General features: G+C 75.4%; 59 protein-coding genes (2 of these 59 only partly in view). 22 read left to right on the top strand and 37 right to left on the bottom strand.

Annotated elements, in window-relative coordinates:
* The 3 genes in view from ACI79Q_RS11235 to ACI79Q_RS11225 are tightly spaced (each overlapping or abutting the next) and all read right to left on the bottom strand, a layout consistent with a single transcriptional unit that may run on beyond the window.
* Positions 1-669: the 5' portion of an FAD binding domain-containing protein gene (locus ACI79Q_RS11235; RefSeq protein WP_456591179.1), read on the bottom strand. 189 nt of this gene lie to the left of the window's left edge; the window shows 669 of its 858 coding nt (coding positions 1-669); the start codon lies at positions 667-669; the stop codon falls past the left edge of the window.
* A complete protein-coding gene (locus tag ACI79Q_RS11230; RefSeq protein WP_456614700.1) occupies positions 666-3,134 on the bottom strand; it encodes a xanthine dehydrogenase family protein molybdopterin-binding subunit in 2,469 nt (822 codons plus the stop codon). Before ACI79Q_RS11230 ends, ACI79Q_RS11235 begins: the two co-directional genes overlap by 4 nt.
* Positions 3,131-3,667, bottom strand: coding sequence for a (2Fe-2S)-binding protein (locus ACI79Q_RS11225; RefSeq protein WP_456599638.1), 537 nt, complete (start codon positions 3,665-3,667; stop codon positions 3,131-3,133). The genes ACI79Q_RS11230 and ACI79Q_RS11225 overlap by 4 nt, the downstream gene beginning before the upstream one ends.
* Positions 3,668-4,026: 359 nt before the next feature.
* Here ACI79Q_RS11225 and ACI79Q_RS11220 point away from each other — a divergent pair, with 359 nt between their 5' ends.
* Positions 4,027-4,482, top strand: coding sequence for a hypothetical protein (locus tag ACI79Q_RS11220; protein ID WP_456613554.1), 456 nt, complete (start codon positions 4,027-4,029; stop codon positions 4,480-4,482).
* Here ACI79Q_RS11220 and ACI79Q_RS11215 read toward each other — a convergent pair.
* From ACI79Q_RS11215 to ACI79Q_RS11195, 5 genes are all read right to left on the bottom strand, one after another.
* Positions 4,404-5,720, bottom strand: a complete 1,317-nt coding sequence (locus tag ACI79Q_RS11215; protein WP_456599640.1) for an MFS transporter — start codon at positions 5,718-5,720, stop codon at positions 4,404-4,406. The genes ACI79Q_RS11220 and ACI79Q_RS11215 overlap by 79 nt on opposite strands.
* Before the next feature lie 49 nt (positions 5,721-5,769).
* On the bottom strand, positions 5,770-7,098 hold the full coding sequence (locus tag ACI79Q_RS11210; RefSeq protein ID WP_456614699.1) for a GAF domain-containing protein: 1,329 nt from the start codon (positions 7,096-7,098) through the stop codon (positions 5,770-5,772).
* 68 nt (positions 7,099-7,166) lie between these two features.
* The gene (locus tag ACI79Q_RS11205; RefSeq protein ID WP_456599641.1) at positions 7,167-8,432 is read right to left on the bottom strand and encodes a multidrug effflux MFS transporter; all 1,266 of its coding nucleotides are present in this window, start codon (positions 8,430-8,432) and stop codon (positions 7,167-7,169) included.
* A 106-nt stretch (positions 8,433-8,538) separates the two neighbouring features.
* Positions 8,539-9,948, bottom strand: coding sequence for a mycofactocin biosynthesis glycosyltransferase MftF (gene mftF / locus ACI79Q_RS11200; RefSeq protein ID WP_456614698.1), 1,410 nt, complete (start codon positions 9,946-9,948; stop codon positions 8,539-8,541).
* Positions 9,945-10,499, bottom strand: coding sequence for a cysteine hydrolase family protein (locus ACI79Q_RS11195; protein WP_456614697.1), 555 nt, complete (start codon positions 10,497-10,499; stop codon positions 9,945-9,947). Before ACI79Q_RS11195 ends, mftF begins: the two co-directional genes overlap by 4 nt.
* Before the next feature lie 138 nt (positions 10,500-10,637).
* Between ACI79Q_RS11195 and ACI79Q_RS11190 the strand changes: the two genes are divergently transcribed.
* On the top strand, positions 10,638-11,648 hold the full coding sequence (locus ACI79Q_RS11190) for an iron-siderophore ABC transporter substrate-binding protein (RefSeq protein WP_456614696.1): 1,011 nt from the start codon (positions 10,638-10,640) through the stop codon (positions 11,646-11,648).
* A 36-nt stretch (positions 11,649-11,684) separates the two neighbouring features.
* Here the strand turns inward: ACI79Q_RS11190 and mftE are convergent, their stop codons facing one another.
* The gene (gene mftE / locus ACI79Q_RS11185; protein ID WP_456591169.1) at positions 11,685-12,380 is read right to left on the bottom strand and encodes a mycofactocin biosynthesis peptidyl-dipeptidase MftE; all 696 of its coding nucleotides are present in this window, start codon (positions 12,378-12,380) and stop codon (positions 11,685-11,687) included.
* A 33-nt stretch (positions 12,381-12,413) separates the two neighbouring features.
* Here mftE and ACI79Q_RS11180 point away from each other — a divergent pair, with 33 nt between their 5' ends.
* Positions 12,414-12,791 carry a YchJ family protein gene (locus tag ACI79Q_RS11180; RefSeq protein WP_456599643.1) on the top strand — a complete coding sequence of 126 codons (378 nt, stop codon included), beginning with the start codon at positions 12,414-12,416 and terminating at the stop codon, positions 12,789-12,791.
* Between the two features lie 38 nt (positions 12,792-12,829).
* Complete coding sequence (locus ACI79Q_RS11175) at positions 12,830-13,309, top strand: pyridoxamine 5'-phosphate oxidase family protein (protein ID WP_456591167.1); 480 nt, start codon at positions 12,830-12,832, stop codon at positions 13,307-13,309.
* Positions 13,310-13,351: 42 nt separating this feature from the next.
* On the opposite strand, the gene mftC is transcribed toward ACI79Q_RS11175, so the two are convergent.
* Genes mftC through mftA form a run of 3 tightly spaced genes read right to left on the bottom strand, consistent with a single transcriptional unit; the run spans position 13,352 to position 15,035 of the window.
* Entirely contained in the window at positions 13,352-14,578 is a 1,227-nt protein-coding gene (gene mftC / locus ACI79Q_RS11170; protein WP_456591166.1) for a mycofactocin radical SAM maturase, read from the bottom strand.
* Positions 14,575-14,892, bottom strand: a complete 318-nt coding sequence (gene mftB / locus ACI79Q_RS11165; RefSeq protein ID WP_456613559.1) for a mycofactocin biosynthesis chaperone MftB — start codon at positions 14,890-14,892, stop codon at positions 14,575-14,577. The genes mftC and mftB overlap by 4 nt, the downstream gene beginning before the upstream one ends.
* An 8-nt stretch (positions 14,893-14,900) precedes the next feature.
* Positions 14,901-15,035, bottom strand: coding sequence for a mycofactocin precursor MftA (gene mftA / locus ACI79Q_RS11160; protein ID WP_456591164.1), 135 nt, complete (start codon positions 15,033-15,035; stop codon positions 14,901-14,903).
* A 117-nt stretch (positions 15,036-15,152) separates the two neighbouring features.
* On the opposite strand from mftA, the gene mftR reads away from it, so the two are divergent.
* From mftR to ACI79Q_RS11145, 3 genes are read left to right on the top strand one after another with little or no spacing between them, the layout of a single operon-like run.
* The gene (mftR, locus tag ACI79Q_RS11155; RefSeq protein ID WP_456591163.1) at positions 15,153-15,737 is read left to right on the top strand and encodes a mycofactocin system transcriptional regulator; all 585 of its coding nucleotides are present in this window, start codon (positions 15,153-15,155) and stop codon (positions 15,735-15,737) included.
* 57 nt (positions 15,738-15,794) lie between these two features.
* The gene (gene mftD, locus ACI79Q_RS11150) at positions 15,795-17,087 is read left to right on the top strand and encodes a pre-mycofactocin synthase MftD (protein WP_456613560.1); all 1,293 of its coding nucleotides are present in this window, start codon (positions 15,795-15,797) and stop codon (positions 17,085-17,087) included.
* Positions 17,088-17,119: 32 nt separating this feature from the next.
* A complete protein-coding gene (locus ACI79Q_RS11145; protein ID WP_456591161.1) occupies positions 17,120-17,536 on the top strand; it encodes a DUF1707 SHOCT-like domain-containing protein in 417 nt (138 codons plus the stop codon).
* Here ACI79Q_RS11145 and ACI79Q_RS11140 read toward each other — a convergent pair.
* A complete protein-coding gene (locus ACI79Q_RS11140) occupies positions 17,533-18,057 on the bottom strand; it encodes a hypothetical protein (RefSeq protein WP_456591160.1) in 525 nt (174 codons plus the stop codon). The genes ACI79Q_RS11145 and ACI79Q_RS11140 overlap by 4 nt on opposite strands.
* A 105-nt stretch (positions 18,058-18,162) precedes the next feature.
* Complete coding sequence (locus tag ACI79Q_RS11135) at positions 18,163-19,605, bottom strand: bifunctional 3-(3-hydroxy-phenyl)propionate/3-hydroxycinnamic acid hydroxylase (RefSeq protein ID WP_456614695.1); 1,443 nt, start codon at positions 19,603-19,605, stop codon at positions 18,163-18,165.
* 167 nt (positions 19,606-19,772) lie between these two features.
* Here ACI79Q_RS11135 and ACI79Q_RS11130 point away from each other — a divergent pair, with 167 nt between their 5' ends.
* From ACI79Q_RS11130 to ACI79Q_RS11120, 3 genes are all read left to right on the top strand, one after another.
* Positions 19,773-20,900: an NDMA-dependent alcohol dehydrogenase gene (locus ACI79Q_RS11130; protein WP_456591158.1), complete on the top strand. Its 1,128-nt coding sequence runs from the start codon at positions 19,773-19,775 to the stop codon at positions 20,898-20,900.
* A gap of 141 nt (positions 20,901-21,041) precedes the next feature.
* Positions 21,042-21,935: an AAA family ATPase gene (locus ACI79Q_RS11125; RefSeq protein ID WP_456599645.1), complete on the top strand. Its 894-nt coding sequence runs from the start codon at positions 21,042-21,044 to the stop codon at positions 21,933-21,935.
* A 215-nt stretch (positions 21,936-22,150) separates the two neighbouring features.
* A complete protein-coding gene (locus ACI79Q_RS11120; protein ID WP_456614694.1) occupies positions 22,151-22,951 on the top strand; it encodes a vWA domain-containing protein in 801 nt (266 codons plus the stop codon).
* Between the two features lie 26 nt (positions 22,952-22,977).
* Here ACI79Q_RS11120 and ACI79Q_RS11115 read toward each other — a convergent pair whose 3' ends face one another.
* The 5 genes from ACI79Q_RS11115 to ACI79Q_RS11095 all read right to left on the bottom strand — a co-directional run bounded on the left by ACI79Q_RS11115 (position 22,978) and on the right by ACI79Q_RS11095 (position 27,561).
* Positions 22,978-23,649, bottom strand: a complete 672-nt coding sequence (locus ACI79Q_RS11115; RefSeq protein WP_456613563.1) for a hypothetical protein — start codon at positions 23,647-23,649, stop codon at positions 22,978-22,980.
* A 116-nt stretch (positions 23,650-23,765) separates the two neighbouring features.
* Positions 23,766-24,338 carry an MOSC domain-containing protein gene (locus ACI79Q_RS11110; RefSeq protein ID WP_456591154.1) on the bottom strand — a complete coding sequence of 191 codons (573 nt, stop codon included), beginning with the start codon at positions 24,336-24,338 and terminating at the stop codon, positions 23,766-23,768.
* A gap of 5 nt (positions 24,339-24,343) precedes the next feature.
* Complete coding sequence (locus tag ACI79Q_RS11105; RefSeq protein ID WP_456591153.1) at positions 24,344-25,519, bottom strand: XdhC family protein; 1,176 nt, start codon at positions 25,517-25,519, stop codon at positions 24,344-24,346.
* A complete protein-coding gene (locus ACI79Q_RS11100) occupies positions 25,500-26,681 on the bottom strand; it encodes a vWA domain-containing protein (RefSeq protein ID WP_456599650.1) in 1,182 nt (393 codons plus the stop codon). Before ACI79Q_RS11100 ends, ACI79Q_RS11105 begins: the two co-directional genes overlap by 20 nt.
* Complete coding sequence (locus tag ACI79Q_RS11095) at positions 26,674-27,561, bottom strand: AAA family ATPase (RefSeq protein ID WP_456591151.1); 888 nt, start codon at positions 27,559-27,561, stop codon at positions 26,674-26,676. The genes ACI79Q_RS11100 and ACI79Q_RS11095 overlap by 8 nt, the downstream gene beginning before the upstream one ends.
* A 72-nt stretch (positions 27,562-27,633) precedes the next feature.
* Here ACI79Q_RS11095 and ACI79Q_RS11090 point away from each other — a divergent pair, with 72 nt between their 5' ends.
* Positions 27,634-28,929, top strand: a complete 1,296-nt coding sequence (locus ACI79Q_RS11090; protein ID WP_456591150.1) for a M18 family aminopeptidase — start codon at positions 27,634-27,636, stop codon at positions 28,927-28,929.
* Between the two features lie 38 nt (positions 28,930-28,967).
* Here the strand turns inward: ACI79Q_RS11090 and ACI79Q_RS11085 are convergent, their stop codons facing one another.
* The 5 genes from ACI79Q_RS11085 to ACI79Q_RS11065 all read right to left on the bottom strand — a co-directional run bounded on the left by ACI79Q_RS11085 (position 28,968) and on the right by ACI79Q_RS11065 (position 34,289).
* Positions 28,968-30,509 carry a class I adenylate-forming enzyme family protein gene (locus ACI79Q_RS11085; RefSeq protein ID WP_456614693.1) on the bottom strand — a complete coding sequence of 514 codons (1,542 nt, stop codon included), beginning with the start codon at positions 30,507-30,509 and terminating at the stop codon, positions 28,968-28,970.
* Between the two features lie 21 nt (positions 30,510-30,530).
* Positions 30,531-31,040, bottom strand: a complete 510-nt coding sequence (locus ACI79Q_RS11080) for a PaaI family thioesterase (protein WP_456590218.1) — start codon at positions 31,038-31,040, stop codon at positions 30,531-30,533.
* Positions 31,033-32,658: an acyl-CoA dehydrogenase family protein gene (locus ACI79Q_RS11075; RefSeq protein WP_456590217.1), complete on the bottom strand. Its 1,626-nt coding sequence runs from the start codon at positions 32,656-32,658 to the stop codon at positions 31,033-31,035. The genes ACI79Q_RS11080 and ACI79Q_RS11075 overlap by 8 nt, the downstream gene beginning before the upstream one ends.
* Positions 32,655-33,284 carry a TetR/AcrR family transcriptional regulator gene (locus ACI79Q_RS11070; RefSeq protein WP_456590216.1) on the bottom strand — a complete coding sequence of 210 codons (630 nt, stop codon included), beginning with the start codon at positions 33,282-33,284 and terminating at the stop codon, positions 32,655-32,657. Before ACI79Q_RS11070 ends, ACI79Q_RS11075 begins: the two co-directional genes overlap by 4 nt.
* Positions 33,285-33,464: 180 nt before the next feature.
* A complete protein-coding gene (locus ACI79Q_RS11065; protein ID WP_456599652.1) occupies positions 33,465-34,289 on the bottom strand; it encodes a DUF2382 domain-containing protein in 825 nt (274 codons plus the stop codon).
* Between the two features lie 348 nt (positions 34,290-34,637).
* Between ACI79Q_RS11065 and ACI79Q_RS11060 the strand changes: the two genes are divergently transcribed.
* Complete coding sequence (locus tag ACI79Q_RS11060; RefSeq protein WP_456614692.1) at positions 34,638-35,447, top strand: DUF3097 domain-containing protein; 810 nt, start codon at positions 34,638-34,640, stop codon at positions 35,445-35,447.
* A 103-nt stretch (positions 35,448-35,550) separates the two neighbouring features.
* Here ACI79Q_RS11060 and ACI79Q_RS11055 read toward each other — a convergent pair whose 3' ends face one another.
* From ACI79Q_RS11055 to ACI79Q_RS11045, 3 genes are read right to left on the bottom strand one after another with little or no spacing between them, the layout of a single operon-like run.
* Positions 35,551-38,181: an ABC transporter permease gene (locus tag ACI79Q_RS11055; protein ID WP_456614691.1), complete on the bottom strand. Its 2,631-nt coding sequence runs from the start codon at positions 38,179-38,181 to the stop codon at positions 35,551-35,553.
* Positions 38,178-38,906, bottom strand: coding sequence for an ABC transporter ATP-binding protein (locus tag ACI79Q_RS11050; protein ID WP_456590212.1), 729 nt, complete (start codon positions 38,904-38,906; stop codon positions 38,178-38,180). Before ACI79Q_RS11050 ends, ACI79Q_RS11055 begins: the two co-directional genes overlap by 4 nt.
* The gene (locus tag ACI79Q_RS11045; protein WP_456614690.1) at positions 38,903-39,499 is read right to left on the bottom strand and encodes a PadR family transcriptional regulator; all 597 of its coding nucleotides are present in this window, start codon (positions 39,497-39,499) and stop codon (positions 38,903-38,905) included. Before ACI79Q_RS11045 ends, ACI79Q_RS11050 begins: the two co-directional genes overlap by 4 nt.
* Before the next feature lie 120 nt (positions 39,500-39,619).
* Here ACI79Q_RS11045 and ACI79Q_RS11040 point away from each other — a divergent pair, with 120 nt between their 5' ends.
* Both ACI79Q_RS11040 and ACI79Q_RS11035 read left to right on the top strand, forming a co-directional pair.
* Entirely contained in the window at positions 39,620-40,501 is an 882-nt protein-coding gene (locus tag ACI79Q_RS11040) for a hypothetical protein (protein WP_456614689.1), read from the top strand.
* The gene (locus ACI79Q_RS11035; protein ID WP_456597580.1) at positions 40,498-40,887 is read left to right on the top strand and encodes a GntR family transcriptional regulator; all 390 of its coding nucleotides are present in this window, start codon (positions 40,498-40,500) and stop codon (positions 40,885-40,887) included. The genes ACI79Q_RS11040 and ACI79Q_RS11035 overlap by 4 nt, the downstream gene beginning before the upstream one ends.
* A 96-nt stretch (positions 40,888-40,983) precedes the next feature.
* On the opposite strand, the gene ACI79Q_RS11030 is transcribed toward ACI79Q_RS11035, so the two are convergent.
* A complete protein-coding gene (locus ACI79Q_RS11030) occupies positions 40,984-41,823 on the bottom strand; it encodes an aldo/keto reductase (protein ID WP_456614688.1) in 840 nt (279 codons plus the stop codon).
* A gap of 72 nt (positions 41,824-41,895) precedes the next feature.
* The gene (locus ACI79Q_RS11025) at positions 41,896-43,134 is read right to left on the bottom strand and encodes an MFS transporter (protein ID WP_456614687.1); all 1,239 of its coding nucleotides are present in this window, start codon (positions 43,132-43,134) and stop codon (positions 41,896-41,898) included.
* A gap of 149 nt (positions 43,135-43,283) precedes the next feature.
* On the opposite strand from ACI79Q_RS11025, the gene moaA reads away from it, so the two are divergent.
* From moaA to ACI79Q_RS11000, 5 genes are read left to right on the top strand one after another with little or no spacing between them, the layout of a single operon-like run.
* Positions 43,284-44,339 (top strand): GTP 3',8-cyclase MoaA, encoded by a 1,056-nt coding sequence (moaA, locus tag ACI79Q_RS11020; protein WP_456590206.1) that lies wholly within the window; start codon positions 43,284-43,286, stop codon positions 44,337-44,339.
* Between the two features lies 1 nt (position 44,340).
* Complete coding sequence (locus tag ACI79Q_RS11015) at positions 44,341-44,595, top strand: MoaD/ThiS family protein (RefSeq protein WP_456590205.1); 255 nt, start codon at positions 44,341-44,343, stop codon at positions 44,593-44,595.
* A gap of 21 nt (positions 44,596-44,616) precedes the next feature.
* Positions 44,617-44,811, top strand: a complete 195-nt coding sequence (locus tag ACI79Q_RS11010; protein WP_456590204.1) for a hypothetical protein — start codon at positions 44,617-44,619, stop codon at positions 44,809-44,811.
* A 2-nt stretch (positions 44,812-44,813) separates the two neighbouring features.
* Positions 44,814-45,653 carry an SMP-30/gluconolactonase/LRE family protein gene (locus ACI79Q_RS11005; protein ID WP_456590203.1) on the top strand — a complete coding sequence of 280 codons (840 nt, stop codon included), beginning with the start codon at positions 44,814-44,816 and terminating at the stop codon, positions 45,651-45,653.
* Positions 45,650-46,393 carry a CPBP family intramembrane glutamic endopeptidase gene (locus ACI79Q_RS11000; protein WP_456614686.1) on the top strand — a complete coding sequence of 248 codons (744 nt, stop codon included), beginning with the start codon at positions 45,650-45,652 and terminating at the stop codon, positions 46,391-46,393. Before ACI79Q_RS11005 ends, ACI79Q_RS11000 begins: the two co-directional genes overlap by 4 nt.
* On the opposite strand, the gene ACI79Q_RS10995 is transcribed toward ACI79Q_RS11000, so the two are convergent.
* From ACI79Q_RS10995 to ACI79Q_RS10970, 6 genes are all read right to left on the bottom strand, one after another.
* A complete protein-coding gene (locus tag ACI79Q_RS10995; protein ID WP_456590201.1) occupies positions 46,356-46,766 on the bottom strand; it encodes a molybdenum cofactor biosynthesis protein MoaE in 411 nt (136 codons plus the stop codon). The genes ACI79Q_RS11000 and ACI79Q_RS10995 overlap by 38 nt on opposite strands.
* Positions 46,763-47,341, bottom strand: a complete 579-nt coding sequence (locus ACI79Q_RS10990) for a nucleotidyltransferase family protein (protein WP_456590200.1) — start codon at positions 47,339-47,341, stop codon at positions 46,763-46,765. Before ACI79Q_RS10990 ends, ACI79Q_RS10995 begins: the two co-directional genes overlap by 4 nt.
* Positions 47,342-47,362: 21 nt before the next feature.
* The gene (locus tag ACI79Q_RS10985) at positions 47,363-48,409 is read right to left on the bottom strand and encodes an ABC transporter ATP-binding protein (protein ID WP_456614685.1); all 1,047 of its coding nucleotides are present in this window, start codon (positions 48,407-48,409) and stop codon (positions 47,363-47,365) included.
* The gene (locus tag ACI79Q_RS10980) at positions 48,406-49,203 is read right to left on the bottom strand and encodes an ABC transporter permease (RefSeq protein ID WP_456590198.1); all 798 of its coding nucleotides are present in this window, start codon (positions 49,201-49,203) and stop codon (positions 48,406-48,408) included. Before ACI79Q_RS10980 ends, ACI79Q_RS10985 begins: the two co-directional genes overlap by 4 nt.
* Positions 49,200-49,967: a molybdate ABC transporter substrate-binding protein gene (modA, locus tag ACI79Q_RS10975; protein WP_456614684.1), complete on the bottom strand. Its 768-nt coding sequence runs from the start codon at positions 49,965-49,967 to the stop codon at positions 49,200-49,202. The genes ACI79Q_RS10980 and modA overlap by 4 nt, the downstream gene beginning before the upstream one ends.
* Positions 49,968-50,072: 105 nt before the next feature.
* Positions 50,073-50,465, bottom strand: a complete 393-nt coding sequence (locus ACI79Q_RS10970; protein WP_456597588.1) for a TOBE domain-containing protein — start codon at positions 50,463-50,465, stop codon at positions 50,073-50,075.
* 88 nt (positions 50,466-50,553) lie between these two features.
* On the opposite strand from ACI79Q_RS10970, the gene ACI79Q_RS10965 reads away from it, so the two are divergent.
* The gene (locus ACI79Q_RS10965) at positions 50,554-51,774 is read left to right on the top strand and encodes a DUF2786 domain-containing protein (protein WP_456614683.1); all 1,221 of its coding nucleotides are present in this window, start codon (positions 50,554-50,556) and stop codon (positions 51,772-51,774) included.
* Positions 51,775-51,812: 38 nt separating this feature from the next.
* Here the strand turns inward: ACI79Q_RS10965 and ACI79Q_RS10960 are convergent, their stop codons facing one another.
* Positions 51,813-52,589, bottom strand: a complete 777-nt coding sequence (locus ACI79Q_RS10960) for a polyprenol monophosphomannose synthase (RefSeq protein WP_456614682.1) — start codon at positions 52,587-52,589, stop codon at positions 51,813-51,815.
* A gap of 165 nt (positions 52,590-52,754) precedes the next feature.
* Between ACI79Q_RS10960 and ACI79Q_RS10955 the strand changes: the two genes are divergently transcribed.
* On the top strand, positions 52,755-53,012 hold the full coding sequence (locus ACI79Q_RS10955; RefSeq protein WP_456614681.1) for a hypothetical protein: 258 nt from the start codon (positions 52,755-52,757) through the stop codon (positions 53,010-53,012).
* Positions 53,013-53,016: 4 nt separating this feature from the next.
* Positions 53,017-54,441: a phospholipid carrier-dependent glycosyltransferase gene (locus ACI79Q_RS10950; protein WP_456614680.1), complete on the top strand. Its 1,425-nt coding sequence runs from the start codon at positions 53,017-53,019 to the stop codon at positions 54,439-54,441.
* On the opposite strand, the gene ACI79Q_RS10945 is transcribed toward ACI79Q_RS10950, so the two are convergent.
* Positions 54,379-55,201, bottom strand: partial view of a glycosyltransferase 87 family protein gene (locus ACI79Q_RS10945; protein ID WP_456614679.1) — the 3' portion only. It continues 419 nt past the right edge of the window; 823 of the gene's 1,242 nt are visible here — the last part of the coding sequence; the start codon falls outside the window, past its right edge — the gene reads right to left on this strand; it ends in the stop codon at positions 54,379-54,381. The genes ACI79Q_RS10950 and ACI79Q_RS10945 overlap by 63 nt on opposite strands.

Here is a 55,201-nt window from a genome sequence, read left to right as displayed (position 1 = left end):
CGGCGTCGGGCCCATGTTGGTCAGCCCGATCCGCGCCTCGGCGATGTGCCCGTCCTCGCGGCGCACCGCGGCGGCCACCGCGACGATCGACCATGCCTGCGCCACGCGGTTGAACTTCTCGTACCGCATGCCCCACTGGCCGGCGAGCTTCGGCACCCGCACCTCCACCAGGAGCTCGCCCTCCTCGACGGCGGTGGTGAGGTAGTCGACGAAGAAGTCGGCGGCACCGACGGTCCGGCGCCCCCCGGGCCCGGCGATCACGAACTCGGCGTCGAGCGCCAGCGCCACGGACGGCAGGTCCCCGGCCGGGTCGGCGTGCACGAGGGCCCCGCCGAAGGTGCCCCGGTGGCGCACCTGCCGGTCGGCCACCGTGCCGGTGGCCTCGGCGATCAGCGGGACGTGCTGCGCGATCAGCGGGTCGGCGAGGACGTCGGAGTGGGTGGTCATCGCGCCGATGACGATCGCGTCGCCGTCGTCCCGCACCCCCCGCAGCTCGGCGACCCGCCCCAGGTCGACGACGGTCTCCGGCGCGGCCAGCCGCAGCCGCATGACCGGGATCAGCGACTGCCCGCCGGCGAGGATCTTCACGTCCTCCCCGCCGGAGGCGATGGCCTCCAGCGCCTCGTCGACGCTGGTCGGACGCGCGTACTCGAACGGCGCGGGGATCACTGGGCACCTCCGGAGGTGGACGGGGCGTCGGTGGAGTCGACGGCCTGCGCGTTCGTCCGGGCCGATGCCCGGTCGCCGCCGTCGCCTCCGGCGTGGATGGCCCGCCAGACCCGTTCGGGGGTCAGCGGCATCCGGATGTCCTGCACGCCCAGGTGCCGGACGGCGTCCAACGCGGCGTTGACCACCGCGGGCGTCGAGGCGATGCAGCCGGCCTCCCCCACGCCCTTGGCGCCGATCGGGTTGCCCGGCGCTGTGTGCACCGTGTTGCCGGTGTCGAAGTGCGGCAGGTCCGATGCCGCGGGCACCAGGTAGTCGACGAAGGTGCCGGTGGTGAGGTTGCCGTCGGCGTCGTAGACGGCCTCCTCGTACAGCGCCTGGGCGATCCCCTGCGCCAGCCCGCCGTGCACCTGCCCCTCGACGATCAGCGGGTTCACGATCGTGCCGACGTCGTCGACGCAGGCGTACTTGCGGATCCTCACGAACCCGGTCTCGGTGTCGACCTCCATGGCGCACAGGTGCGTGCCGTGGGGGAAGGAGAAGTTCTCCGGGTCGAACGTCGCCTCGGCGTCGATCGAGGGCTCGATCCCCTCCGGGTAGTCGTGCGCAGCGAAGATCGCCAGCGCGATCTCCTGGATGCCGAGCCCGGTGCCCGGCGTCCCCCGCACGGAGAACTTCCCGCCCTCGAAGTCGAGGTCGTCCTCGCTGGCCTCCAGGAGGTGCGCGGCGATCTTGCGGGCCTTGGCGATCACCTTGTCCGCCGCCTTGACCACCGCCGAGCCGCCGACCACCAGCGACCGGGAGCCGTAGGTGTCCAGGCCGCGGGAGGCGATCGCAGTGTCCCCGTGCAGCACCTCGACGTCCTCGAACGGCACGCCGAGGGAGTCGGCGACCAGCTGGCTCCACGCCGTCTCGTGGCCCTGGCCGTGCGGCGTCGAGCCGGTGACGACCTCGACCTTGCCGGTGGGCAGCATGCGGATCGCCGCGTGCTCCCAGCCGCCGGCGCCGAAGGAGAGCGAGCCGAGCACCCGGGAGGGGGCCAGCCCGCACATCTCGGTGAAGGTGGAGATGCCGATGCCCAGCTGCACCGGGTCGTTCGACTCCCGCCGCCGCTGCTGCTCGGCGCGCAGCTCGTCGTACCCGAGCAGCTCCAGCGCCTGTTGCGTCGCGGTGTCGTAGTCACCGCTGTCGTACGCCAGCCCGGCCACCGTGGTGAACGGGAACTCCTCGGCCTTGATCCAGTTCTTGCGGCGCAGCTCGAGGGGGTCCATGCCGAGCTCGACGGCGAGCTCGTCCATGATCCGCTCGATCGCGAACGTGGCCTCCGGGCGACCGGCGCCGCGGTAGGCGTCGGTGGGCACCTTGTTGGTGAACACCCCGTCGCACTCGAACCGGTAGGCCGGGAACTTGTAGATGCCCGGGAACATGAAGGCGCCCAGGGCCGGAACACCGGGAGTGATCAGCCGCAGGTAGGCGCCCATGTCGGCGAGCAGCCGCACGCGCAGGCCCTTGAGGTTGCCCTCGCGGTCGGCGGCGACGTCGACGTACTGGATCTGGTCGCGCCCGTGGTGCGCCGTCATCAGCGACTCGCTGCGGGTCTCGGTCCACTTGACCGGCTTGCCCAGGCGCCGGGCGATCAGCAGGCAGAGGATCTCCTCCGGGTTGACCTGCAGCTTCCCGCCGAACCCGCCGCCGACGTCGGGGGCGACCACCCGCAGCTTGTGCTCGGGGATGCCGGTGACCATCGCCGCCATGACCCGCAGGATGTGCGGGATCTGGGTGGCCGACCACATCGTGTAGTTGTCGCCCTGCGGCTGGACGACGACCGAGCGCGGCTCCATGAACGCCGGGATCAGCCGCTGCTGGATCAGCCGCCGGCTGACGACGACGTCGGCGTCGGCGAACGCCTGCTCGGTGTCCGCGCCGGTGCCCATCTCGCCGGCGTCGAAGACGAAGTGGTAGCTGGTGTTGGACTCCAGGTGGTCGTGGACCAGGTCCGCGCCGTCCTTCACCGCCTCCTCCATGTCCAGCACCACCGGCAGCGGCTCGTAGTCGATGTCGGCGAGCTCGACGGCGTCCTGCGCCGCGGTCTTGCTGCGCGCCACGATCACCGCGACCGCCTCGCCGACGTGGTTGACCTGGTCGACGGCGATCGACGGGTGCCCGGGGTTGACCATGTCCGGGGTGACCGGCCAGGCGCAGGGCAGCGAGCCCTGCTCCTCGGCGAGGTCCTGACCCGTGTAGACGGCGATGACGCCGGGCGCCTCCCGGACGGCGCTGACGTCGACGTTCGTGATCCGCGCGTGCGCTACGGGTGAGCGCACGACCGCGAGGTGCAGCATCCCCGGCAGCACCATGTTGTCGGTCCAGGTGGTCTCGCCGGTGATCAGCCGGGCGTCCTCCTTGCGGCGGCGCGCCTTGCCGATCTCGGGGGACGGGGCGCCGGTGCGCTCCTCCACGGCGGTCATGCCTGCCCCACCACGTGCGGCGCGGCGGCGGTGTCGACCGCCGCGGGCGAGACGGAGCCGCTGCCGGTGCCACGCAGCTCACCGGCGGCCTGCTGCACGGCGCGGACGATGTTCTGGTAGCCGGTGCAGCGGCAGAGGTTGCCCTCGATGCCCTCCCGCACCTCGTCCTCGCTCGGGTCGGGGTTGTCCTGGAGCAGGTCGATCGAGGCCATGATCATCCCGGGGGTGCAGTAGCCGCACTGGAGCCCGTGCAGCTCGTGGAAGGCCTTCTGCACCGGGTGCAGCTCGCCGTCGCGGGCGACGCCCTCGATGGTGGTCACCTCGGCACCGTCGGCCTGGACCGCCAGCACGGTGCAGCTCTTCACGGCCTCGCCGTCCAGGTGGACGGTGCAGGCACCGCAGTTGCTGGTGTCGCAACCGACCACGGTCCCGACCTTGCCGAGCTGCTCCCGCAGGTAGTGCACGAGCAGTGTCCGGGGTTCGACGTCGTCCTGGTAGGACGTCCCGTCCACCCGCACGCTGATCCGGGTCATCAGTCCTCCGCCTCGTTGCAGGGGTCCCTCGTTGCAGACCGCGCCCACGGTCGACCGTGGACCTGCCGCGGAGTCTGACCCGAAAGGAGTGACTTTGGCCACGCTTAACTGCACGCGGGCCTGCCCGGATCCGCCGGTGGGAGACGGAGTCCCCCGGAAAGACCAGGATTTCCGGGCGCTCCGGTGGTGGACGGCCGCGGCACCGCCGGCGGGACAACGTTGCGTCCCCGTTGCAGCTCACCGCGCGCGGCACGGCCGTCCGGAGCAGAAAGGGGGCGGCAGGCGTGGTGCCGGGACCCGGGTCTACCTAGTCTCGGCCGATGATGCCGGTGACCGCGCGCTCCCGGGAGCGGTGACCCGTGGGATCCGTGGTGCCGCTCCGGCCGCAGCCCTGGTTCGCCCGTCGCCGACGGCGGTCGTTCCTGCGGACGGCGCGGCTCGACGCGGTGGGCTGGGGCGCCCTCCTCGGGGCCTGCTCCGCCGCTGCGGCGGCGTCCGTGCCGGTGCTGCGGCCGACGGGGTGGCCGCTACCGGCCCGGGCCGGTGCGGGGGCCGCGGCGGTGGTGACCGCGCTCGTGGTGCTCGACCGCCGCAAGTGGCGGGCCATGGAGACCGGGTTCTCGTTCACCGACGACCCGGCGCTGACCGCCGCGGTGGTCGACCGGCTGGTCGCCGACGGGCTCCCCGCCCGCCTGGACGAGGGCCCCGGGAGGCCGGGGATCCGGTACGCGAACCGCTACGGCCGGCGGATCGAGACCGCGCTCGGGGCACTGCTGTCCCCGCGGACCGACGAGTCCCAGGGCGCGGAGGCGTAGGCCTCCGCGGAACGGGCCCCCGCGCCCGGCGCGTCCCGGCCCGCCCGCTCACGGCGGCGGAGGACGGCGGAGATCGCGAGCGGGATCAGCCCGGCGGCCGCCAGCCCGGCGCCGACGGCGCTGGGCGCCCGGTAGCCGAGGCCCGCGGCGATGACGAGCCCGCCGGCCCAGGCGCCGAGGGCGTTGGCCATGTTCAGGGCCGAGTGGTTGAGGGCGGCCCCGAGCATCTGCGCCTCCCCCGCGGTCTCCATCAACCGCAACTGCAGCAGGATCGCCAGGGTCGAGCCGCTGACCGAGACCAGGAAGACACCGGCCACCAGGCCGGGCACCCAGGACGCGACTACGGCGACCACGGCGAGCAGCACCATCAGGGCCACCAGGGCGCCGACGAGCGAGCGGAAGAGCGACCAGTCGCCCAGCCGCCCGGCCAGCGCCGTCCCGATGATCCCGCCGATCCCGTACACCAGCAGGACCACGGGCAGGGTGCCCCGGGAGAGGCCCGCGACGTCGGTGACGACCGGGGCGATGTAGCTGTAGAGCGCGAACATGCCGCCGAAGCCGACGACGCCGACCCCCAGGGTCAGCAGCACCTGCGGCCGGCGCAGCGCGCCCAGCTCGCCCCGCACCGTCGCGTCGGGCCGCCCCGGTGACGGTGGGACGACGACGAGCACGGCCGCCACCGTGGCCGCGGCCAGGACGACCACCAGCCAGTACGACGCCCGCCAGCCGGCCGCCTGCCCCAACCAGGTCGCGGCCGGGACGCCGGCGACCAGCGCGACGGCCAGGCCGAGCATCACCGAGCTGACCGCGCGGCCGCGGAGCCGCGGCGCGACCAGCGACGCGGCGACCAGCGAGGCCACGCCGAAGTAGGCGCCGTGCGGCAGGCCGGCGAGGAACCGGGCGCCCAGCAGCGTCGGGTAGCCCGGCGCCAGGGCGGTGAGCACGTTGCCGACCAGCAGGGCAACCATCAGGCCGACCAGCAGCGCGCGCCGGGGCAGGCGGGCGCTCATCGCCGCGATCACCGGGGCGCCGACCACGACGCCGAGGGCGTAGGCGGAGATGACGTGGCCGGCCGAGGGGATGTCGACGCCCACGCCCTCGGCGATGTCGGGCAGCAGGCCCATGGTCACGAACTCGGTGGTGCCGATCGCGAACCCGCCGAGCGCCAGCGCCACGATGGCCACGACGACCCGGACGGGGCTCAGGGGTGGTCGGTCGACGAAGGGCGCTGCGGTCACGCCAGCTGCGAAGTCGTGAGCAGCCCTCAGCATTCCCGCGCCGGGCGGGTCAGCGCGTGCGACCGGCCAGCCGCAGGCGGTGCAGGTGCGCCGTCACCGCCGCCCGGCGGGGCGAGCCCGCCGGGAGGACCTCGCACAGCGCCTGCCAGACCCCGGCGTCCTCCCGCACCTCGGGCAGCTGGGCGAGGCGCAGCAGCTGGTCGGGGCGGCGCCCGGTGAGCACCGCCCGGCGGAGCACCGCCAGCAGTCGGTCGCGGGCCTGCCGCACCCCCGGCGCCTGGGAGCCGGGCAGCACCGGCCCCGCGTAGTGCTCCAGCGCGGCACCGACCTCCCCGCGCGCGACGAGCCGGCGCACCTGCTCCACGTCGGTGTGCAGCCGGCCGACCAGGCGGTAGGGGCGGGACGCGAGCAGCTCGCTGCCCACCAGGCGGCGCAGCCGCGACAGCTCCGCCCGCACCGTGACGGTCGCCGCGGATCCGGCGTGCACCTCGTCGGCGAGCTGGGCGGCGTCCCGGCCCTGCCCCGAGGCGGCCGCCTCGGCCAGCAGGAACAGCAGCTCCGAGTGGCGGACAGACAGCTCCAGCGGTCCGCCGGGCAGCAGCAGCCGGGCCCGCTCCCGGCCGAGCACCTCCAGGCGCGCCGCCGCCGGTGCGGGCGCCCCGGTGGCCGGGCCGGCGGCGAACCGCTCCCGGTTCAGCCAGCGCAGCTCCGACTCGACGGCGGCCACCGTCGCGCGGACGAGGGTGAGCACGTGCGGGCTGGCCACGTGGTCGCCGCCGGTGACGTCGATGACGCCGAGCAGCGCACCGGTTGCCGGGTCGTGCACCGGCGCGGCCGAGCAGCTCCAGGGCTGCACCGAGCGCCGGAAGTGCTCGCTGCCGTAGATCTGCACGGCGGAGTCGACAGCCAGCGCCGTCCCGGGCGCGTTCGTGCCGGCCACCTCCTCCGACCAGCGGGCGCCCGCCACGAAGTTCACGCCCTCGGCCTGCGCCCGCAGCCGGTGGTCGCCCTCCACCCAGAGCATCCGCCCCGCGGCGTCGGTGACCGCCACGATCATCCGGTCGGCCTCGGCGTCCTGCACCAGCAGCCGGCGGATCACCGGCAGCACCGGCGCCAGCGGGTGGGCCGCCCGGTAGGCGAGCAGGTCGGCGTCCAGCAGCTCCACGGGGGGCAGCCCGCCGTCGGGGTCCACGCCGCTGCCGAGGGAGCGCCGCCACGAGTCGCGGACGACCGGGCGGACGGCGTCGTCGACGGGCAGCGCACCGGCGGTGACCAGGCGTTCGTGCGCCGCGCGCAACCGGCGCGTGCGGGCGGCCGACGGCGACCCGTCGGGCAGCGCCAGCCACGGGTTGACGGCGGTGGTCACCGGCCGCGCCACGGGGAGTCGCTCATCTCCCGGTCATCGTGGCCGCTGCCGGCGGTTTCCACCAGAGCGGCCGGCGCGGGTCAGTGCGCCGGGGCCGCCGCCGCATCCCCGGCCGGCAGCTGCCACGGCCGGACGACGGCGGCCAGCACGACGATCGCCAGGACCAGCGCCGTGACGACGACGAGGCCGATCGCCACCGCGTCGTTGCCCAGGAGGCCGACGACCGGGGAGACCGCCGCGCCGACGCCGAACTGGATGGCGCCCAGCAGGGCCGCCGCGCTCCCGGCCGCCTCGCCGTGCCGGGACAGCGCCAGCGCCGGGGCGTTGGGCAGCGCGAGCCCGCACGCGAACAGCACCGCCCACAGCGCCCCGGTGACGGCGACCAGGCCACCGGTCCCCGTGCCGGCCAGCCCGACCAGCGCGGCGCCGGCGAGCGCGCCGGCCACGGTGCCGGCCACGAGGAGCGTCTGCGGCGACCAGCGGCGCAGCAGCAGCGGGTTGAGCTGGGTGGCGGCGATCAGCCAGAACGCGCCGGCGCCGAACAGCAGCCCGAACTGCTGCTCGTCGAGCCCGAACTGGTCCTGGTAGACGAACGCGGAGCCGGAGACGTAGCTGAACAGCCCGGCCATCGTGAGGCCGGCGACCAGCACCAGCCCGACGTAGACGCGGTCGCGCAGCAGGCCGCGGTAGACCCGCAGCGTCCCGAGCACCCCGGCGCTGCTCCGCCGCGCGGGCGGCAGGGTCTCCCGCAGCGTCGCCCACCCGACGACCAGCAGCAGCAGGCCGTAAGCCGCCAGCACGCCGAACACCCCGCGCCAGGTGGTGAAGCGCAGGATCTCCCCGCCGATGGTGGGCGCCAGCACCGGCGCGGCGCCGAGCACCAGGAACAGCCGGGAGAGCATCGTCGCCGCGGCGCGGCCGTCGTAGAGGTCGCGCACCACGGCGAGGGCGATGACCGCGCCGGAGGCGGCGCCCACGCCCTGCAGCACCCGCAGCGCGCCGAGGACGGCGATGGTCGGCGCGACGAGCACGAGCAGCGAGGCGACGACGTGCAGCGCGGTGCCGGCCAGCAGCGGCCCGCGGCGGCCGTACGCGTCCGACAGCGGGCCGAGCACCAGCTGACCGAGCGCCAGGCCGATCAGCGTGCCGGTGAGGGTCAGCTGCACGGTCGCCGAGGTGGTGAGCAGGTCACTGGTGATGCTGGGCAGCGCCGGCAGGTACATGTCGATGGTCAGCGGGCCGAGGGCGACGAAGGCGCCGAGCGTCAGCGCGGTGCGGGCGGCGCCCGGTCGCGCGGGCGCATCGGGGGTCGCCTGCGGCTGGGGGCGGTCCTGGGTAGTGGTCACGGGTTTCCCGTCGATCGGTGCTGAGCGGGACCCACGCTGGTCGAACCGCAGTACGACGCCGTGCAAGGCGCGAGGCCCGCCGTGCATTCCGCGGCCGGGCGGGTCGTCAGCGGGGTGGGCGCGTCGGCAGCAGGGGCCGGACGTCGCGGGCCCGCACGGCCCCGGCCCACAGGCCCGCCCCGTAGGCGAGGTCGTCGAGCCGCCGGGCCAGGAGGTGACGAACCGGTCCGACCCGGCCCCGGTGCGGCGCCCAGGCCAGCAGCCCGTCGGCGAGCGCCGCCGCCAGCACGGCCCTGCGCACGCGCCGGGAGGCGATCGCCCCGGCGGCGGCCACCGGCCAGTGGTGCCGGGTGGCCGCGCGGGTCAGCGCCCGGCCCGACGCGGCGAGGCCGCGCACCACGAGGCCGGTGGCGAGCACGGCCGGGGCGGCCTCCCCCGGCCGGGCCAGCCGGCGCGCGAGCCGGGCCGCGGTGACCCCCAGCACGGCGACCCCGGCCGCCCGCCCCCACCGACCACCGGCGAGCAGCAGCGCCCAGGTGAGCGCCGTCTCCGGCGCGATCACCAGGGGCGACACCGCCGACCCGTGCCGCGCGGCCAGCAGGGCGGCGCCGGTGCCGTAGAAGGCGCGCCGCCGCAGCCAGTCTGCGGTGCGCGCCGGGTGCTCGTGCGCGACCTCGGCCGCCGGTACGTACCGCACCCGCCAGCCCGCCGCGGTCAGCCGCCAGACCAGGTCGACGTCCTCGGCGACCCGCATCGCCTCGTCGAAGCCCGGGCCCAGGGCCGACCGGCGCACCAGCAGCGCCGCGCTCGGCAGGTAGGACACCGCCGACAGCGGCCGCACCGCCGCCGGCTCCGGGCCCATGTCCAGCGCGCCGGCGACGTCCTCGTAGGGGCTCGTCCACCCGCGTGCCGCGCCCGCCAGCGGCACGATCCGGGGGGCCACCACGGCCAGCCGGGGATCGGCCAGGTGCGGCCGCAGCCGGCCCAGCCAGCCCGGGAGGGGGACGCAGTCGGAGTCGAGGAACGCGACCAGCTCGGTGCCTGCCGCGGCCAGGCCGGCGTTGCGGGCAGCCGCCGGGCCCCGGGACACCTCGTACCGGAGGACGCGGACGCCGTCGGGAGCGGTGACCGGCACCGCCGAGCCGTCGTCGACGACGACCACGGGCACAGCCGCCGTCCGCGGATCGGCGCGCAGCGCGGCGAGCAGCCGGCCAAGCCCGGCCGGTCGGTCCTTCACCGGGACGACGACGGTCACGTCCGCCCCGCCGGCGTCCGGCGGCGGCTCCGGGTGGGCGAGGCCGGCGTCGAGGAGCCGCGCGGCCAGGGCGGCACCGGTCGCGTCGCCGACCACCAGGCGGTCGGCGGCCAGCAGCCCCGCCGCGCGCGGGGACAGCCGGATCAGCCGCAGCGGGGAACCCCCGAGCAGGGTCGCGCCGCCGTCGCGCCGGCGGGTGCGCGGGTCGAGCCGCACGGCGAACCCGTCGGGCAGCCGGCGCTCCGGCGGGGCGGGGATCATCCCTGCGCCAGGACCTCGTCCGTCGTGGCGAAGGAGACCAGGGGGGCGTAGCCGGCCATCACCTGCAGGGCCCGCTCGTGCTGCTGGTCGCCCGCCCCGGCGCACGCGTCGGTGACCACGCGGACGTGCACCCCCGCGTCGGCCGCCGGGAGCACGGTGGAGATGACGCAGCAGTCGGTGGCCACCCCGGCGACGGTGAGCGGCCCCTCGCCGACCACCTCGGCCAGCCGCGGCCCCCACTTGCCGAACGTGGTGGCGTCCACGACCGGGGCGCCGCCCGGGTCCTCGACGAGCTGGTAGCACCGCGCGTCGGGGGGCTGCAGCGCGAAGTCGTACTGCGCGTAGTACTCCTTCCACGCCCCCACCGGCTCCGCGGGCGCCACGAACCGGGTCCAGACCACCCGCTCGCCGAACGCCTCGACCAGCCGGCGGACGCGCGGGCGGATCTCCTCGAACCGCGGCGCGGTCCACGGCGAGTCCTGCTCGCCGAAGACGTGCTGCAGGTCGATCACGACCAGCCAGCCCTCGCGGCCCTCGATCGCCCCGCTCATGCCCGGCCCTCCTCGCGCGTCGGTGCCCTCGGCTCCCGCCGTACGGGTCCCGCGACAGTAACGATCCGGTCCCGGCCACCCCGCTCCCAGGTTCGTGTGCTTAGGTCACCCTTACCTGATCCGCCAAGGAGTTGTGTCATGCCTTTTCCTTCCGCCCTCCGGGGTGCTGCCGCGCTCGCGGCCACCGCTTTCGTCGTCACCGGCTGCGGTTCCGGCGACGAGCCCGCCACCTCCGACGGCGGGGCGGCCGGGAGCACGACCGGGAACTCGTCGTCGGCGTTCCCGGTGACGGTGGAGACCGCCTTCGGCGAGGTCACGGTCGAGGAGGAGCCCGAGCGGGTGGTGGCGCTCGGCTGGTCCGACGCCGAGACCGCCCTCGCGCTCGGTGTGGAGCCGGTGGGCGCCAGCGACTGGCTGGCGGTCGGCGGCGAGGACGGCCTCGGCGACTGGGTCGAGCAGGGCTACGCCGAGCCCCCCGTGATCATCGGCACGCTCGAGCCGAGCTACGAGCAGATCGCGGCGCTGCAGCCCGACCTCATCCTCGACACCCGCTCGTCCGGCGACCAGGAGCGCTACGACCTGCTGAACGAGATCGCCCCGACGATCGGTCAGCCCGAGGGCGTCGGGCCGTACCAGACGACCTGGCAGCAGCAGCTGGAGATGATCGGCGAGGCGCTCGGCAGGAGCGAGGAGGCCGACGAGCTCGCGGCCGAGGTCGAGGCGGCCTTCGAGCAGGCCCGGGAGGAGCACCCCGAGTTCCAGGGCACCGAGGTCGCCGTCGGCGCCTACTCCGCCGAGGGCTGGAACGTCTACCTCACCGGCGACTCGCGGGTGCAGTTCATGGAGCAGCTCGGCTTCGAGAACAAGGCCGAGATCGAGGCGCTGGCGACCGAGAACTTCTTCGTGCCCATCGGCGAGGAGCAGCTCAATCTGCTCGACGCCCAGCTGACCGTGGTCTTCCCGATCTTCGTCGAGGCCTCGGCGTTCACCGGCAGCCCGGTGTGGCAGTCGCTGCCCGCCGCCCAGGAGGGTCGCGCCGTCGTCCTCGACGACCTGACGCTGCTCAACGCCTTCTCCAGCGCCTCGGCACCGGGCCTGCTGTACGCGATCGAGAACAGCGTGCCGCTGTTCGCCGACGCCCTGAACTGAGCGGGCCACCACCTCCGGCGCGGGGCGGTTCCGGGATCACTCCCGGAGCCGCCCCGCGTCGTCGATGCGCCAGGTCGCCACGGCGGCAGCCAGCCGGCCGGCCAGGTCCGCCACCAGCTCCGCCCCCTCGCCCGCCGACGCGCCCGCCGGGTCCCCGAGCACCCCGTTCGGGCTGACCGCCCGCACGCCCTCGGCGCGCATCCGGGGCAGCAGCTCCCGCAGCGGCGCCGTCTCCCCCGCCTCCGCCCGTTCCCGGCGGACCCCAGCAGGTTCCACGTGCAACATGAGCGACGTCTCCGTGCGGCCGGCGTGGGCGTCGCCGCCGGCAACGGCGAGCGGCCACCAGGCCACGTCCCGCCCCTCGGCCCGGAGCAGCGGCACCGCCGCCCGCAGGGCGGAGTAGTTGCCCCCGTGGCCGTTGACGACCAGCAGCCGCCCCGCCCAGCGGCAGGCCGATCGCCCGTACTCCACGAGCACGGTCGTCAGCGCCTCCGTGCCGATCGACACCGTGCCCGGGAACCCCTCGTGCTCCCCGCTCGCCCCGTAGGGGATCGCCGGGGCGAGCAGCGCGCCACCGATCCCGGGCACCGCGGCCTGCGCCACCGTCTCCGCCGTCCGGGTGTCGGTCGCCAGCGGCAGGTGCGGGCCGTGCTGCTCCACCGATCCCAGGGGGACGACGAGGAGCGGCCGCTCGGGCAGCTCCGACCAGGTGGCGTCGCCGAGGGAGGTCACCGGCCCAGCCTCGCACGACGGCAGACTGGCCCCATGGCTCCCCGACGCTGCCCGTGCGGCACCGGCCTGCCCTACGCCGAGTGCTGCGGACGCCTGCACGCCGGCGAGGCGACGGCGGCCTCCGCCGAGCAGCTCATGCGGTCGCGGTACAGCGCCTTCGCCGTCGGCGACGCCGGCTACCTGCTGACCAGCTGGCACTCCACCACCCGGCCGGCGTCGGTGGAGCTCGATCCGCAGGTGCGCTGGACCGGCCTGGACGTGCTCGCCACCACCGGCGGCGGGCTGCTCGCCACCGAGGGGACCGTGGAGTTCCGCGCCTGGTACGTCGCCGGCGGCGAGCGCGGCAGCCAGCACGAGATCAGCCGGTTCGTCCGGGAGGACGGCGCCTGGCGCTACCTCGACGCGCGCTGAGGGGTGTCGGGCGGGACCACCGTGGGCACCAGCCCGGCATGAGTACCGAGGACACCCGCAAGGTCGCCGAGCTGATCAAGGGGGAGCGCTTCGGCTTCCTCACCACCATCGCCCCCGGCGGCAAGCTGACCAGCCGGCCGATGACGCTGCAGGAGGTCGAGTTCGACGGCGACCTGTGGTTCTTCGCCGAGCGCGGCTCCCACCCGGTGGCGCACATCGCCGCGCAGCCCCAGGTGAACGTCGGCATCGGCTCCGGCGGCACCTGGGTGTCGCTCACCGGTCACGCCGTCGTGGTGGACGACCTGGCCAAGAAGAAGGAGCTGTGGAACGGCGGCGTCGAGGCCTGGTTCCCGAACGGCCCCGAGGACCCCGACGTCGTGCTGATCAAGGTCGAGGGCGACTCGGCGGAGTACTGGGACAGCCCGGGCGGCCGGCTGGCCACCGCGTTCAGCTTCGTGAAGGCCAAGGCCACCGGCGAGCGGATCGACGCGGGGGAGAACAAGAAGGTCGACCTCTAGCAGCGGCCGCCCGGCGCCGGCCCCGCGGGCCGGCGCCGGGGTTCAGCGCAGGTCGAGGCCCGCCAGGGGCGACTCGTCGCAGGCCTTCGCCGGCGGCAGCGCGGGCATGCCGAGCAGCGTGGGCTGCCCGCGGACCGGGCCCTTGTGCGAGTGGTCGATGTGGCTGCGCGGGGTGACCAGCTCGACGTCGCGGGCCGCCAGCGCCGTCTCCCCGTAGCCCTGCACGCACTCGGGGTCGGGCCCGTCCAGCGGCAGCCCGGTGAAGAACTTCGCCGCCATGCAGCCGCCGCGGCAGGCGTCGAAGTGCGCGCACTTCGTGCAGGCGCCGCCGGTCTGCGGGCTGCGCAGGTCGGCGAACAGCTCGCTCTCCTGCCACACCTTCCGGAAGCCGCCGGGTGAGCGCACGTTGCCGGCGAGGAAGTTCTCGTGGATGGCGAACGGGCAGGCGTAGACGTCGCCCACCGGGTCGATCAGGCAGACCACCCGGCCGGCGCCGCAGAGGTTGAGCCCCGGCAGCGCCTCGCCGAACGCCGACAGGTGGAAGAACGAGTCGCCGGTCAGCACGCCCTCGCCGTTGGCCAGCAGCCAGTCGTACAGCTCCCGCTGCTGCTGGGCCGTCGGGTGCAGCTGGTCCCAGACGTCGGCTCCGCGGCCCGAGGGGCGCAGCCGGGTGATCCGCAGCTGGGCGCCGAAGGAGTCGGTGAGCGCCTTGAACTCGTCCAGCTGGCCGGCGTTCTCCCGGGTGACGACGACGGAGACCTTGAAGTCCTTCATCCCGGCCTCGGCCAGGTTCTCCAACGCCCGGATCGCGGTGGCGTAGGAGCCGGTGCCGCGGACGCGGTCGTTGACCTCGGCGGTGGCGCCGTCCAGGGAGATCTGCACGTCGACGTAGTCGGTGCGGGCCAGCTGCGCGGCCCGCTGCTTGTCCAGCTTGACGCCGTTGGTGGAGAACTTGACCCCGACGTCGTGGCCGATGGCGTAGTCGAGCAGGTGCCAGAAGTCCGGCCGCACCGTGGGCTCGCCGCCGCCGACGTTGACGTAGAAGACCTGCATCCGCTGCAGCTCGTCGATGACCGCCTCGGCCTCGGCGGTGGAGAGCTCGCGCGGGTCGCGCCGGCCCGACGAGGACAGGCAGTGGGCGCACGCCAGGTTGCAGGCGTAGGTGAGCTCCCAGGTCAGGCAGATCGGGGCGTCCAGCCCGTACTCGAACTGGTCGATCAGCCGCCCGCCGGTGGGGCGCTCGGGGCGGGCGGGCAGCACTGCGGTCACTGGGTCTCCCGGCGTTCGATCATCTGCGAGCGGGCGAGGTCGGCCAGCGCCTTCACGTAGGCGCCGCGCTGGGCGTCGGGGACGCCGCACGCGGTCAGGGCCGCCGCCGCGCTGGGGTGGTCGCCCAGCGCCTCGACGACCGCGACCAGCGTCTTCGACTTCAGGAACGACAGCTTCCGGTTGCCGAAGTGGTAGACGAGCGCGCCGAACGGCTCCGGCCGCAGCGCGACGGAACGGGCCCGGCGCCAGGGCAGCTCCGCGTCGAAGCCGGCGGCCGTCCCGGTCGCCGGGCCGGTCCCGTTCGTCGTCGGCACGGCGTCGATCAGTACACGCCGCACATGCCGTCGATGGAGACCTCCTCGACGAGCGACTCCTCGACGAGGGCCTCCTCGGTGGCGGGGGCCTCGGGGGTCCGGAACTCGGCGGCGGCGACGTCGGTCTGGGTGGGCTCGGGCATGGGGGCCTCCGTGAACGCGGTCACATGGTCGAGGCGGACGTTAGTGACACCCGGTGCCAGGAGCAAGAGCGGGGTCGGCGGGCGCCGGGCGCCACGCCCACCGGGCAGAATGCGCGCGTGGTGGAGACGAGGACGGCGCCGGCGGGGCGCGCCCGTGTCGAGCGCGCGGCCCTGGACCTCTTCACCGTGCGCGGCTTCGAGGAGGTCACCAGCGACGAGGTCGCCGACTCCGCCGGCATCAGCCGCCGGACCTTCTTCCGCTACTTCCCCACCAAGGCCGACGCCGTGTGGGGCGACTTCGCCGGTCACGTCGCCCGGCTCCAGCAGCTGCTCGCCGCGGCCGACCCGGCGCAGCCGGTGCTCACCTCGGTCTGCGCGGCGTACCTCGAGGTCAACGACTACCCGGCAGCCGAGCTGCCGCTGCTGCGGGAGCGCATGCGGCTGATCCTCACCGAGCCCGCCCTGCTGGCCCACAGCCAGCTGCGCTTCGCCGAGGTCGACCGGGTCGTCGCCCAGCACGTCGCCGCCCGGACGGGCAGCTCCCCCAGCGGGCTGCTGCCCCGCCTGGTCGCGGCGAGCACGCGCGCAGCGGCGACGACGGCCTTCGAGGCGTGGCTCGCCGACGACGCGTCGTCCCTGACCGGGCACCTGCACCTGGCGTTCGACGAGATGGCGGCGGGCTTCCCCAGCCTGCGCGGCTGACCCGTCCGGGCGGCCGGTGTGGTCGGCGTCTCACCCGCGGCGCTAGCCTGGCACTCAGTGCCACCGGCCTCGCGCCGGCCCACCGCCCGGCGCACCGGGCCGACGAAGGAGATGCCCATGGCCAACGCGTGGTTCGAATCGGTCGCCGAGGCGCAGCGCCGGGCGAAGAAGCGGCTGCCGAAGGGCGTCTACGGCGCGCTGGTCGCCGGCTCCGAGCGCGGCCTGACCCTCGAGGACAACCTCGCCGCCTTCGCCGAGATCGGCTTCGCGCCGCACACCGCCGGGCTGGCCAACGAGCGGAACACGGCCGTGACGGTCATGGGCCAGCCCATGTCGATGCCGGTCATGATCAGCCCGACCGGCGTGCAGGCCGTCCACCCCGACGGTGAGGTGGCCGTCGCGCGGGCCGCTGCCGCCCGCGGGGTGGCCATGGGCCTGTCGAGCTTCGCCAGCAAGCCGATCGAGGAGGTCGTCGCAGCCAACCCGCAGACGTTCTTCCAGATGTACTGGGTGGGCACGCGCGACGAGATGCTCGCCCGGATGGACCGGGCGAAGCAGGCCGGGGCCGTCGGGATGATCGCGACCCTCGACTGGTCGTTCGCCTACGGCCGCGACTGGGGCAGCCCGTTCATCCCGGAGAAGATCGACTTCCAGGCCGCCCGCAAGTACGCGCCGCAGGTGCTGGTCAAGCCGCGCTGGCTGCTGGACTTCGCGAGGACCCGCAAGTTGCCCGACCTCACCGTGCCCAACATGGTGGCGACGCCGGGCGAGCCGGCGCCGACGTTCTTCGGCGCCTACGGCATGTGGCAGCAGTCGCCGATGCCCACGTGGGAGGACGTCGCCTGGCTGCGCTCCCAGTGGGACGGCCCGTTCATGCTCAAGGGCGTCATGCGGGTGGACGACGCCAAGCGCGCCGTCGACGCCGGCGTCACCGCCATCTCGGTGAGCAACCACGGCGGCAACAACCTCGACGGCACCCCCGCCTCGGTCCGGGCCCTGCCCGCGGTCGCCGACGCGGTGGGCGACCAGATCGAGGTGCTGCTCGACGGCGGGATCCGGCGCGGTGGCGACGTCGCCAAGGCCCTGGCGCTGGGCGCGAAGGCGGTCATGATCGGCCGCGCCTACCTCTGGGGCCTCGCCGCCAACGGCCAGGCCGGGGTGGAGAACGTCCTCGACCTGCTGCGCGACGGGCTCGGCTCCGCGATGGTCGGCCTCGGGCGTTCCGACGTCGCCGACCTCTCCCGCGACGACCTCGTCGTCCCCCCGGGGTTCGAGCGGGCACTCGGCGACACCGCGGTGGAGAACGCGCTCCTGGCCACCTCCCCGGCCCGGCGGCGCCGCGAGGCCTGACGCCGGGCCGGACGCCTGCCAGGATGTCCGGTGTGAGCCAGCCGGTCCGACCCGAGGACCTCCGCATCTCCGACGCCGAGCGCGCCGACGTGCAGGCCGGGCTGCAGCGGGCGCACGACGCCGGGCAGCTCGACCTGCACGAGTTCGACGAGCGGGTGCAGGCCGTGTGGGCGGCGCGGACCCGGGGCGACCTTGCCCGGGTCACCGCCGACCTGCCCGCGCTGCCCCCGCCCCCGGGGCCGCGCCGGGCGTTCAGCGACGACGACGCCGGCACCGCGATGAAGGTGCTCGTGATCATCTGGGCGTGCATCAGCCTGGTGAACCTGGTGGTCTGGGGGATCCTCGAGGCCACCGTGGGCGGGATCCACCCGTGGTGGCTCTACGTGGCGCTCCCGCCGGGTGCCGTGCTGGGCACCCTCTACGCGGTCGGCATCGGCCGGCCGCGTTAGCCGGCGTCGGGGTCCAGCAGCTCGGCCCGGCGCCGCAACCGCCGGGGCAGCACGAACCAGCCGTACGCCAGCAACCCGGCCAGGACCGCCACCCCGATCCACCACCAGGGTGACGCCTGCACGGCCAGGTAGACCGTCATCGCGAGGAGGACCACCGCGCCAACCACGCTGGGAACGCGGTTGCGCCGGCGTTCGGCGAGTGCGTGCTCCACCAGCGCGTAGGCGGCGGCGCGGGTCTCCGGGTCCTCGGGTACGGGCCCCCGCAGCGACGCCCGCCCGGCGGCGCGCCGGGCGCGTCCCCCCAGCACGCCGACCGCCTCTGCCTGGCGCCGGAGCTGCCCGTGCATCAGCGTCGCCCCGACCAGGCCTCCACCGATCGCCGCTCCGACGGCTCCGGGCACGGCAGCGCTCCAGCCCTGCCCGCCGAGGACCGCGACGCCGAACGCCGCACCCGCCCCGCAGAAGAGCCCCATGATGAGCCCCAGTTGCGTGCGCGACGCCCGCGTCAACCACTCGTTCACCGACCGAGGATCACCACACCCGCCCGCCGGGACAAGCGGTCGAGGCGCCCTCCTCGGCCGGAACACCCGTCCGGGTGCACCGGCTCTCGGCGGTGGGCGGGAGCCTCACCGGCGGACGGCGGCCACGATGCGGTCGGGGCGGACCCGCACCGCGGCGGCCGGCCCCAGCCATCGGCGCAGCGTGCCGCTGGGATCGACGATCCGCACCTCCGTCCCGTCGGCCCGGCGCACCACGAGCTCCGCGGACAGCTCGGCCCACCCCTCGCCGAGGACGTCGTCCAGCCGGCACGGCCGGCCGTCGACGAGCACCTCCGGCTGCGGGACCAGCGTCCCGGCCAGCCGGCGGCCGGCCCGGCCGCGGCGCGCCACCAGCGGGCCGCGGTGCAGCGGCGGGGTCCGGCTGTCGGTGGCCAGCCGGGCGACGGCCGGGATCCGCCGGACGGCGGTCAGCACGGCCCGGCGGGCGACGGCGCCCCCGCGCCCGCCGCCGGTCATCAGCCGCCCGAGCAGCAGCGCCACCCGGATCAGCGCCCGGGCGTGCGGCTCGCGCTCGGCCTGGTACGTGTCCAACAGCTCCTCACCGGCCTCCCCGGCCAGCACGGCGGCGAGCTTCCAGGCCAGCTGGTGCACATCGCGCAGCCCCAGGCCCAGGCCCTGCCCTACGAACGGCGGGGTGAGATGGGCGGCGTCTCCGGCCAGCAGCACCCGGCCGTCGCGCCAGCGGTCGGCCACCTGCGCCCGGAACGTGTACTCCACCGCACGGACCACCTCGACCTCCGTGCCGCGGGCGACCGGGGCCAGCAGCGCCGCCAGCCGGGCCGGGTCGGCGAGCTCCTCGGCCGTCTCGCCCGGCGCCAGCCGGAACTCCCAGCGGTAGCGGTCGCCGATCACCGGCATGAACGTGGCCGCCCGGCCCGGGTCGCAGACCTGGTGCACCCCCGGCCAGACCGGCAGCGGGACCGGCGCGCGCGCATCGACCACCAGCCAGCGGTCGGCGGGGCCGAGGTCACGCATCCGGGCGCCGATCAGCTTCCGCACGGTGCTGTTCGCGCCGTCGCAGCCGAGGACCCCCACCGCCCGGACGGAGCGGTCCGCCCCGGTCGCCCGGTCGGTCACCCGCACGGTCACCCCGCCGCCGTCCTGGTCGAGCCCGGTCACCTCGCTCCCGCGGTGCACCTCGATCCCGGGCGTCGACGCGACCGCGGCCGCCAGCACCTCCTCCAGATCGGGCTGGTGCACGAACGATCCCTGCGGCCAGCCGTTCGTGCCGGCGTCCGGGGCGCGCCGGAACTCGGCCAGCACCCGGTGGGCGGCGTCCAGCAGGCGCAGCCCGGCCATCGGCCGGCAGCGGGCGGCGACGTCGTCGGCCACGCCGGCCGCCTGCAGCACGCGGAACACCTCGTCGTCCAGGTGCACCGCGCGGGGCAGCGGATAGGGGGCCGCGTGCCGCTCCACGACGACGACGGGGAGCCCGGTGCGAGCCAGGAGCAGCGCGGCGGTGAGCCCGACGGGCCCCGCGCCGACGACGACGACCGGGGGGCGGGGCACCGGACCAGTGTGCGTGCCCCGAACGTTGCACCGAGGCCGGTGGGCCCGGCGCCAACGTTGCATGCCCCTTCCCAGGGTGTGATCGGGGTCATAGCGTGCGCGGCAGGCATGCGTGCCCGCGCATGAGGTGGACGGCCCTCGACGACGAGGGCGACGAGGAGGTTCCTGTGCCCGTGAACACCCGCGGCGCGATCCTGCGCTCAGCCCCCGGCAAGTGGGAGGTCACCGACCTGGTCGCCGACGACCCCCAGGTCGGTGAGCTCCAGGTGAAGCTCGCCGCCTCCGGCATGTGCCACTCCGACGACCACATCGCCACCGGGGACATGCCCGTCGGGCACTACCCCTTCCTCGGCGGCCACGAGGGCGCCGGCGTCGTCACCGCGGTGGGCCCCGGGACGAAGGACTTCGCGGAGGGTGACCACGTCGTCTTCTCCTTCCTCCCCGGCTGCGGCCGTTGCCGGTACTGCGCGAACGGCCAGCAGTACATCTGCGACTCCGGCGCCAACCTCCTGGTCGGCTCCCGCTGGGACGACGCCGAGAGCTTCCGCTTCCAGACCTCCGACGGCACCCCGGTCGGCCAGATGTGCGGACTGGGCACGTTCGCCGAGGTGACGACGGTCGACGTCCGCTCCACGGTCAAGATCCCGAAGGACATCCCGCTCGACGTCGCCTGCCTGGTCGGCTGCGGCGTCGGCACCGGCTGGGGCACCGCCGTGCAGGCCGGCGAGGTGCGGGCCGGCGACACCGTCATCGTCATGGGTGTCGGCGGCATCGGGATCAACGCCGTCCAGGGCGCTGCGCACGCCGGCGCGAGCCACGTCATCGCCGTCGACCCCATCGACTTCAAGCGCGAGAAGGCGATGGAGCTGGGCGCCACGCACGCCTTCGCGAGCATCGACGAGGCCGCCGAGTTCGGTCGCAGCGTCACCAACGGCCAGGGCGCGGACAAGGTCCTGATCACCGTCGGCGTGCTCAAGGGCGAGCACGTCGCCCAGGGCGTCGAGGCGCTCGGCAAGGGCGGCCGGGTGGTCATCACCGGCCTCGGCGACCTCACCGACGTCGGCATCCCGATCAACCCGAGCATGCTGGCGCTGTTCACCAAGGAGATCCGGGGCGCGCTGTTCGGGGACCAGAACCCCAGCGCCGACATGCTGAAGATGCTGCGGCTCTACCAGGAGGGTGCCATCAAGCTCGACGAGCTGATCACCAAGCGGTACAAGCTCGACGACATCAACCAGGGCTACGAGGACCTGCACGCCGGCAAGAACATCCGCGGCGTCATCGTCTACGACTGAGCCCCGGCCTCCGACCCCTGATGATCAGGTCACCTGATCATCAGGGGTCCTGGCTCACGGTCGACGGTGAGCCAGGACCACACCAGGTGAGCCAGGACGACGGGAGCTGAGCCAGGACGTGGCACCGGCCGGGACAGGATCGTGACCAGCACGCGCAGCGCCGCCCACCTCGACGTGGGCGGGATGGTCCGCGTGGCCCGTCAGCGCGTGGTGGACCGCCTGCGGGAGGCGGAGGTGGTCGCCGCGGCGCTCTCCGCCGGGCGCAACGTCGTGCTGGAGGGCCCACCCGGCACCGGCAAGACCACGCTGCTGCGCGCCCTGGCCGACGGCGCCGGGGTCCCCCTCGTGCTCGTCGAGGGCAACGCGGAGCTGACACCCACCCGGCTGGTCGGCCACCACGACGCCTCCCGGGTCCTCACCGAGGACTACCGGCCGGAGAACTTCGTGCCCGGGCCGCTCACCCGGGCCATGACCGAGGGTTCGCTGCTCTACGTCGAGGAGTTCAACCGGGTCCCCGAGGAGACGATGAACGTCCTGCTCGGTGTCCTCTCCGAGCGGGAGATGCACGTGCCCCGCTACGGCCGGGTCGCGGCGCGGCCCACCTTTCGGCTGGTGGCGGCGATGAACCCGTTCGACGCGGTGGGCACCGCGCGGGTCACACCGGCCCTCTACGACCGCTCCTGCCGGGTGGCGATGGCCTACCAGGACGAGGACGCCGAGCTGCGGGTGGTCGAGGCGGTGACCAGCGGGGAGGCAGCGCTGGTCGCCCGGGCGGTGCGGGCGGTCCGCATCACGCGCGACCACTCCGAGCTGCGCATCGGCGCCTCCGTGCGGGGGGCGATCGACACGGTGCTGATCGCCGTGGAGCTCGCCGCCGTCCGGGAGACCTCCCCCCTGCAGGAGGCGACCGGGCTCGACGCCGCCCTCGCCGCGCTCACCGGCAAGGTGACCCGGGGCGACGGCGTGGCGCGCCCGGTGGAGGACGTCGTCGCCGACATCTGGCGCCGGGCCGGTGAGGAGCTGGGAAAAGCCTGACGCCCGGGGAGGCGTCCCCCGGGCCGCCACCCCCGCCGGCGCCGGCCGGCGAGCGACCGGCGTCGGGCCCGCCCCGCGTCGTCGAGGACCCCGAGCAGGTCGAGGAGCTGCTGCGCACCCAGGGCGCGCGCCGGTCCAGCCGCGACGAGCTCTCCCGCAGCAACCCCGACTTCGACACCGTCTCGCCGGAGGCGGGGACCCTCGACGCCGAGGCCGTGGCCGACCTGGCCGCCCGCGACCCGGACGCTGCCGCCCGGGTGCTCGCCGCGGCCGCCCGCGCGTTCGACCCCCGGCTGCGCGCCGCGGCGCGGGCGCTGGCCGCACGGCTGCCCCTGGGCAATCCGCGCACCGGCACTCCCGACCGCCCCGGCACCAGCCGGATGATCACCCGGCGCGACCCGACCGGTTCGGACGTCGACCTCGACGCGACGCTGGCCGCGCGGGGGGCCGAGCCCCGGTGGCGCGCCGAGCACCTGCACACGAGGGGCTGGCGCTCCACCGGCCGCGCGGTGGTCCTGCTCGTCGACGCGTCGGGGTCGGTGGCCGGGGACGAACTCGCCGCCGCGGTGCTCACGGCGTCGGCCCTGGCCCAGCGCATGCGGCCGGGCGACGAGCTCGGCGTCGTCGCCTTCTGGTCGAAGGCCGTGGTGCTGCGCCCGCTGTCGGCCGATCCCCGCGCGGACGTCGTCGTCGACCGGCTCTGCGACCTCAGGGGCGGCGGCACCACCGACCTCGAGCTGGCGCTGCGGACGGCGGCGACGCAGCTCGCGCGCTCCCGCGCCGCCGACCGCCACGTGCTGCTGCTCTCCGACGGCGTCGCGACCGACAGCCCCGACCCGGTGGACGCCGCGGCGTCGCTGGCTCGCATACCGGCGCGGCTCCAGGTGCTCGCGCTGTCGGCCGAGGACGAGGCGATGACCTCCTGCACCACCCTCGCCGCCGCCGGCGGCGGGAGGGTGGCCGCGCTGCACCGGGCGTCGCAGGCCCCGTCAGCCGTCCGGGAGCTGCTGGGCTGACCGGCGCGACGCCGGGACAGCAGGCGTCAGGAGACGCCCATCATCGACATGAGGTCGATCGGGTCGGCGGGGGCGGAGATCTCCTCCTCCTCGCCGAACCGGCTGAAGGTGACGGTGCCGGAGTCGCCGCCCTCGCCGGTCGTGACCTGCAGCGGGTAGGCCGGCTCGTCGTCGGCGACGAACAACCGGCTGCCGTCCTCCTGCTCCACGACCACCACGTCCTCGCCGTCGAGCTCCTCGGAGCTGACCTCCTCGGCGATCTCGCTGTCCGGGTCGCGGAACTGCTGGACGAAACCGTCGAGGGAGATCTCCTCGAACTCGGCCACGGCCTCACCGGGGACGATCACCCAGCGGCCGTCGAACTGCGAGGCCATCTCCGCCGGCATGCCGAAGGAGGCCCAGAAGTCCGACGGTGCCTGCAGGTACACCTCGCCGTCGACCCGGAGCAGCTCGATCTCGGACCCGCCCATGGTCACCGAACCGGTGACGTCGTCGCCCTGCAGGTGCAGGTCGAGCTCGCCCTCCTCGCCGCCCTCCGCCATGGTGCCGGTGACGTGGAACGAACCGGCCTCCTCCAGGGCGTCGGCGGCCGCGTCGGCGACCTCGGGCCCGGTCATGCCGTCGAGCGGGCTGCTGCTCCCGCAGGCGGTGAGGAGCAGGGCGCTCGCGGCGGCGACGGCGAACTGGGGGATGCGCATGCGCACGGGAGGACCTCCGGAGTACACGTCTCCGGATCTCGGACGTCCGGCCGGACGGAATACTGCGGGGCGTGCGGCGCGACCGCCAGCAGCCGGTCCGCCCGGCGTGTCGCAGGTCAGCGGCGACCCGGCGCCAGGGAGCGGGCCCGCCCTGCCGCGGCGGGATCCAGCGGCACGGCGCTGGTCAGGACGGCGGGTCCCAGCTCGAGCCGGCCGTCGGAGAGCGCCGCGCAGCGCACCCCGCCGCGACCGCGCATCCCGCGGTGCGCGCCGGGCGCGAGGACCAGGTCCATCCAGGCGCAGGGGTTCGCCGCCCGCCCGCCGCGCAGCAGCACCGGTCCCGCGCCGCAGTCCAGCGCGAACTCCCGGCCGCGGAGCGCCTCCACCTCGGCACCCCGCAGCACCACGTTCCGCCGGGCCAGCAGCGGGTCGAACGGCGGGGCGCCCAGCTCGGCGGCGAGCGACTCCAGCGACTCCACCGCCAGCACCGTGACCTGGGCGTCCCGGTGGGCCGGCCGCCCGGCGTACCGGTCCCCGACGATGCCGACCCCCGCCCGGATCTCCAGCCGCTCCCGCCGGTCGTCGGCCTGCGCAGGCACCGCCGCGCCGGGGCGGCCGTCGTACCGGTGCGCCGGCGAGGCCAGCAGACCCACGACCTCCACCCCGTAGCGGAAGGGGAGCGCGGACACGTCCCTCAGCGGTCTCTCGGCCCCTCGGCAGGGGCCCGTCGCGAGCCTGCGAGTGGCGGGGGGCCGGGGGGTCCTTGATGGATGGGGCCCGACACCTCGGCCAGCCGCCGGCCGCTGCCGCCCCAGCGCCCCTGGATGATCTCCGCGGCGATCGACACCGCCGTCTCCTCCGGGGTGCGGGCACCGAGGTCCAGGCCGATCGGCGAGGAGAGCCGGGCCAGCTCCTCGTCGCCCAGCCCGGCTTCGCGCAACCGGGCGAGGCGCTCGTCGTGGGTGCGCCGCGAGCCCATCGCCCCGACGTAGGCGACCGGGGTGCGCAGCGCCACCTCGAGCAGCGGGACGTCGAACTTCGGGTCGTGGGTGAGCACGCAGAGCACCGTCCGCTCGTCGATGCGCCCGGCGTCGACCTCGGCCTGCAGGTAGCGGTGCGGCCACTCGACCACCACCTCGTGCGCCTCCGGGAAGCGCTTGGGGGTGGCGAACACCGGCCGGGCGTCGCAGACGGTGACCCGGTAGCCCAGGAACGCGCCGACCCGGGCGACGGCGGCGGCGAAGTCGATGGCGCCGAACACCACCATGCGGGCGGCCGGGGCGAAGGAGTTCACGAACAGGGTGAGGTCGTCGCCGCGCCGCTCGCCGTCGCGCCCCACGTGCAGCAGCCCGGTGCGGCCGCCGACGAGCATGCCGCGGGCGTCGTCGGCCACGGCGTCGTCCAGCCGCCGCGAGCCCAGCGTCCCCGAGGACCGGTCGGGCCAGAGCACCAGACGGCGCCCCAGCCGGTCGTCGGGGCCGGCGACCACGGTGACGACGGCGACCGGCTCGTGCCGCCCCACCGACTCCGCGACCTCCCCCAGCTCGGGGAAGGACTCGCGCGACACCGCCTCCACGAAGACGTCGAGGATCCCGCCGCAGGTCAGCCCGACGGAGAAGGCGTCGTCGTCGCTGACCCCGTACCGGCGCAGCGTGGGCTCCCCGGTGGCGACGGCGTCCCTGGCCTCCTCGTACACCGCGCCCTCGACGCAGCCGCCGGAGACGCTGCCCACCGCCGTGCCGTCGGGTCCGACCAGCATCGACGCGCCGGCGGGCCGCGGCGCCGAGCGCCAGGTGCCCACCACGGTGCCCACGCCGACGGTCTCCCCCGCCTGCCACCAGCCGACCAGGTCATCGAGCACGTCTCGCATCCGGCAACTCCTCCCCAGATCTCCGGTGCTGCCCGCGCGGCTCCTGCAGCACCCCCGACAGCTCCTCGAACGCGGCCATGCTGTGCCCGGCCACGAAGTGGTCGACCGACGGCAGCGCCGCCTGCATCCCGCCGGTGAGGGGTTCGTACCCCGTCCGGCCCTTGTGCGGATTGACCCAGACGACGGCGTGCGCGAGCCGCCGCAGCCGGGCCATCTGCTCCCGGAGCAGCCCGGTGTCCCCACGCTCCCAGCCGTCGCTGCACACCACCACCACGGCGCCGCGCGCGGTGCCGCGCTGGCCCCACCGGTCGAGGAAGGCCTTGAGCACCTCGCCGAGCCGGGTACCGCCGGACCAGTCGGGGATCGCCTGCCCCCCGGCGGCCAGCGCCCGGTCCGGGTCGCGCAGCCGCAGCTCGCGGGTGACCCGGGTCAGCCGGGTGCCGATCGTGAACACCTCGGTCGACGCCGGCCGGGCCCGCACCGCCGCGTGGGCGAACCGCAGCAGCGCGTCGGCGTAGGGCGTCATCGACCCGGAGACGTCGACCAGCAGCACGACACGGCGGGGGCGCGGCCGCGGGCGGCGGTGCACCAGCCGGCTGACCTCGCCGCCCTCGCGCAGCGCCCGGCGCACGGTCCGGCCCGGGTGCACCCCGCCGTGGGCCGCCGGCCGCCGTCGCCGGGCCGGGCGCATCGGGGCGGCCGGGACCAGCAGGGCGAACAACCTGCGCAGGTGGGCGCGCTCGGCGTCGGTCAGCCCGGCGACGTCACGGTGTCGCAGCACCTCGTCCGCGCTGGCGCGGGCGGCCAGGTCGGGGGTGTCCGGGTCCTCGTCCCCCTCGCCGGTGCCCGCGTCGAGCGGCGCGCTCGCGGCCAGCTGCGGCCGCACCTGCACCGGTGCCGGGGCGGGGCGCGGGCGTCGCCCGGAGAACCAGGCCAGGAAGGCCGCGTCGTAGCGGTCGAGGTCGTCGGGGCCGGCGCAGAGGGTCAGCCGGCCGGCCCAGTAGACCGCCGACGGCTGGAGGACGTCGAGGTGACCCAGGGCGGCGAGCATGGCCTGGACCCGGTCCGGGGAGGCGGTCACGCCCGCGTGCCGCAGCGTCCGGGCGAAGCCCAGCACGGTGTCGACGACGTCCCGCTCCGCCGTCCCCGACGCGTCAGCCACCGAGCAGCGCCTCCGGGTCCAGCGACCGCACCCGCTCGGTGTCCTCCCGGTACTTGAGCACCGCGCCGAGCGTCCGCGCCGCCAGGTCGGGGTCCAGGTCCCGGGCCCCGAGCGTGTGCAGCGCCGTCGCCCAGTCCATCGCCTCCGCGACCCCGGGCGGCTTGAGCAGGTCGAGGGTGCGCAGCGTCGCCGTCGCCCGGGCCACCTGCCGGGCCAGCTCGTCGGTGACCTGGGGCAGCCGACGGCGCAGAATCGCCACCTCGCGGTCGAAGTCGGGGTGCGCCAGCCAGTGGTACAGGCAGCGCCGCTTGAGCGCGTCGTGCACCTCGCGGGTGCGGTTGGAGGTGAGGACCACCAGCGGCGGGGTCTCCGCCCGCACCGTGCCGAGCTCCGGGATGGAGATGGTGAAGTCCGACAGCACCTCCAGCAGGAACGCCTCGAACTCGTCGTCGGCGCGGTCCACCTCGTCGACGAGCAGCACGCTCGGGGAGTCCTCCAGCGCCTGCAGCAGCGGCCGGGCCAGGAGGAACCGGCGGTCGTAGAGCGAGGCCTCCAGCCGCGCGGGGTCGTCGGCGGCGTGCGCGGCCTCGGCGGCGCGCAGGTGCAGCAGCTGACGGCCGAAGTCCCAGTCGTAGAGCGCCTGGCTGGCCTCGAGCCCCTCGTAGCACTGCAGCCGGTAGAGCGGCCGGCCGGTGATCTCCGCCAGCGCCTGGGCCAGCGCCGTCTTCCCGACGCCGGCCTCGCCCTCGAGGAACAGCGGCCGGTGCATGGCCAGCGCCAGGTGCGCGGCGGTGGCCAGCCCCTCGTCGGCGAGGTAGCCGGTGCCCGCCAGGGCGGCGGACAGCTCGTCGGGGCTCCCGGGGACCGTGCGCTGGCTCACCTCCCGAGCATCCCACCTGGGCGCTTCCTCCCGCTCCCCCGCCTCCGTCCGGGCGTCGGGCACGATGACCGCATGCCGACGCCGGATGCCGCCCCGACCGACGAGCTCGCCCTCGGCGACGACCTGCGGGCCTTCGTCGACGCCTCGCCGTCCCCCGCCCACGCGGTCGCCGAGCTGGCGCGCCGGCTGCGCGCAGCCGGGTTCACCGAGCTGGCCGAGGCGGACTCCTGGGCACCGGCGCCCGGCGGGCAGCACTTCGTCGTCCGGCACGGCAGCCTCATCGCCTTCCGGATGGGCAGCGGCCCGCTGGCCGAGACCGGGATGCGGCTGGTCGGCGCGCACACCGACTCGCCGACGTTCAAGGTGCGGCCGCGCAACGACGTCCGGCAGTCGGGGTACCGCCTGGTGGGCGTCGAGCCCTACGGCGGCGGGCTGTGGCACACCTGGCTGGACCGGGAGCTGACCGTGGCCGGGAGGCTGGTGCTGCGCGGGGGCGGGACGACCCTGGTGCGGCTGCCCGGCGCCCCGCTGCGGCTGCCCTCCCTCGCCATCCACCTCGACCGGAGCGTCCGCGAGGGGCTGACCCTCGACCCGCAGCAGCACCTGGTGCCGGTGTGGGACCGCGACCTCGGCACCGGGCCGGGGCTCACCGAGGCCCTCGCCGCCACGGCCGGGGTGGACGCCGGCGACGTCGTCGGCACCGACCTGGTGCTGGCCGACACCCAGCCGGCGTCGCGCGCCGGGGCGGACGGCACGTGGGTGGCCGCCCCCCGGCTCGACGACCTGGCCTGCTGCCACTCCGGGCTGCTGGCCCTGCTGGCCGCACCGGCCGGGGCACGCACGCAGCTGCTGGTCTGCAACGACCACGAGGAGGTGGGCAGCGGCTCCATGTCCGGCGCCCGCGGCAGCTTCCTCGAGGACGTCGTCCAGCGGCTGGCCGCGGCGACCGCTCCTGCGGATGCGCAGGCGGTGCACAGGGCGCTGGCCCGGTCGGTGCTCGTGTCGGCCGACATGGCCCACGCCGTGCACCCGACGCGCGCCGAGCGGCACGAGCCGGCGCACCGGCCCGAGCTCGGCGGCGGGCCGGTGCTCAAGGTGAACGCCAACCAGGCCTACGCCACCGACGCGGCCTCCGGGGGCTGGTTCACCGAGCGCTGCGACGACGCCGGCGTCCCGGTGCAGACGTTCGTCACGCGGGCGGACCTCCCGTGCGGGAGCACCATCGGCCCGCTGACGGCGACCAGGCTGGGAGTCACCACGGTCGACATCGGCGCCCCCATGCTCGCCATGCACTCCTGCCGGGAGCTGGCCTCGGCCCGCGACGTGCCGCTCATGGTGGGGGCACTCACCGCCTGCCTGGCTGGCTGACCGGTGGACCGCCGGGCCGCGCCCGGCGGTCCACCGGCTCAGGTGGCTGCCGGCGCCCGCTCGGCCAGGCCGTCGCGGATGACCTGCTTGGTGAGCTTGCCCGACGGGTTGCGCGGCAGCACGTCGACGGTCACCACCTCGCGCGGGAGCTTGTACCGCGCGAGCTTGTCCCCGAGGAAGTCCCGCACCTCGTCCAGGGTGATCCCCTCGCCGTCCGCGCTCACGCAGACGGCCACGACGGTCTCGCCCCACTCCTCGTGCGGCCGGCCGACGACGGCGACGTCGGCGATCCGGTCGTGACCGCGCAGGACCTCCTCGACCTCCTGCGAGTGCACGTTCTCCCCGCCGACGATGATCACGTCCTTGAGCCGGTCGACGATGAAGAGGTAGCCGTCCTCGTCCACCCGGGCGACGTCGCCGGTGCGGAACCAGGGGCCGACGAACACGTCGGCCGTGGCCTGCTCGTTGCCGTGGTAGCCGGCCATGCGGGTGTCGGCGCGCAGCCAGATCTCGCCCACGCCGCCCGGGCCGACGTCCGCGCCGTCGGCGGCGACCACGCGCAGATCGACACCGGGCATGCCACCCCGGCCGATCGATCCGGCCTTCGCCAGCTGCTCGGCCGGGTACAGCGCCGTGCCGACCGGGCCCATCTCGCTCATCCCGTACACCTGGAAGAAGCGGTCGGTGCCGTAGGCGTCGACCAGCGCCCGGGCCACCTGCTCGCCCAGCGGGGCGCCGCCGTAGAGCCACTTGTCCACGCTCGACAGGTCGGCGTCGGCCAGCGACAGCCGCCCCGCACGCGCCAGCTGCACCGGTGCCAGGTAGGCGATCGGCGCTCCGAAGAACGCGGTGACGCGGTGCCGCTCGACCGCCCGCAGGAAACCGGCGGGGTCGTACTCGCGCTGCAGGACCGTGGTGGCCCCGAGGAACACCATGGTCAGCAGCCAGTCGTTCAGCGGGGCGGCGTGCCAGATGGGCATCGCGAGCAGGAACCGCTCGTCCCGGGTGAACCCCAGGGTGCTGACGATCAGCGGCGCGACCGCCGAGATGGTGCGGTGGGTGTGCACGCAGCCCTTGGGAGAGCTCGTCGTGCCGGACGTGTAGAGGATCTCGGCCGGGGAGGCGTCGTCGTCCACGGCCGGGCCGGCCACAGGGGTCGCCGCGTCGACCAGCGTGTCGAGGTGGGGTAGCCCCCCGGCGCCGGTCTCCGTGGTCAGCCAGGTCGTGCCCGGACTGGCCTCGGTCGCCGTGCCGGCGAGGGCGCCGGCGACGACGCCCACGGTCGCGCCGCTGTGCTCGACGGCGTACCTGACCTCGGGGACGGCGAGCTTGTGGTTCACCGGCACCAGCACCCCGCCGGCGAACCAGGTGCCGAAGGCACCGATGACGAAGCCCGGGGTGTTGTACGTCATCACCGCGACCCGGTCGCCGGGCCGGACGCCGGCGTCGATGAGCACCCGGGCCGCCCGGCGGGCCCGGTCCAGCAGCTCGGCGTAGGTGATCGCCCCGTCGTCGGTGACCAGGGCCTCCTTGGTGGGCACGAGGCGGGCGGCACGCTCGAGCACGGCGGTCAGGTGCATGGATGGGTCCTCCGGGTCGGGTCAGGGAGTGGCGGCGCGGTCGGCCGCGCCGCCGGGTCGGGGAGGCGCCGGCCGCACGGCGACGACGGTGCCCTGGGCGATGGCGACCGGGGTCGTGGCACCGGCGTCGTCCACGGACAGGACCTCGCAGTGGCACACGGCCCTCCGTCCGGTCGTGTGGACCACGGACGCGCGCGCCCGGAGGGTGCGGCCCCGTGCCGGCGCCAGGTAGTCGAGGGTGAGGCTCCCGGTCAGCACGGCCGGTCCGAGCACCGAGCCACCGGCGAAGGTGACCGCGTTGTCGGCTGCGTAGGCCAGCACACCGCCGTGCACGTGGCCGTTCTGCTGGGTCAGCTCCGGGCGCACCGACAGCTCGAGGACGGCCGCGCCGTCGCCGAAGCCGGTGAGCCGCGCACCGAGGAGCCGGCTGAACGGCTGGTCCGCGAGCACGCGTTCGGCGATGGCCGGTGACAGCGGGGGATCGGCGGCCCGGGTCACCGGCGCCGTCGCGTCCACTGCCGGATCAGGCACGGGCGACGATGGCGGCGAGGTCCAGCGAGGGGTCCAGGGCGCCGTACTCGAGGGCGCGCTCCTCACCCAGCCGCGCGGCGACGAAGGCGTCGGCGACGGCGCCGGGCGCCTCGCGGATCACGACGGCGCCCTGCAGGGCCAGCGCGAGCGACTCCACCACCCGCCGCGCGAGGCCGGGCGCGGCCGCGGGGTCCGCCTGCGCCCGGGCGAGGAGCCGCCGGGTGGTCGCGACGTGCGCGTCGAATTCCCGGTGCTGCCCGAGCGCGGAGGAGATCTCCCGGTCGACGGCCTCGACCGACCGGGGCTCGCGCGCCATGGCTCGCAGCACGTCGAGGGCGATGACGTTGCCCGAGCCCTCCCAGATCGCCATCACCGGCTGCTCCCGGTAGCGGCGGGCCAGCGGGAAGCTCTCGGTGTAGCCGTTGCCGCCCAGGCACTCCATCGCCTCGTAGGCGTGGTTCGGCCCGCGCTTGCAGACCCAGTACTTGGCCACCGCGGTGGCCAGCCGGCGGAAGGCGACCGACTCCTCGTCCTCGCTGTCGTAGGCGGCGGCCAGCCGCAGTGCCGTCCAGGTGGCGGCCTCGGCCTCCAGCTGCAGGTCGGCGAGGACTGCGGTCATCGCCGGCTGGTCGACCAGCGTGGCACCGAACGCGCTGCGGTGCCGGGCGTGCCAGGCCGCCTCCGCGACGGCCTGCCGCATGCCGGCGGCGCTGCCCAGGACGCAGTCCAGGCGGGTCTGGCCGACCATCTCGATGATGGTGCGCACGCCGCGCCCCTCCTCCCCGAGGAGCCACCCGACGGTCCCGTCCAGCTCGATCTCGGAGGAGGCGTTGGACTTGTTCCCCAGCTTGTCCTTGAGCCGCTGGATGCGGAACACGTTGCGCTCGCCGCCGGGCAGCACCCGGGGGACGAGGAAGCAGGACAGCCCGCTGCCGGTCTGGGCGAGGACGAGGAACGCATCGGACTGCGGCGCCGAGCAGAACCACTTGTGCCCGGTGAGCCGCCAGGTGCCGTCACCGGCGTCGACGGCGCGGGTGGTGTTGGCCCGCACGTCGGAGCCGCCCTGCTTCTCGGTCATCGCCATGCCGAAGATCGCCGAGGGCTTGGTGGCCGGGTCGCGCAGCTCGGGGTCGTAGTCGCGCGAGTACACCCGGGGCAGCCACTCCGCGGCGAGCTCGGGCGAGTGCCGGAGGGAGGGCACGACGGCGTGGGTCATGCTCACCGGGCAGGAGTGGCCCGCCTCCACCTGGGCGAAGAGCATGAAGGTGGCCGCGCGGGCGACGTGCGCACCCGGCCTCGGGGCGGACCAGCAGCTGGTGTGCGCCCCGTGCTCGACCGCCGCGCCGATGATCCGGTGGTAGGCGGGGTGGAACTCCACCGCGTCGACCCGGTGGCCCCACCGGTCGTGGCCGGCGAAGACGGGGGGATGGGTGTTGGCCAGCTCGGCGTCGCGCTGGAAGTCCGCCCGCCCCACCAGCACGCCGACCTCGCCGAGCGCCTCGTCCGCCCACTGCGCGTCGTAGCGCTTGACCGCCTCGGTCAGCACCGCGTTCGTCCGGTACTCGTCGATGTCCACCCGCGGTGGCGCCTGGTTGAACACCTCGTGCGTGCTGGTCACTGGAGCTCCTCCGCACCCAGGGCCCGGAAGCAGAAGCTCCGGATCCCGGTGATCACGTCGTGGTCGGTGGTGGGGGTGGTCGTCGCCGGGCCGAGGGGGCGGAGCCGGTCGACGAGCGCCTCGGAGATGGCCCCCATCACGGCCGACGCGGCGAGGACCACGTCCTGCTCGACGAAGACGCCCTCGGCGATGCCGTCGTGGACGATCTGCTCGCCCAGTTCGGTGTAGGAGCGGCGGAAGACCAGGCGCTCGGCGTCGACCCCGGACGTGACCGGCTCGAAGAGCAGGGCCCAGGCCATGCGCCGCCCCTGCAGCGCCCGCCCGGCGAACGTGCGCACCAGCGCGTCCAGCCGGTCCGCGGGCCGGGGCCCGGCGTCGGCGACGGCGGTGCGGACGGCGGCGAGCTCGTGGGCGGCCGCGCTGCGGAACACCTCGGCGAGCAGGTACTCGCGGCTGTCGAAGTGCGAGTAGACCGAACCCACGCTGACGCCGGCCTCCCGGGCGATCGCGGCCACGGTCGCGGCGGCGAACCCGTGCCCGGCGACCAGGTGCCGGGCCGCAGCGAGGAGGGTCTCGCGCCTGCGCTCGGCGGTGCGCCGGGTGAGCTCGGTGGCGCGGTACGGCACGGCGCCCTCCCGATAAAGAAGTGAACCGCGGTTCAGTCGCGGACAGGAAGGAGTGAACCACGGTTCAGATCGGGCGCGCAAGGGGCCCGTGCCCGGACATGCTGACGGCGGCCGGCCGAGGAGAGATCTCCCCGGCCGGCCGCCGTTCGTCAGGTGCCCCGGCCCTCGGCCGGGGTGGGCTCACCGCCGACGGGCGTCGTCCGCGCCGTCGACCTCGACCTGCTCCTTGCGCACGTCGGCGCTGACCGTCTCCTGGTCGGTGACGGTCTCCTTGTCCATCCGGACGCGCTCGACCGGGACCGCCTCCTTGGCGACGACGGGCTTCTCGGCGTGGAGGGTGACCTCGTGCTCCTCCTCGCTGATGGCCGGCCCGTCCATCGCCTTACCGGCGTTGGCGTCGGTGATCGGCTCGCGCTCGACCCGGACCTCCTCGTGGGACACGGGGACGGTCTCGGTCACGTTCTCGCTCACCACGTACTTGCGCAGGCGGGCGCGACCGGTCTCCTCGCGGCGGGTGCCGACGTCCAGCCGCTCCTCCGAGCGGGTCATGGCGTCGTCCGTGGTCGGGCCGGAGGTGTCGCGGCCGACAGTGCCCCGGGTGTCGGTGCGGTCCGTGTCGGCCGTGCCGGTGGTCCCCGCCACGCCCGTGGTCTCGGTCATGGTGTCGGTGCGGCCGGTCGTCCCGGTCGTGCCCGTGCCCATGCCGTAGTACCGGTAGAGCTCCTCCTCCTCCTGCGGGGAGAGGTGACCGTCGGTGTCGATCTTGGGCGCGTCCTTGACGCGGTCCTTGCTCACCGGTACGCGGAGACCGTCGTCGGTCAGGTCGGCGTCACGGATGGGGACGAAGGACTCCTTCGTCCCGAACATGCCGGTCTTCACGGTGACCCACTCGGGCTGGCCGGTCTCGTCGTCCAGGTAGACCTCGGAGGCCGACCCGATCTTGCTGCCGGTCTCGTCGTAGACGTCCTGGCCGATCACTCGGCTGATGGTCTCGGTGCCGATCATCGTCGTTGTCGCTCCTATCTGAGCTCGGGGATGTTCGTCCCTCCGATGGGTGACCGGCACGGTCGCAGCGAAACGAACCGATCGAGACCGACGGCGGATCGACCCGGCCCGGAGCGCTCCGCCCGTCACGGTCCCGGAGCGCTCCACGGGCTCCGGAACGGCCATCGGCGCAGGTCACGCGCGTATCCGTGGCGCACCACCGGATCGCCCGTTGCGCCCGGCAACTGCCGCAGCCACGCTCACTCTGCGTGTTTTGGACCTGCCCGGGCGTGTCGTCCGGGATCGGTCCGGCACGCGGGTCGGCGCGTCGCCCACGACCGTGCCGACAGCATGCCTAGCGTCGTCGGCGTGCCTCCCCGTTCGCCGTACGACAACCTGGTCCACCCGCGTACCGTCAAAAAGCCCAGCCCCCAGGTCGAGGCGCTCAAGGACGTCGTCGTCGAGGACCCCAGCAGCGGGTTCGTCGGCGCCGTGGTGCGCTGCGAGAAGGACGTCGTCCACCTCGAGGACCGGTTCGGGAAGGTCCGCGCCTACCCGCTGGGGCCCGGCTTCTGGGTCGACGGCCGGCCGGTGGTGCTGGTGCGCCCGAAGCAGAACGCGCCCTCGGGCCCGCAGCGGAGCGCGTCGGGCTCGACCTACGTGGTCGGCGCGCGGGCGCGGGTGGCCCGCGAGGGGCGCATCTACGTCGAGGGCAAGCACGACGCCGAGCTGGTGGAGAAGGTCTGGGGCCACGACCTGCGCATCGAGGGCGTCGTCGTCGAGCCGCTGCACGGCGTGGACGACCTGCCCGGGATCGTGCGCGACTTCCGGCCGTCGTCGGGACGGCGGCTCGGCGTGCTCGTGGACCACCTGGTGACCGGCTCCAAGGAGTCGCGGATCGCCGCCCAGATCACCGGGGACCACGCGCTCGTGGTCGGGCACCCGTTCATCGACATCTGGCAGGCGGTCAAGCCGTCCGTCGTCGGCATCAAGGCCTGGCCGACCGTGCCCAAGGGCGAGGACTGGAAGACCGGTGTCTGCAAGCGGCTGGGCTGGGAGGACGACACCGGCTACGTGTGGGCGCAGCGGATCCTGGCCCGGGTGAAGGTCTGGAGCGACCTGGAGCCGACGCTCATCGGCCGGGTCGAGGAGCTGATCGACTTCGTCACGACCGACTGACGCTCCGATGATGATCAGGTGACCTGATCGTCAGGGGTCCTGGCTCAGCGTCGACGGTGAGCCAGGACCCCACCGGGTGAGCCAGGACGTCGGTCGGCGCGGGTCACGTCACCCGGCGGGCCATCGGCAGCCGGGAGCGGACGACGAGGCCGGTGACGGCGACGGCGAGCAGCGGCACCGCCACGGCCACGCCGGCGAGCAGCAACCAGGGGACGTCGATCAGCGGCCGCGCGCCCGTCCCGTAGTCGGTGCTGGTGAGCGGGTACGCGACGGCGATGCCCGGCCCGGCGCCCACCAGCAGGCCCAGCAGCGCCCCGCCGACACCGATGACCGCCGCCGACCCCATCGCGATGAACCGGCGGGTGCGGGGCGCCGCACCGATCGCCGCGAGCGTGGCGAGATCGGGACGGGCATCGGCCAGCGCGAGCCCGGTCGCGGTCAGCGTCGCCACGAGCACCAGCAGCCCGCCCACCGCGAACAGCAGCAGCCGGGCGATCGCCAGGTAGTCGCTCCACCCCCGTTCCACGTACACCGACGCCTGGACCCCCAGGGCGTTCACCGCCTCCGTGAACGCCCGTTCCTCGGCCACGGTGACCGGCGCCTCCGGGCCGCCGATCACCAGCGACGTCGTGGCGAGCGGTACGGGCAGCCGGTCGGCCAGCGCCGGGGGCACGACCACCAGGGCAGGGGCGCGGAGCTCGTCGGTTGCGGACACCTCGATCTCGGTCGCGGGCAGCGACACGCGGCCGAGCTCCACCTCCCGGGTGCCGTTCCACGTGGAACCGGCGAGCGTCACCTGCCCGGCGGCGTCGACGGCACCCGAGCCGAAGACGACCGCACGCCCCGCCCGCAGCGCGGCACCGACCTCGTCCCGCCACGGGGCAGCGCTCGCCGCGGTCGCGGTGGCGACGTCGGCCACGATCACCTCACCGCCGAAGATGGGCTGGAACCAGCCGATGTCGTCCGGGAACCAGCTGCACTCCGGTAGCTCCGCCGTGCAGCCGGCGCGGACGGTGCCCAGGGAGCGCGGGTCCTCCGGGGTCGCCGCGACCGTGGACAGGCGGCCGACGGGCCGTCCGGGCAGGTGCTCGGCCGCGGCCTGCTCGACGGCGGACCAGCCGGCCGACCCGGCCTGGTGCACGAAGACCGTCGCCGCTCCCATCGGCGCCTGCGGTACGTAGTCGCGACGGGCCTGGGCGCTGTCGCTCTGGCTGCCGATCGCCATCGTCGTCACCACGGCGACGGTGGCCATGACGGCGGCGACGGCCGACGCGGTGCGGGTCCGGTTGCGGGCGGCGTCCCGGACGGCGATCAGCCCCGCTGTCGGCAGCCGGCGCGCCAGCGGGGCCAGCAGCCCGACCAGCCACGGCGTCGCGGCGACGGGGCCGAGGACGAGCAGCGCTGCGCCTCCCGCGACGGCGAACTCGCTCCCCCGCGCGCCGAGCACGGTGAGCACCGCGCCGATCCCGACCGCGGCCAGCCCGGCGACCGGCAGCCGCCAGGAGGTGCGCACCTGCCCCCGGCGGCCGCCGAGCGCCGGCACGACGTCGGTGCGGGCCGCCTGCCGGGCCGGGACGGCCGAGGCGGCCAGGCCCGCCAGCAGGCCGGTGACGACGACGGCCAGGACGTCGAGAGGGGCGACGTCGAACGGACCGAACCGCACGTCGGCCCAACCGCCCACGAGCGGGAGCGCCAGCCACGCCAGGCCGATGCCCAGCAGCGCCCCGCCGACTGCCGCCCCGCCGCCGAGCACCACGCCCGACGCCAGCACGGTCCGCCGCAGGTCCGCGGGGCTCCCACCGGCCGCGGCCAGCAGGGCGAGATCCCGCCGCTGCCGCCGGAGCCCCACCGCGAACGCGGGCCCGGCCAGCAGCACGACCTCGAGCAGGATGCCGACCACGATGAGCGCCAGCACGGCCATCTCGGCGGCGTTCGCGCCGCTCGTCGAGCGGTACTCCTCCGCGGGCGGCGGGTCGGCCACCACCGCCCGCGAGACGACGGCGAGGCCCTCGGCGTTGAGTTCCCGCACGGTCGGCCAGTCCAGCTCGCCGGGCACCGAGACGTAGAACTCGCTGCTGCGCGAGCGCAGCAGGTCGGCCGAGCCCGGTGCCACCACGACGAGGTCGTCCCGCTCACCGGCACCCGGCGCGACGATCCCGACGACCGTCAGGGGGACGTCCTCCTGAGTCACCTCGAGGGTGTCCCCGAGCGCGACGCGGGCGCGCTCGGCCACCCCGCCGCTCACCGCGACCTCCTCGGTCGTGGCCGGCACCCGCCCCTCCACCACCTCGACGGCGCCGTTCCGGATCGGCAGGCCGAGGTCGTCGGCGTAGGCGGTCACGTCGGAGTAGCCCACCCCGGTCCGGTAGGCGAGCCGTCCGACGGTGCGCTCGACGACCTCCGCGCCGTCCGGCAGCAGGCCACGGACCTCTGCGGCGGACCACGGTGACAGCTCCTCGTCCGGCTCGTAGACCAGCGGGTCGCCGGTGAGCGGGTCGGCCTCGATGGGGCTCCGGGCGATCCCCTCGATGCGCGCGTCCGCCGCGCCCAGCGTCGCGGGCAGCGACTCGACGGGGTCGAGCTGCCAGGTGCGCAGCAGCGTGTCGGCGCCGACGACGACGAGGACGGGCAGCCCGACCATCACCAGCACCAGCGCGGTGCGGCCGCGGTGGCGGAGCGCGTCGCGGCGGGCGATGCGCAGCGCCATCCGCCAGCGGGTCAGCCAGGCGCTCACCCGACGCCGCCGGCGGGCAGCAGCGACTCCGCCGCGGCGGCCGGCCCGCTCTGGTCGACGACGACGCCGTCACGCAGGAAGACCACCCGGTCGGCCCAGGCGGCGTGCCGGGCCTCGTGGGTCACCAGCACGCCGGCGGCGCCGGCCTCGCACCGGGCGCGCAGCACCCGCAGCACCTCCTCGCCCGTGGTGGAGTCCAGGGCGCCGGTGGGCTCGTCGGCGAGCAGCAGTCGGCGCGGGCCGACGAGCGCTCGGGCGATGGCCACCCGCTGCTGCTGCCCGCCGGACATCTCGTCGGGGAAGCGCCCGGCCAGCGCGCCCACCCCTACCTCGTCCAGCGCCTCCCGGGCCGCGCGCCGCGCCACCCCGCCCCGGACGCCGTCCAGCTCCAGCGGCAGCGCGACGTTCTCGACGGCCGACAGGGACGGCAGGAGGTTGAGGTCCTGGAAGACGTAGCCGACGCTGCGGCGCCGGACGGCGGCCAGCTGTGCCGCCGACAGACCGGCCAGGTCGCGGCCCTCGACGACGACCGCGCCCGACGTCGGGCTGTCCAGCCCGCCGGCGAGGTGCAGCAGGGTCGACTTGCCCGAGCCCGACGGCCCCATGACGGCGACCAGCTCCCCCGGGTGGACGGCGAGATCCACCCCGCGCAACGCCTGGACGACGACGTCGCCCTGCCGGTGGTCGCGGGTCACCCCGGACAGCCGCAGCACCGCCTCGTTCATCGCCGGCCCCGCTTCCCGGCCGGGACGACGTCGGTCGCCGGAGCCGGTGGGGTGGGCGCCGCGCCGCGCCGTCCGGCCGCCGCGCGGGCGACCCGGGCCTCGCAGTGGTCCAGCCAGCGGATCTCGGCCTCCGCGCGGAAGACCAGGGAGTCCAGCACCAGGGACCACGCGAGCTCGTCGTCGCCGGTGACGCGTGTCTTCAGCCGGGTGATCTCCTGCAGGCCGGTCATGGTGGCGGTGCGCTGGGTCTGCACCACGTCCAGGACGTCGACCCCCGGCGTCGTGACCGCCAGCGCCAGCTTGATCGCCAGCTCGTCGCGCGGGGCGCCCTTCGGGCTGACCGGGGAGGCGAACCAGCCGCGCAGCTCCGCCTGGCCGGCGTCGGTGATCCGGTAGGCGATCCGGCCATCGGCGTCCGGCGGCCCGTCCTGGGCCACCAGCCCGTCGCGCTCGAGCCGGTCGAGCGTCGAGTAGACCTGCCCGACGTTCAAGGGCCAGGTGGCGCCGGTGGCCGCGTCGAACTCCGCGCGGAGCTGGTAACCGTGACTGGGGCCGCGCTCCAGGAGCGCGAGCAGGCCGTGTCGGATGGACATGGATACGGAGTATGCATATTCAGTATGCATGTCGCAAGGGGCCCGCCGACCGGCTTGACAGGCCGCTCCCGCCACGTCATTGTCTCAATCCCTTGAGTCATTGACTGTGTGGAGGTCGACGTGGCAGGGCTTTCGTTCCTCCTGCTGCTCACGGCGGTCGTCACCGTGGTCGTCGGCGCGGGCCTGGCGCGCCGGTCGCCACCCAGCCGCGAGCACGCCGTCGCCGCCGCGCGCCGGCATGCCACCCGAACCGCGGCGGCCGCCTACGCCCTGGGGGCGGCTGCCGCCTTCGCCTTCCTGGCGGCCGAGGTGGGCAACACCTCCCCGGGCGGCTTCGGCGTCACCGTCCTGCTCACGCCCGTGGCGTTCGGGGTCGTGCACGTCGTCGTCCTGGCGCTCGGCGAGCTGACCTGGCCGCGGCCGGCCGGGGACGTGCGCCGGGCCCGGCTGGTCCGCCGGGGCCCGCTCGACGCGGCGCCGCGGTGGCTGCTGCGCACCACCACGGCCGCCTTCGCCCTCGCCGCGCTCACGGTCGTCGGTGGGGCCCTGCTCGCCGCGCCCGACGGCCGCAGCGTCACCTACTCACCCGACGCCTTCTCCTCGGCCGCCGCGAGCCCCTTCCCGGGCCTCTTCTACGGCGGGCCTGCGGCGGCAGGCCTGCTCGCGGTCGCGGTCGCCGCCGCGGTGGCCCTCTGGGTCGTCGCCGCCCGGCCGGCGGTGGCCACCGAGGACGAGCGGATCGAGGACGCCCTCCGCCGCGCCTCCGCGCACCGGGTGCTGCGCATCGCCGCCGGCGTTCCGCTGGTCGTGGCCGGGGGGCTCCTCTTCGTCGCCGGGACGGCGCTGCACGGGCTGGGCACCGGCTCCACCGGCGCGGGTCCGTGGGACGGCGCGAGCCCCGTGATCGCGCTCGCGGGCGTCGCGGCGATGCTCGGCGGCGTGGCCGTCGCCTGCTGGCGCGCCCCCGCGGTGCCGGCGGACCGCGTGCCGGCCGCGGCATGAGCTCCCCGCCACCGGCCCTCACCGTCGACGTCGGCAGCCCGGTCCCGCCCTACGAGCAGATCCGCAGCCAGATCGCCGCGGCGGTGCACGGCGGCCTGCTCCCCTCCGGCAGCCGGTTGCCGACGATGCGTGCCCTCGCCGCCGACCTGGGCGTGGCCGTCGGCACGGTCGCCCGGGCCTACTCGGAGCTGGAGGCGGCCGGCCTGGTCGCCAGCCGGCGGCGCACCGGCACGGTCGTCACCGGCGCGGCGCCCCCGCCGCGCGTCCAGGAGCGGATCCGCAGCGCTGCCGATGCGCTGGCCCGGACGGCACGCGAGGACGGCGTGGACGACGCGACCGTGCTGGCCGTCGTCCGCGCCGCCCTCGCGCGTGCTGCCACCGGCTGAGGCTGCCCTTGATGATCAGGTGACCTGATCATTCAGGGTCCTGGCTCACGGTCGGTGCTGAGCCAGGACCCCGAACGGTGAGCCAGGACGGTCGGGTCAGCCGGGGATGTAGTTGAACGTGTCCGGGTCGGGGCCGGTGCGCTCGCCGCGGTCCAGGCCGGTCAGCGCGGACATGTCCTCGCGGCTGAGCTCGAAGTCGAACAGCGCGAAGTTCTCCGCCATGCGCTCACGGGAGGACGACTTCGGGAAGACGACGTCGCCGCGCTGGATGTGCCACCGCAGGACGACCTGGGCCGGGGTGCGGCCGAGCCGCTCGGCGATCGCGGTGATGGCGGGGTCGCCGAGCACCTTGCCCTGCGCGATCGGCGACCAGGCCTCGGTGACGATCTCGTGCTCGGCGTCGAAGGCGCGCAGCGCGTCCTGCGCCAGGTATGGGTGCACCTCGATCTGGTTCACGGCCGGGGTGATCTCGGTGTCCGAGAACAGCCGGCGCAGGTGGTGCTCCTGGAAGTTGGAGACGCCGATGGCGCGGCAGCGGCCGTCGCGGTAGATCTCCTCCAGCGCCTTCCAGGTCTCGATGTAGTCGACGTCGATGCCCGGCAGCGGCCAGTGGATGAGGAACAGGTCGAGGTACTCGAAGCCGAGGTCGGCCAGCGTCCGGTCGAAGGCGCGCAGCGCGTCGTCGCGGCGGTGGAAGCCGTTGTTCAGCTTGCTCGTCACGAAGATCTCGCCACGGTCGATGCCGGAGCGGGCGACGGCCTCGCCGACCCCCTTCTCGTTGCCGTACATCTCGGCGGTGTCGATGTGCCGGTAGCCGACCTCGAGCGCGGTCGCCACGGTGTCGGCGGTCTGCTCGGGCGGCACCTGGTAGACGCCGAACCCCAGCTGCGGGATCTGGACGCCGTTGTTGAGTGCGAGGGTGGGCACGGTGGCCACAGGCTGATCCTTCCGGTTCGGGAAAGGCCGCGAGCCGCACGGTCGGTCGTGCGCGATCGGCCCCGACCCCGCCTACCCGGTGATGCGGTCCTCAACCAGCTCCGCGGGGGCCGGGCGGTCCCCGACCAGCGCCACCCCGCCCAGCGCGAGCAGACCCGCGAGGGCGGCGGCGACCGCCGGCACGGCGAACGCGGCCTCGGCGCCCCAGGCGTCGACCGCGGCACCCGCGAGCGCCGAGCCCACGGTCACGCCGAGGGTGAGACCGGAGATCGTCCACGCCAGCGACTCGGTGAGCATGCCGGGGACGACCCGGGACTCCACGAGCGAGGTGCCCGACACGAGCACCGGGGCGATGGTCAGCCCCGCCAGGAAGCCGCCACCGATCAGCACGGTCAGCGAGCCGACCCCCCACAACAGCTGGGCGGCGAGGGCGAAGGCGACGGCCGTCGCCACGAACCGGGTGGCCAGCGTGCCGGGCAGCCGGGCCAGCCCGTAGACCAGCCCGGCCAGCAGGCTGCCCGCGGCGAAGACGGCCAGGGCCACCCCGGACAGCGCAGGCGCCCCCTCGGCCTCGGCGAAGCCCACGACCACCACGTCGATGGCGCCGAACACCGTGCCCACCGCGAGATAGGTGACGACGACGACCAGCAGCGTGGGCGTCAGCACGGCCCACCACCGGACCGGGGACGGACCGGCGACGGGGTGCGCCGGCGGGTCGGTGTCGCGCAGGGCGGCCAGCCAGAGGCCTCCGACGGTGCCCAGGACGACGCCGGCGAGGAACCCGACGGGCGGGGCGACGAGGGTGGCCAGGAGAGTCACCAGCGGCGGCCCGACGACGAAGACCACCTCGTCGGCGACGGCCTCGAAGGCGAACGCCGTCTGCCGGCCCGCGGGGTCGAGCACCGCGGCCCACCGGGCGCGCACCAGCGAACCCACGTTGGGGCTGCTGCCCCCCACCGCCGCCGCGAGCAGGAACCAGCTCCAGCGGGGCCCGCCCGCGACCACCGCCGCGACGAACCCGACGCCGGAGAGGGCGAAGCAGGCCATCGCCAGGCGCAGCACCGGGCTCTGGCCGCGGCGGTCCATGGCCCGCGCCCACTGGGGGCCGGCGATGCCGTAGCTGAGGGCGAGGGCGCCCGAGACGGCCCCGGCGAGGCCGTAGCTGCCCGTCTCCTGCGAGACCAGGAGCACCGCCCCCAGGCCGAGCATGGGGGCGGGCAGCCGCCCCACCCACCCGGCCAGGGAGAAGGCCACCGACCCGGGGACGGCGAAGAGGCGACGGTAGGGGCTGAAGACGGTGCTGACCGACACTGTTCTCTCGCGCTTCCTGGCCACGGGCGAGTGCGGGACGTCCTCCGCCGGTCTCTCGGGTGGCGAGGGGCAGGCTAGCAACACGGCCCCGCCGCCGGCCGCGCATTTCCTGCTCCGCACGCGTCACCGGTCGCGGCTACATTCGGGCCATGACCAGCGCCTCGCTCCCCGACCCCGCGGTGCGCCCCGCCGTGGGCGCGGTGCCCGCGGGCTCCGGCGGTCTGGTCGACCGGTACGGCCGCACCGCCACGGATCTGCGGGTCTCGCTCACCGACCGGTGCAACCTGCGCTGCACCTACTGCATGCCGCCCGAGGGGCTGGACTGGCTGCCCAAGGTGGAGGTGCTCACCGACGAGGAGATCGTCCGGCTGGTGCGCATCGGGGTGGAGCAGCTCGGCATCCGCGAGGTGCGCTTCACCGGCGGTGAGCCGCTGCTGCGCCCGGGCCTGGTGGGCATCGTCGACGCGGTGACCGCGCTGCACCCCCGCCCCGAGGTCAGCCTCACCACCAACGCCATCGGGCTGTCCCGGACCGCGCCGGCGCTGGCCGCAGCGGGGCTGGACCGGATCAACGTCAGCCTCGACACCATCGACCGCGACCGGTTCAAGCAGCTGACCCACCGCGACCGCCTCGACGACGTGCTGGCCGGGCTGGCCGCCGCGCGCGACGCCGGGCTGACCCCGGTCAAGGTCAACGCCGTGCTGCTGCACGGGATCAACGACGTCGACGCCGTCCCGCTGCTGGACTACTGCCTGGAGCAGGGCTACCAGCTGCGGTTCATCGAGCAGATGCCGCTGGACGCCCACCACGCCTGGACCCGCGGGCGGATGGTCACCGCCGAGGACATCCTGGAACGGCTCTCGGCGGCGCACACCCTCACACCCGACAGCGAGGAACGCGGCTCCGCGCCGGCCGAACGGTGGCTGGTCGACGGCGGCCCGGCCACCGTCGGGGTGATCGCCTCGGTGACCCGCTCGTTCTGCGGCGCCTGCGACCGCACCCGGCTCACCGCCGACGGGCAGATCCGCAACTGCCTGTTCGCCCGCGAGGAGTCCGACCTGCGCACCGCGATGCGCGACGGCGCCACCGACACCGAGCTCGCCGACCGGTGGCGGATCGCCACCCTGGGCAAGCTGCCCGGCCACGGCATCGACGACCCCAGCTTCCTGCAGCCCACCCGCCCCATGTCCGCGATCGGCGGCTGACGTGGACGACCAGGCGCGCGTCACCGTCCGCTACTTCGCCGGAGCCCGCGCGGCCGCCGGCGTCGAGACCGAGGCCCGCGAGGCGGGCAGCCTCGACGAGCTGGTCGGGCAGATCGTCGCCCACCACGGCGAGCGGCTGGAGCGTGTGCTCACCGCCTGCTCGTTCCTCGTCGACGGCGCGCAGGCCCGCGACCGGGCCGCGCGGCTGCCCGCCGGCGCGGTGGTCGACGTGCTCCCGCCCTTTGCCGGAGGCTGATCAGCGCGCCAGGATGGGCGCATGAGCATCTTCGACAAGGCCAAGGCGAAGGCCGAGGAACTGTACGGCCGGGCCGAAGAGCTGTACGGCGAGTCGCACGGCGACCCCGCCGCCAAGATCGACGGCGAGGCGCACCGGCTGGAGGCCGAGGCCGAGGAGGCCGAGCTGGAGCGCGAGGACGCGGCCGGCGAGGACGGGCCCGCGGGCACGCGCTGACCGTGCGCGCCGAGCAGATCACCGGGCCGGTCGCCCACCACGCGGAGGGGCCGGTCTGGTCGGCGGGGTGGGGCGGGCTGCGCTGGGTCGACATGCAGGCCGGCGACGTCCTCTCGCTGGCGGCGGACGGAACGGTCCGCCGCGAGCACGTGGGGGAGGTGGCGGCGGCACTGCGGCCGCGCCGGGGCGGCGGCGCGGTGATCGGCGTCGAGCGCGGCTTCACCCTGCAGGACGCCGACGGCACGCTCACCCCCCTCGGCGCCGTGTGGGACGACCCGTCGGTGCGCATGAACGACGGCGGCTGCGACCCCGACGGCCGGTTCTGGTGCGGGTCGATGGCCTACGACCAGCGGCCGGGCGCCGCCGCCCTCTACCGGCTCGACCCCGACGGCGCCGTCCACCGGGCGCTGACCGGCGTCACCGTCTCCAACGGGCTGGACTGGAGCCCCGACGGGTCGCGGGCGTTCTACAACGACACGGCGACCCACCGCATCGACGTCTTCGACTACGACCCGGGCACGGGCCTGACCGGGCGCCGTCCGTTCGTGACCTTCCCGGACGACGGGAACCCCGACGGGCTGACCGTCGACAGCACCGGCGGGGTGTGGGTCGCGCTGTACGGCAGCGGAACGGTGCACCGGTACTCCCCCGACGGGCGGCTCGACGCGGTGGTCGAGCTCCCGACGCCCCAGGTGACCGCCTGCACGCTCGGCGGCCCGGGGCTGGACCAGCTCTTCATCACCACGTCCGCCGAGGGCGGGCTCGACGACGGCGTGGCCGGGTCGCTGTTCCGGGTGGACGTGGGGGTCCGCGGACAGCCGGCGCGCCTGTTCGCCGGTTGACGCTGCCGCTGGTCGTCGCGTCGTCCGGGTACCTGGCGTGGAGCAGCCTGGTCGTCCCGGCGCTCCCACCTGCCGCTGCGGTGCGCACGGCGGCGAACGCGGGGGCTGCCGCCGCCCTCTGGCGGGGCGCCCGCTCGGCGGGGTTCACGACCCGGGAGCTCGGGGTGCACCGCTGCGCACGACGGGCGGGCGCGCGCTGGGGCGGCGCGGGGGTCGCCGGTGCCGCGGCGGGCTACCTCCTCGCCCTGGGGGTGCCTGCGGCGCGGGAAGCCCTGGCCCGCTCGCCCGCCGGCGCGGCGCCGCCCCGCGAGGTGGCGGCGCGCCTGCTCGTCCACATCCCGCTGGGCACCGTGTTCGCCGAGGAGGTTGCCTTCCGCGGCGTCCTCCTGGCGGTCGCCCGCCGGCGACTCGGCGACCACGGGGCCACCGCCGCCACCGCGCTCGTCTTCGCGCTGTGGCACCTCCGCGGTGCCCTCGACGCGGGTGGTCCCGTCACGGCGATCCTGACGGCGACCGGGCTCGGCGGCGGCGTGCTGGGCTGGCTGCGGCTGCGGAGCGGGAGCCTGCTCGCCCCCGCGGGCCTGCACCTGGGCGCCAACGGCGCCGGGCTGCTGGCGGCGGTGACCGCGCGGGCGCTCAGTCGACGAGGACGCTCCGCGCACGCTCGGTATCGGCCGCCGTCCAGCGGTCCCCGGGCCGTCGTCACGGGCAGGCGACCCACTCCTCCTCGCCGTCGGTGAAGACCTGCCGCTTCCAGATCGGCAGCCGCTTCTTCACCTCGTCGACGAGCTCGGCGCAGGCGGCGAACGCCTGGCCACGGTGCGAGGCGCTCACCGCGCAGGCCAGGGCGACGTCACCGATCCCCAGCAGGCCGATGCGGTGGCTGACCGCGACGGCGTGCACCTCCGGGCGCGCCGCGAACTCCTCGGCCAGTTCCGTGATGACCTCGGCCGCGCTCGGGTGTCCGACGTACTCCAGCTCCGTCACCGAGCGGCCGCCGTCGTGGTCCCGCACGACCCCGGCGAAGGAGACCACCGCGCCGGCCGCCTTGTCGGCGACGGCGTCCTCGTGTTCGGGAACGGACAGCGGCGCATCGACGACCCGGGCGATCACGGGCCCGACGCTACCCCTGGCGGCGGCACGTCGAGGTCGACCGGATCGGCCAACCCGGTGCAGTCGACCTCGACGACGTCGTGCGCGGCGAGGTAGCCACGGGCGCCCTCGTCCCCGGTCGCCGTCTCCACGACCCCGGCCCAGTGGTCGCGCCCGAGCAGCACCGGGTGGCCGCGGACGCCGTCGTAGGTGGCGACGGCGAGCGCGTCCGGGGCGGCGTGCGCGGCGACGGAGGCCAGCGCCGCGGGCGTCATGCCCGGCATGTCCACCAGCGTGACGAGCGCGGCGTCGACGGTTCCCGGGAAGCCGCGCAGCCCCTCCAGCGCGGCGCGCAGCGAGGAGGCCATCCCGGTCTCCCACTCCTTGTTGGCCAGCACGGTGGCCCCGGTGAGGTCGGCGCTGCGCCAGACGTCGACCGCCCGCGCGCCGAGGACGACAAGCACGACCTCGCAGGTGGCCCGCGCCGTCCGTACCGCCCGTTCCACCAGCAGGCTGCCCTCGTACTCGACCAGCGCCTTGGGCATCCCGTAGCGGCGGCCGCCCCCGGCGGCCAGGACGACGGCGGCGGTGCTCATGCCCCCAGCCTCCCAGCGTGCTCAGCGGGCGTAGACGGCGACCTCCGACGCCTTCACGCCCGCCCAGACCTCCACGCCGGGGGCGAGCCCCATCTCGGCGAAAGAGGTGGCGGTGACGTCGGTGACCAGCGGCACCTCGCCGGCGAGCTCGCAGCGCACCGTGGCGCCGTGCGGAGTCGCCCCCACCACCCGCTCCCGCCACAGGTTGCGGGTGCTGCCGTCGGGCCGCGACGCATACAGCGCCACCGACTCGGGGCGCACCGCCGCGAACACCGGGCCGCGCGCCTCCTCGGCCACCGCCACCACCGCCCCGCCGTCGAGGCGCACCAGCCGGCCCTCGCCGGCGCCGGGCAGCAGCGAGAGCCCGACCAACCGGGCCACGTAGTCGGTGCGCGGTCGGCGGGCCACCTCCGCGGGGGTGCCGGCCTGCACGACGCGTCCCTCCTCGAGGACGACGACGTGATCGGCCAGCGCCATCGCGTCCACCGGGTCGTGGGTGACCAGCACCGTGCTGCCGCGGAAGCCGGCCAGGTGCCGGCGCAGCTCGGCCCGGACCGCCAGCCGGGTGCGCGCGTCCAGCGCCGACAGCGGCTCGTCGAGCAGCAGCAGGGCCGGGTCTCCGACCAGGGCGCGGGCCAGCGCCGCCCGCTGGGCCTGGCCCCCGGAGAGCTCTGCCGGCCGCCGCGGGCCCAGCCCGTCGAGCCCGACCCGGGCCAGCCACCCCGCCGCGGCCGTCCGGGCTGCCGCCCGGCCGGCCCCGCGCGCCCGCAGGCCGAAGGCGACGTTGTCGGCCACGCTCAGGTGCGGGAAGAGCAGGGCGTCCTGGAACACCATGCCCAGCGCCCGCTCGTGCGCCGGGCGCGACGTGCCCGCGTCGTCCCAGATCTCGCCGTCGACCACGACCCGGCCGGCATCGGGCCGCACCAGCCCGGCCAGGACGCGCAGGAAGGTGCTCTTCCCCGCCCCGTTCGGGCCCAGCACCGCCAGCACCTCGCCGTCTGCCACCTCGACGTCCACCCGCAGGTCGAGGGCTCCCCGGCGGGTGGCGACCGTCGCGGCCAGGCTCACGCCGCCCCCCGGCCGAGCCAGCGGTCCCGGAGCAGCAGCAGCGTGGCCAGCGAGACGGCCAGCAGCACGATCGAGAGCACGATCGCCGCGTCCGGGTCGCGCTGCAGCGCCAGGTACACCGCCAGCGGCATCGTCTGCGTGGTGCCGGGGAAGTTGCCGGCGAAGGTGATGGTGGCGCCGAACTCGCCCAGCGCCCGGGCCCAGCAGAGCACCGCACCGGCCGCGACCCCGGGCGCGACCAGCGGCAGGGTGACCCGGCGGAACGTCGTCCAGCGGCCGGCGCCCAGGGTGGCGGCGACGTCCTCGAACCGGGCGTCGGCGGCGCGCAGGGCCCCCTCCACGCTGATCACGAGGAACGGCATCGCGACGAACGTCTGGGAGATGACGACCGCCGCCGTCGTGAACGGGATGGTGATCCCGAAGGCGTCGTGCAGCCAGGAGCCGACGATCCCCTGCCGGCCCAGCACGAGGAACAGCGCGACGCCACCCACGACCGGCGGCAGGACCAGCGGCACCGTCACCAGCGCGCGCAGCACCGAGCGGCCGCGCGCCCGGGAGCGGGCCAGCACCCAGGCCAGGGGGACGCCGAGCAGCAGCGACAGCGCCGTGGCGAGCGTCGCCGACACCAACGACAGCCGCAGCGCCTCCCCCACCCCCGGGGCGGCGAGCTGGGCACCGAGCTGGGACCACGGCGTCCGCACCACCAGACCCACCAGGGGCAGCACCAGGAAGGCGACGCCGAGCGCGGCGGGCAGCAGCAGCGGCGCCGGGACGCGGGCGGTCTCGCGGGTCACGGCGCCCGGAACCCCGCGTCCCGCAGCACCTCGCGGCCCTCGGCAGACAGCACCAGGTCGACGAAGGCGCGCGCCGCCTCCGGGTTCCGGGCGTCCGCCAGCACGCTGATCGGGTACCGGTTGACCGCCGCCCCGGCCTCCGGCACCTCGATCGCGTCGACCGCGTGGTGCCGGGCGGCCGCGTCGGTGACGTAGACCAGCGCCGCGTCGACCTCGCCGAGCTCGACCTTCTGCAGGGTGGCGCGGGAGTCCTCCTCGTACGTGTCCGGGCGGGCGGTCACGCCGACGGCGGCGAGGAGCCGTTCCGCGGCCGCACCGCAGGGCGCCTGGGGCGCGCAGAGGGCGACGGCCAGCTCCTCGCGGGCCAGGTCGGCAGGCCCGGTGACGCCGGCCGGGTTCCCCTCGGGCACGGCGAGGGTCAGCACGTTCGCGGCGAAGACCTGCGGCTCCTCGGCCAGGCCCGCGTCGACGACCAGCTGCATCTGCCGCTCGTCGGCGGAGGCGAAGACGTCGATCGGCGCGCCCTGCCTGATCGCCGCCGCGGCAGCCGCGCTGCTGAGGTAGCCGATGTCCACCTCCACGTCCGGGTGGCGCTCGCGGTACTCGGCCTCCAGCCGGTCGAAGACGTCCACGAGCGACGCGGCGGCGTACACCGTGAGCGTGCCGCCGGACCGGTCGCCGTCCGGCCCCTCCCCCGCACAGCCGGCGAGGAGGGGCGCCGCCGCGAGCAGCGCGAGCAGCGCGAGCAGCGGACGCGAACGCATGAGCCCCTCCCGGGCGACGGCTTCGATGGCCGCGCCTGCGGAACATCAGAGCAGCGATCCCCGCATCTGCACAAGGCAGTGGGCTGAGAGATCCGCAGATGCGGACTACGGCACGTCGACGCTGACCTGGGTGGCCTTGACGGTGGCGACCGCCCGGACGCCGACCACCAGCCCCAGCTCGTCGGCCGCCTCGCGGGACATGAGGGACACGATGCGGAAGGGGCCCGCCTGGATCTCCACCTGGGCCATGACGCCGTCGCGGACGACGTTGGTGACGATGCCGGCGAGCCGGTTGCGCGCCGAGGACGGCGTGGTCCCGGGCTCGGGCGCCTCGCGCAGCTGCGTGGCCAGCCGGGCGAGGTCGGCGCCGTCGACGACGGCCGGCCCCCCGCCCTCCCGGCGCGCCGGCAGGCGACCCCCGTCGACCCAGCGCCGCACCGTGTCGTCGCTGACGCCGAGCAGCGTCGCCGCCTCGGCGATGCGGTAGGTGGCGGCCACGGCCAGACCCTAGCCGCGGCTGTGGACGGCGGGTGTCGTCCACAGCCGGTCCGGGCGAGCGTCGGCGCGGGCGGGCAGCATGCCGGTCGTGATCGACGACGCCTCCCTCGCGGACCTGCTCCAGCACCGGGCCCCGGCGCTCGCCGACGCCGGGGTCGCCGCGGAGCTGGCGGCCACGTTGAGCACGCGCGGGGTCGGCCTCGACGACGGCGGCCTGGTCACGCGAGCCCTGCTCGACGCGCTCGACGAGACCTGGGAGCGCGGCTGGCAGCCGGCCGACGTCGCCCACGCGGCCCGGCGCCAGGTGGGTGCGGCGTCGGTGCCACTGCTCGTCGCGCTGGTCGCCGAGCACGCGCGCCGCACCGATGCGGTGTCCCGGGCGCCGGAGAGCTGGGTCGACCAGCTGCGCGAGCTGGGAGCGCTGGACGCCGGGGGCGCCACGGGGGATGCCACGGTCACCGCCTGGCACCGGTCCGAGCGGCGGGTGCCGGCCGAGGCGTGGCGCATCGCGCTGCAGCTGACCGGGATGCTGCGCACCACCGCCCGGATCGAGCTCCTCGTGCCGCCGCCGTCACGGTGGGGCGCCGCCCGGCCGCGCGCCGAGCGGCGCTCCGCGAGCGACGACGACCGGGCGTTGCGGCGCATCCGCGCACTGCTGGCCAAGGCGGAGTCGACCGGGTTCCCCGACGAGGCCGAGGCGCTGACGGCCAAGGCGCAGGAGCTCATGACCCGGCACGCGGTGGATGCGGCCCTGCTCGACGGCGGCCCACCGTCCGGCGCCGACGTCGACACCCGCCGGGTGCACCTCGCCGACCCGTACGCGCGGGCCAAGACGCAGCTGCTGGGCGCCGTCGCGGAGGCCAACGACGTGCGGCTGGTCTGGTACCAGGGCCTGGGCATCGCCACCCTGGTGGGCATCCGGGCCGATCTGGACGCGGTGGAGCTGCTGTTCACCTCGCTGCTGCTCCAGGTCGCCCACGCGCTGGCCACCGCCGAGCGGCAGGACGGCCGCCGCCCGGCCTCGCGGTCGTTCCGCCGCGCGTTCCTGCTGGGCTACGCCCACCGCATCGGGGAGCGGCTCGCCGCGGCGCGCCGGCGGGCGACCGCCGAGGCGGCCGCGGAGCGGGGCGCGGACCTGCTCCCGGTGCTGCGCTCGCGGCAGGAGGCCGTGGCGGCCCGCACCGCCGAGCTGTTCCCGCGGGTCCGGGCCGGCCGCAGCCGCTCCTCGGTGGACGCGGGCGGCTGGTACGCCGGCCGGGCCGCGGCCGAGCGCGCCGACGTCACGCCCCGGCGCTCGCCCCTGCGCTGACGCCGCCAGCTACCGACACCACCGCCGCAGGGGCATGGTCACCTCGTCGGTGCGGGCACCGCGTTGCCGGCGGCCTCCACGGCGCCGTGGCGCCTCCCCCACGCGAACACGGGTTCCAGCGACCATGCCGTCACCCGCAGGAGCGCCTCCCGCACGATGCGCCCGCTCATCTTGCTCGCGCCCAGCTCGCGGTCGAGGAAGAGGATCGGCACCTCCGTCACGCGCAGCCCCGCGGCGACGAGCCGCCGGGCGACGTCGACCTGGAAGCAGTACCCCTCGCACTGCAGGGAGTCCAGCTCCACCCGCTCGAGGGCATGGCGGCGGAAGGCCCGGAAGCCGCCGGTCGCGTCGCGCAGGGGGAGCCGCAGGGCCGAGCGCACGTACCGGTTGGCGGTCCGGCTCAGCAGTTCCCGGCTGCGCGGCCAGTTCCGGACGGCGCCGCCCGGCACCCACCGGGACCCGAGGACCGCGTCGGCCTCGGCGAGGGCCGTCAGCAGCCGCGGGAGGTCCTCGGGGCGGTGCGATCCGTCGGCGTCCATCTGGGCGACGACGTCGAACCCCTGGGCCAGGGCCCAGCGGAAGCCGGCCACGTAGGCCGGGCCCAGACCCGCTTTCCCCGGCCGGTGGAGAACCCGGACCTTCGGGTCGCGGCCGGCGATCTCCTCGGCCACCGCCCCGGTGCCGTCGGGGCTGTTGTCGTCGATGACCAGGACGTGCGCCCCGGGCACCGCACGCCGGACGGCCGCCAGCGTGCGCGGCAGGCTCTCCCGCTCCTCGTACGTGGGAATGCAGACGCACACGCTGGGAGCGATCATCCCGCGGCATTTCCCCGTTCAGGCCGAGCCGACACACTTCCTGCGACATCGCGCCGAGACATCCACCGTGATGCATTCGTGACCACGGCATCGCGTGTACCCGGGGACTCAGCGGACATGGAACGGGCTCGCACGCACGCCGAACGCACGTGACAGGAGAGCGACATGAATCGACTCACCCGAGGCGTCGCCGCCGCCTCGTTCTCCGGCTTCCTGGCGCTGGGCCTCGCGGCCTGCGGGGAGGACGAGCCCGGAACGGTCACCGAGACCGAGACCGAGCAGGTCACCGAGACCGAGGAGGAGGAGACCGAGGTCACCGAGACCCTCGAGCCGACCGAGACCGAGACCGAGACCGAGACCGAGGTCGTCGAGACCGAGACCGAGGTCGACACCGAGACCGAGACCGAGTTCGGCACCGAGTGACCGGGTGAGCACTGCCGCCGTCCAGGCGGACCAGCCGGCAGCGGGCGGCGCCTCCGGGCGCCGTCCGCTGTCGTCGCGGTGGGTCCCGGTGGCCCTGGTCGTCCTCGCGGCCGCCATCCGGCTGTGGGACCTGGGCGACCCCGACCGGCTGTTCTTCGACGAGAAGTACTACGGCTCGGACGGGTACGAATACGTGACCCGGGGGGTGGAGGAGGAGCGCCCGGCGCATCCACCGCTGGGCAAGTGGGTCATCGCCCTGGGCATCCAGCTCTTCGGCTTCACACCCTTCGGCTGGCGGATCGGCGTCGCCGTGGCCGGGACCGCCTCGGTGCTGCTGGTCTACCTCAGCGGGTTGCGCCTCTTCCGGCGGGTGGCGCCGGCGGCCCTCGCCGCCGCGCTCGTCGCGCTCGACGGGCTGGCGGTGACGACCAGTCGCATGGCGATGCTCGACGCCACGCTCGCACTGTGCGTCATCGCGGCGTTCTGGCTCCTCCTGCTCGACCGGGATGCCCGCCGCTCCGCACGGGGAGCCGGCGAACCGTTCCACCGGTCCCTGCTCGGTTCCCCCTACCGCTGGCTGGCCGGCGTGGCGCTGGGCCTGGCGGTGGCCACCAAGTGGTCCGGCCTGCTGGCCGTCGGCGCGGCCGGGCTGCTCGTCCTGGGAACCGAACTGGCCGGGCGCGGAGAAGGCGTGCGCCGGGCGGCGCAGCGAGCGGTCGCCGTCACCGCTGGAGCCGTGCTCAGCCTGCTGGTCGTCCCCGCGGCCGTCTACGTCGCGAGCTTCGCGGGCTGGTTCGCCAACTACGAGGACAGCTACGCCGGCTCGCGCGCCTGCGGCCCCGGCGCCTGCTCCGCCGACGCCGGGGAGCGGCTGTCGACGTGGTGGGACACCCAGGTCGATCTCGTCAGCTACCACCGGAACCTGGAGGCGACTCACCCGTACCGCTCGGACCCGCTGGGCTGGGTGTGGCTGGAACGGCCGGTGCTCGCCTACGCCGAGAGCTGCACGACGCGGCAGCAGGAGGCGGGCGAGTGCGAGGTCCCGCCCCAGACGGTCGCCCGCATCACCTTGGTCGGCAGTCCCGCGTTGTGGTGGCCGGCGCTGCTCGCCTACCCGGTGCTGCTCTGGCGGGCCGCGGTACGTCGGGACGGCGTCGCGGCCACGATCCTCGTCCCGTTGGCCCTGCTCTGGCTCCCCTGGCTGGCCGCGGGCAAGCCGGGCTACTTCTTCTACCTGGTCCCGGCGGTGCCGTTCATCGCCCTCGGCCTGGTCCGGGCCATCCAGGTCGGCCCCAGGCCCCGCCTCGTCGGGACTGCGCTGCTCGTCCTGGCGGTGGCCTGCTTCGCCTTCTTCGCCCCGATCTGGCTAGGCATCCCGCTGGCTCGGGACGCCCTCGACCTCCGGTACTGGCTGTCGTCCTGGCGGTGACCCTGCCGGGCGGCGCACCGCCTCGACGAGCACCCACACCAGGGCGGCGGCCCGCAGAGCGACGGCCGCACCCATCACCGGATAGGGGAGCTCGTCCCCGTGGCCCGCGCGCCCGGCGAGGAAGGGGAACTCGACCGCGTGCACCAGGACATCGGCGGCCACCACGGCGATGAACGGGGCCGCGCGGGGGAGGACGAGAGCCATCAGCGGCACCAGCCACAGGGTGTACTGCGGGGAGTAGACCTTGTTGGCGAGGATGAAGCAAACCAGCACCGGCAGCAGCACCTGCCACCACTCCTCGGGCGGACGCCGCCGGATCCCGAGGACGACGACCACGACCGCGCCGGCCGCGAACACCAGCAGACTGGCGACGCCGAGCGCCGCCGGTCCGGGCTGCGGGCCACCCAGCTGCGCGAGCAGGTACCAGAGGCTGTCGACGTGCATGGCCCGTCGGCGGCTCAACTCGTAGAAGCGATCCCAGCCTTCGGGGGCGAGCAGGTAGCCGGGCACGTGCACCGCGGCGAACGCCAGCGCCGCGGCACCGCCGTGCAACAGGGCGGCGCGTGGACGACGGGCCAGGAGCGCCAGGACGACCAGCGGTACCAGGAACCCGGGGAACACCTTCGCGGCCGCACCGAGGCCGGCGACGACCCCGGAGGCCGTGTGCCGACCGCGCTGGTGCAGCAGGACCGCCCCCAGCAGCAGGGCCACCGGCAGGGTGTCCCAGTTGTAGAAGGCGTACAGGAACAGCGCCGGGGCG

Source organism: Blastococcus sp. SYSU DS0828, from assembly GCF_054050975.1.
The sequence above is the reverse complement of the archived record's forward strand: the minus strand, read 5'-3'. Positions and strand labels throughout refer to the sequence as shown.

Excerpts from the sequence above, each read along its gene's own strand:
- moaA (WP_456590206.1), top strand. The coding sequence starts at position 43,284 with ATGACCAGCGCCTCGCTCCCCGACCCCGCGGTGCGCCCCGCCGTGGGC.
- ACI79Q_RS11065 (WP_456599652.1), bottom strand. The coding sequence starts at position 34,289 with ATGATCGGCACCGAGACCATCAGCCGAGTGATCGGCCAGGACGTCTAC.
- ACI79Q_RS11105 (WP_456591153.1), bottom strand. The coding sequence starts at position 25,519 with ATGCGAGACGTGCTCGATGACCTGGTCGGCTGGTGGCAGGCGGGGGAG.
- modA (WP_456614684.1), bottom strand. The coding sequence starts at position 49,967 with ATGCGTTCGCGTCCGCTGCTCGCGCTGCTCGCGCTGCTCGCGGCGGCG.
- ACI79Q_RS11090 (WP_456591150.1), top strand. The coding sequence starts at position 27,634 with ATGCCGACGCCGGATGCCGCCCCGACCGACGAGCTCGCCCTCGGCGAC.
- mftF (WP_456614698.1), bottom strand. The coding sequence starts at position 9,948 with ATGATCCCCGCCCCGCCGGAGCGCCGGCTGCCCGACGGGTTCGCCGTG.
- ACI79Q_RS11190 (WP_456614696.1), top strand. The coding sequence starts at position 10,638 with ATGCCTTTTCCTTCCGCCCTCCGGGGTGCTGCCGCGCTCGCGGCCACC.
- ACI79Q_RS11180 (WP_456599643.1), top strand. The coding sequence starts at position 12,414 with ATGGCTCCCCGACGCTGCCCGTGCGGCACCGGCCTGCCCTACGCCGAG.
- ACI79Q_RS10990 (WP_456590200.1), bottom strand. The coding sequence starts at position 47,341 with ATGAGCACCGCCGCCGTCGTCCTGGCCGCCGGGGGCGGCCGCCGCTAC.
- ACI79Q_RS10960 (WP_456614682.1), bottom strand. The coding sequence starts at position 52,589 with ATGATCGCTCCCAGCGTGTGCGTCTGCATTCCCACGTACGAGGAGCGG.
- ACI79Q_RS11045 (WP_456614690.1), bottom strand. The coding sequence starts at position 39,499 with ATGTCCATCCGACACGGCCTGCTCGCGCTCCTGGAGCGCGGCCCCAGT.
- ACI79Q_RS11195 (WP_456614697.1), bottom strand. The coding sequence starts at position 10,499 with ATGAGCGGGGCGATCGAGGGCCGCGAGGGCTGGCTGGTCGTGATCGAC.
- ACI79Q_RS11225 (WP_456599638.1), bottom strand. The coding sequence starts at position 3,667 with ATGACCCGGATCAGCGTGCGGGTGGACGGGACGTCCTACCAGGACGAC.
- ACI79Q_RS11085 (WP_456614693.1), bottom strand. The coding sequence starts at position 30,509 with ATGCACCTGACCGCCGTGCTCGAGCGTGCCGCCCGCCTCGTGCCCACC.
- ACI79Q_RS11230 (WP_456614700.1), bottom strand. The coding sequence starts at position 3,134 with ATGACCGCCGTGGAGGAGCGCACCGGCGCCCCGTCCCCCGAGATCGGC.
- ACI79Q_RS10955 (WP_456614681.1), top strand. The coding sequence starts at position 52,755 with ATGAATCGACTCACCCGAGGCGTCGCCGCCGCCTCGTTCTCCGGCTTC.
- ACI79Q_RS11035 (WP_456597580.1), top strand. The coding sequence starts at position 40,498 with ATGAGCTCCCCGCCACCGGCCCTCACCGTCGACGTCGGCAGCCCGGTC.
- ACI79Q_RS11175 (WP_456591167.1), top strand. The coding sequence starts at position 12,830 with ATGAGTACCGAGGACACCCGCAAGGTCGCCGAGCTGATCAAGGGGGAG.
- mftA (WP_456591164.1), bottom strand. The coding sequence starts at position 15,035 with ATGCCCGAGCCCACCCAGACCGACGTCGCCGCCGCCGAGTTCCGGACC.
- ACI79Q_RS11010 (WP_456590204.1), top strand. The coding sequence starts at position 44,617 with ATGAGCATCTTCGACAAGGCCAAGGCGAAGGCCGAGGAACTGTACGGC.
- ACI79Q_RS11115 (WP_456613563.1), bottom strand. The coding sequence starts at position 23,649 with ATGCGCATCCCCCAGTTCGCCGTCGCCGCCGCGAGCGCCCTGCTCCTC.
- ACI79Q_RS11050 (WP_456590212.1), bottom strand. The coding sequence starts at position 38,906 with ATGAACGAGGCGGTGCTGCGGCTGTCCGGGGTGACCCGCGACCACCGG.